This window comes from Aeromonas sp. L_1B5_3, assembly GCF_963866575.1.
Lineage (GTDB): Bacteria > Pseudomonadota > Gammaproteobacteria > Enterobacterales > Aeromonadaceae > Aeromonas > Aeromonas jandaei.
In genome coordinates this window covers 1-52190 of sequence record NZ_CAWMDN010000097.1, presented here as the reverse complement: position 1 = coordinate 52190, position 52190 = coordinate 1, and the positions used below count along the sequence as shown (strand labels likewise).

Genomic DNA, 52190 nt, shown 5'->3' with positions numbered 1-52190 from the left:
ATATCCGCCATACCGGTGAACAGCCGCAGGCCTTGGAAGAGGAGGGTGGCAGCGGCCCGACCGTCTATCACAACGAATTTGGTGTAGTGAAAGCGAGTACCACCTGGCGCGCCCGCATCGGGAGCCCCGAAGCACCCCACAAGCCTATGGTGGACGGCCCGCAAATAGCCATGGTAGTGGGTCCCGATGGGGAAGAGATTTACTGCGACGAGCATGGCCGGGTGAAGCTGCAGTTCCCGTGGGACAGATATGGCAGCTCCAACGACCAGAGCTCCTGCTGGGTGCGAGTATCGCAAGGCTGGGCTGGCGGTCAGTACGGCATGATGGCGATTCCGCGCATCGGGCACGAAGTCATCGTCTCGTTTCTGGAAGGAGACCCCGACCAGCCTATCGTCACCGGCCGCACCTACCACGCCACCAACCGGCCACCTTACGAGCTGCCCGCCAACAAGACCCGCACCGTGCTGCGCACCGAAACGCACAAGGGCGAGGGCTTTAACGAGTTGCGTTTCGAAGACCAGGCGGGGCAGGAAGAGATTTATATCCACGGTCAGAAAGACCTGAACGTGCTGATAGAGAACGATGCCGCTTGGCATATCAAGCACGACCAACACACCGACATCGACAACGAGCGGGTGACCCGCATCAAGGCCAACGACCACCTGACGGTGGAGGGTGAGAAGCGTGACCAGATCAAGGCGGACTACTCGCTGACGGTGGATACCTCCATGCATCAGAAGCTGGGTCAATCTCTGCTGGTTGATGCTGGTCAGGAGGTGCATCACAAGGCGGGCATGAAGATCGTGATGGAGGCTGGTGCCGAGCTGACCCTCAAGGTGGGCGGCAGCTTTGTGAAGCTCGACTCCGGTGGCGTCACGCTAAGCGGTGGATCCATCAAGATGAACTCCGGCGGTAGCCCGGGCTCTGGCTCCGGTTGGGCCGGGCAGATGCCAGGCTTGCCGATGGGGGTAGTATTAGCGCCTTATGTTGTACCGCCAACACCAGAGATGATCCCGGCCATGTTGGTCGCGGCAAAAGCAGGTGTGGTAGCAATGCCCATGTGTGGCAAGCGCTCTAATGGCACATGTGAACGGGGGGACTGCACATGCAAACTCGATGGGAACAGTTAACGTCTCTGCATCGGTTATCTCCTGATAGCTTACCAATCAACTATTTGCTGATTGATGTGGCACGTTGGGAGGAGGCGCAAGAGGTGATCCATCAGCTCATTGAGCACCCCGAATTAACTCTGTTGTTTGCTGGTACGCACCACCAAGCCTTATTGGAGGTGAGTCCCCTTTTGCTTAGCCTCCCTTCCGAGCGCACTGTCAGGGAAACGTTGCTTACGGAAGTGCGAGAGAGGCGCGCAGGCGTTGCGCTGCGCGCATCGCTCTCTTGCGAAGAGCTAGCCAACCATTTCAGACAGTTCCTGACGGTGCCTGATGGGCAGGGGCAAAGTTATCTGCGTTTTTACGATCCGGCCATTTGGCTGGCTATCTATGCCTGCCAGTATGATGCCCCCTTGGTGAGCTCAGCGTTGGAGGCGGTGTACTTGCCTGACTGGTGCTCTGCAGCGTGGTGTGAAATTGTCAGCGCTGAGCACGAAGTGGCCTTTGAGCAACCGGTGTGTTTGAGTTCGGAATTGCTGACGATGGCCCAGAAAACCCGTCTGCTTTATAGCTTGCAAGCAGCCTGGATTGACCCTGTTTTGTGTTATGGTCTTGCATCTTCGCTTGCATACCTGATTGAGAAAGGCTTGACAGAGCAGTGGGAGCTTATGCCTTGGCTCACCCTGCTTAATGATTATCCTGCTCCCGTGTTGGATGGTCGCATGGCCCAGTGGTTGGCCACCTTCGATATTGAGTGCCATGAGCCGCTGGCTGTGGCAACCCGTTTTTGGCAGCATCAGCCAGTGGAGGCGTTATAGATGTCCGCACCAACCACGACTATGTCACCTGTAGTTAACAATGTCATTGATGAAGGGCTCTGTCAGTCGCCGACCATGTTGCCTTTTGTTCCGTTGCCAGCTGCTGCATCAAATGAGTCGTTTGCAGCGGTCAAATCCCCCTGCTCGTCAAAAGAGTTTGAAGACATCTTCTACGTCAGCGGCTCCAACTGTTTCTGGCTGGTCGAGAAAAAAGCCTTCAAGAAGATAAAAATGGTGGTCAGTGAGTTTGAAGCCAAGGTGCTTGGCTCATCCAGCAAGCTGCAAGCGCTAGCGGCACAGGGTATTCAACTCGATAGCCTGATGATTAGCCCGACACCATACAGCTTCTTGACCCCGGCTCAACAGCAAGAATGGAGCAACATTCAGGCGAGCAGGCCAGCCAGCCCTACCTTTTCGCCCTACGGAGATAACAGCCAGGCTGCGGTTCAAAAGCAATTTATCAATCGTGCCGCTGAAGATGCCAAATGTATCGAGCAACTGGAAAAGCTCAAACGCCAAGGGATTGAGCAAGCCAAGGCGCAAGGGTATGAAGTCGATAAAAATGGCCACTACTATGACCCGCGTCAGGTCAAAATTGGCAAATTGCTGGCGCAATACAACAAGGCCCGAGCCACGTTTGTAGCAGAAAAGCCTCCGGCAGAGCAGATTGAATCGCTACGACAGGCGGTGCTGAAAACCCAGACCCTGATGCAGGAGCACAGCAACGATTTGATGTGGCCGAGTGACGATTGGTTTAGCCATCGTCAGGAAACCCTGGCCAAGATGACTGCGGCCCAGCAGACCCTCAATCGCTGCATCAGCGAGCTTGGTGCGCTCGGGGTCGCCGTGCCAGAGTTTGCTCTGAGCGGCATAGAGGGGTGTGTGGCCGGTGATAAGTGCTACGCCAGTTGGTACGCCTATCTGGCCCAGAAAAAGCAGGCCGAAGAGGAGCTGGAGAAGACCACCAAAGCCTTTTTGACCGCGCTCGATAGCGGTTATGCCGCCAGCAGCGACAAAGAGAATCCCTTGTTGCCACCCCAGCAGATGTTTCAGCGTCAGCTCGATGCCATTAATGCTGCTCACAAGCAAGCGAACGAGCTGTACGAAAAGGCACTGTTGGCCTGCTCCCGTCAAGTCCCGCCTCGGGTATTGGCATGGGAAGGGGAATATCAGCGCCAACCCATGGACGTATTGACCAAGGGGGATTATCCGCTGCGCGAGATCTGCTCGGCGGCGTTATCGGCAGAGCCGCTCAGCTACTTCAGCCTCTGGCAGTTGCCGGTAGACAAGGTCAAGGAGCGGGCGGGTGACCTGCTCAAACTGGAGCAGGATCCGGTGCTGCTCGCCCTGCTGGCACAAGATGGCATTACCCCTCTCCCCCTACAAAAGGGCTGGTTCTACAAAGAGAGCGGCGCCCTCAATTTTGACAAGGTGGCCGACTACCTAGAGCAGAAGAACATCAAGGTGAAGGCGCTGGATTCATGGCGTAGCCGCTTTGCTGGACACCTTGGCACACTGCTCTATCGCTCTGACAAGCAGGTGGAGTTTGGTCCCTTTGATGAGTCACCCCAAGCGCAGCTGATGCGGATGATGAGTTACAGCGACTGGAAGGGCAAACTCAGCAGTTCCGGCAAGATAGACCCCCCGCCGATGACACTGACCTATCAGGACGGCACCGTCTCCATGCCTGGGCCGAGCGCCAGCTTGTCGGTCACGGCGGAGTTTTATCCTCTGCGCGGGGAGATCGACCTGTTCAGGATCACCTTGCCACGAGGCGCGAAACCCACGATAGCAACCCTGATCGCCCCCAAGAGTGGCAACAAGTACCAGATCAATCTGGGTACCTGGGCCGTAGATGTCCACGCCAAGGCGTGGGGCAAAGCGGGCGCCATGCTCAAAGCGGGCCGCGAGGCATCGCTCAATGCCAGCGTCGGGGGCATTAGCCTCAGCGGGCTCGATGTGGCGGTCAAGGCTGAAGAGAAGGGGGAATTTACCGCCGAGGTTGGGGCTGAGGTGGGCTGCAGTCTTTCAGGACGCCTGCTTTGGACGCCGGATAACAGCATGATCCAGCGTCTGAGGATAGATGGTCAAGCCGCCAAGCTACCACTGCAGTTGTGCAAGGCCACCACCGAGCTGAAGGCCGAAATCAAGAACACGCTGAGCGAGTTCCCCTTTATCCTGAGCTGGCGCAATAACCGGATGCGCCTGGGAGTCAAGGCCGGGGTGCTGGGGGGCAGCGCCAAGGCCAAGGGCTATTTCGAGTTTGAAGTGGATTGGCAATCTACCGGTTATGTAGTGGCCATGTTTCAGGATTTGCTGCGACGCTGCAACTACAAGCGCGTCGAAGTCTTCGCCGATGAGGAGAGCTATCAGCGGCTCTCCAGGGCCAGTCAGTTGGCACTGCTGCTGGGGGTCAATATTGGCCAGATAGTGGCGGCAGAGAAGGACTTTGTCGACCGGATTTATGGCAAGCTCAATCGCAGCCAGAATGCGGGTCTGGTGGCGTGGACGTTGTCTCATCACCTGCTGCCGAAACAGGCTAATCCCAATCCGGCATTACGCCCGGATACGGCTGGCGATGCCAAGGCCAATGCAGCAACAGAGGCCAAGTTAAAAGAGTGGGCCAATGGTCTACTGCCAGAGGCATTGGGGTCGTTATTGGGAACCTTGGTGGCTAATGCTAAAGATCTGCGTGTTAAGTCGTTAAATGTCGATTTGCCTGATACACAAGTTCATGTGTTACAGCAATTGACCATCGCTCGCTTGGTTGATTGGCTCTATAGTGGTAAAGCCACTCCTGATAATCGCCATAAATTTCAAGAGGCGATAAGCCGTATGACTGATATCAATGTACAAGATCAGATCGGTGCTTATAAGCGTAATCTTGCAACTTTAAACAGCTATATGTCGTCTGTAGCTGATGCAGATAATGATTTACTTCCATTGATGCTGATTAAATATAAATCGGCTAAGAGTGCTTTATCAAATCTTCGCTGGGAAAATGCACAACCTAACTACAAGATTTCTAATATGTATGGTCGTTCTCAGATTCAGGATGGGTGGAATGTTAAGCGTTAAGCAGTTTTCAACACTTGTGTTGAACTCACTATTCGCAGTCTCATTTGCAAACGCAGCTGCTGATAAGGTGGCTACAGCAGATGAGCTTTATCAACAAGCGGTTGTCCCTTATGAGCAAGGTTGGAGGAAAGGTGTTGATCTGATGATCCAAGCCGCCGATTTAGGCAGTGAGCAAGCGCAATGCTGGATTGCAAAAAGTGCAGTTGACTCGGTCTGGGTTTGGTCTGATATGTCTTACAAGTATTTTAAGATGGCAGCAGATCAAAGTGCACTATGTGGTTTGTTGGCCTTATCTGTTGATGAAGAAGGTGGCATTGCAATTATGCGCCCCAAGGCATTTCTTGTTGATGGGATAAGTGTCAATACATATAAGGAAAGATTTGATGCCGCTTTATCGTTAGGTATTTCTAAAAATAATATAGAAGCACTGAAATTAAAAGGTTTTCTCAGTGACAATAAAAATGAAGAGTGCAAGTGGTTTGAAAAGGCTGCAAATTTTAATGATGCTGACGCCCAATTCCGCCTTGCTAATAAAATAAAGAGTGGCTGCGGATGGTACGTCATCCCTGGCTCCCGTGAAAAATCTGTTCGTTACTGGACAGAACAAGCCGCCAATCATGGTAATCCAAGAGCTATGGAAAAAATGGCGGGCTATGCTCGAGAAGAACTGGATTTTCCTATGATGTTTTCGTGGCTTGAAAAAGCAGCGAACACCGGAAACTTTAACTCTGTTAGATTGATAAGCAGTTATCTGATGGGCGGAAACGAGTTTACCGTTATAGTACCAGAAAATATGCGTGATAATGTCAAAGCGTATGGTTGGTTATATACCATAGTGCAACAGTTACCTGAAGATAAAAGCGATATCAGTTATGCTGCGACACTTGATGATATGGCCAAGCTTGAGAAAGTTCTGTCACCAGAAGAGCTTAATAAGGCTAAATCTTGGGCTAACGAATGGATGAAAATGCATCAAATTAGAAGTTACTTCTTGGAGTTTGGAATGTAACAGAGCTTTTTGTGACTGCAAAAAAACACCTGATAGGGGCGTTTTTTCCCAAATCGATGCAGCTTGAATGCAACTAACTGAGTGTACAGGTCTAGTTATCATCTGACACCGGCCTCAAACCGGAGTCTTGTTTACGCTACTTTAGTGCGCACGTCCTTCGGTATCAATTTCATACCCTTCTTGAACATGTGGGCTGACCACTACAAAGGGTTTTCAGTCTCACCGGATAGCGCGCTGGCGCGGGCTCGGGTATAGTCCTGCGCCAGTTGCGTTATCCAGTTCAGCTGACTCGCGGTTATCCAGATAGTGGTGCGGATAGTGGTGCGGGTTGGCCAGTGTGAGGTGTGTTATGAAATTCAGTCCCCTGCTCGACGAGATGATGAAAGCCCTGCAGGTGCTGCCGGGGGTAGGGCCCAAATCGGCGCAGCGGATGGCCTTTACCCTGCTCGAGCGCGAGCGCAGCGGTGGCTTGCGGTTGGCCCAGCTGCTCTCCCGCGCCCTGACCGAGATTGGCCATTGCAGCCACTGCCGCACCTTTACCGAGAATGATCGCTGCGATATCTGCGCCAATCCCAAGCGGGAAGAGAACGGTCTGCTTTGTGTGGTGGAGAGCCCGGCGGACGTGGCTGCCATCGAGCAGACCGGCCAGTTTTCCGGCCGCTACTTCGTGCTGATGGGCCATCTGTCTCCGTTGGACGGCATCGGCCCCGAGGAGCTGGGGCTCGATATTCTGGAGCGTCGCCTGAAAGATGAGGCGATCAGCGAACTGATCCTCGCCACCAACCCCACCATCGAAGGGGATGCCACCGCCTGGTATATCGCCGATATGGCCCGTGCCGCCGGGGTGGAGGTGAGCCGCATCGCCCATGGCGTGCCGGTGGGGGGCGAGCTGGAGCTGGTGGATGGCACCACGCTCTCCCACTCCCTGATGGGGCGCCAGCGCCTCAAATAAGGGGCTGGATAGGATTGTGCCATTACGGCCTGATCAGAAAATCGGCAGTTGAATGGAAAAAGGGGGCGAATGAGCAGGATTGCACATTCGCCCCCTTGATATTTGGATCCCTGTCCCCATCTAGGTTGGGCGTATGTTCAACCCGATGTTTCTGAGGATTGGTCCATGACCCAAAGTGTTCATGCCGAAACCCACGGCTTTCAAACTGAAGTCAAACAACTGCTGAGCCTGATGGCTCACAGCCTCTACTCCAACAAAGAAGTATTCCTGCGCGAGCTGATCTCCAACGCATCCGATGCGGCGGACAAGCTGCGCTTCAAGGCGCTTTCCGATGCCTCTTTGTTCGAAAACGACGGCCAGTTGCGTGTGCGCCTGGTGGTGGACAAAGAGAAGCGTACCCTGACCATCTCCGATAACGGGATCGGTATGACCCGTGATCAGGTGATCGAGCACCTGGGTACCATCGCCAAGTCCGGCACTGCAGAATTCTTCAAAAACCTCTCCGGCGATCAGGGACGTGACTCCCAGCTGATCGGCCAGTTCGGGGTCGGTTTCTACTCCGCCTTTATCGTTGCCGACAAGGTGACCGTGGTGTCCCGCGCCGCCGGTACAGCTCCGGAGCAGGGCGTACAGTGGGAATCGGAAGGGGAAGGCTCCTTCACCGTGGCTGACGTGACCAAAGAGGGTCGCGGTACCGATGTCATCCTGCACCTGCGTGCCGAAGAGGACGAGTTCCTCGACGACTGGCGTCTGCGCTCCGTGGTGAGCAAATACTCCGACCACATCAGCGTGCCGGTGGAAATGTACAAAGAGGGTACGCCGGATCGCGAAGAGGATGGTGAAACCATCGTCGGCACCCCGGGCGAGTGGGAGCAGGTCAACCGCGCGACTGCACTGTGGACCCGCAACCCGAAAGATATCAAGGACGAGGAGTATCAGGAGTTCTACAAGCACGTCGCCCACGACTTTGAAGATCCGCTGCTGTGGGGTCACAACCGGGTGGAAGGGGCTCAGGAGTACACCAGCCTGCTCTACGTACCGGCCCGCGCACCGTTCGATCTCTACAACCGCGAGCAGAAGCACGGTCTGAAGCTCTACGTACAGCGCGTCTTTATCATGGACGACGCCGAGCAGTTTATGCCGACCTACCTGCGCTTCGTCAAAGGGGTGCTGGACTCCAACGATCTGCCGCTCAACGTCAGCCGTGAAATCCTGCAGGACAACAAGGTGACCGCCTCTCTGCGCAAGGCTTGCTCCAAGCGCGTCCTGACCATGCTCTCCAAGCTGGCGAAAGATGATGCCGAGAAGTACGCCAAGTTCTGGAAAGAGTTCGGTAACGTGCTCAAAGAGGGCCCGGCCGAGGATTACGCCAACCGCGAAGAGATCGCCAAACTGCTGCGCTTTGCCAGCACCGCTGGCGAGGGCGAAGCCCAGACCGTCTCTCTCGAGGATTATGTTGGCCGCATGAAGGAAGGTCAGCAGAAGATCTACTACATCACTGCTGACTCTTATGCCGCAGCCAAGAACAGCCCGCACCTCGAGATCTTCCGCAAGAAGGGTGTCGAAGTGCTGCTGATGTGGGAGCGGGTGGATGAGTGGCTGATGAGCCACCTGACCGAGTTCGACGGCAAGCAGCTCATCTCCGTCACCCGTGGCGAACTGGATCTCGGCGATCTGGAAGATGAAGCCTCCAAGCAGGCGCAAGAAGAGGCCGAAAAAGCTAACGCCGGTCTGGTTGAGCGGGTCAAGAAGAGCCTCGGTGAAGCGGTGAAAGAGGTGCGTGTCACCCACCGTCTGACCGACTCCCCTTCCTGCATCGTGACCGACGCCTACGGCATGAGCACCCAGATGATCAAGCTGATGCGTGCCGCCGGCCAGCCGGTACCGGAGCAGAAGTACATTCTGGAGCTCAACCCCGACCACGCGCTGGTGAAGAAGCTCGACACCATTCAGGATGAAGCGCTGTTTGGCGAGTGGGTAACCCTGCTGCACGAACAGGCCCAGCTGGCCGAACAGGGCGGGCTGAACGATCCGGCGAGCTTCGTCTCCCGCATCAACCGCCTGCTGCTGCAAGCCTAAGCCGCGACTCCGATAACAAAAAGCCCACTGCATGTAGTGGGCTTTTTTGATCCCGCCGTGTGAGAACGGTGAAACACAGCAGCAGGGGAGGCGGCCAGCGCCTCTCTATTTACGATATTCGTTGTTGTAGTTCTGGATGAGACGGCGGGTCACCTCGTGCTGGGGATCGGCAAACACCTTGAGGGTCTTGCCGCGCTCCACCACCCGTCCTTCATGCATTACCAGCACCTCATCGCTGATATGGCTGACGATACCCAGATCGTTGGCTACCAGCACATAGCTCAGCCCCATGGTCTCCTGCATCTCCAGCAGCAGGTTGATAATCTGGGAGCGTACCGAGATATCCAGAGTGGTGAGTGCTTCGTCGGCCACCACTATTTTTGGGTTGAGAATAAGCGCCCGGGCCAGTGCGACCCGCTGCTGCTGACCGGAGGAGAGCATCTGCGGGTAGAAGAGGGCGTGATCGGGCAGCATGCCCACCATGCGCAGGGTCTGCACCACCTTCTCGCGGCGCTCCTCTTCGGTCATTTCGGTGTTGAGGCGCAGCGGCGTCTCCAGAATTTGGCCAACCCGGATCTTGCGGTTCAGCGAGGTATTGGGATCCTGAAAAATCATCCGCAGCAGCTTGCAGCGAGTCTGGTAATCGCCATGCACCATCAGCTGGCCGTCGATGGCGATGTCACCGCTGGTGGGCTCAATCATCCCGGCCAGAATACGGGCCAGAGTGCTCTTGCCGGAGCCTGCTTCACCGACGATGGCGAGAGTCTGGCCCACTTCAAGGTCAAACGAGAGGGGCTTGATCGCCTCCACCGCCTGACGACGGAACAGGCCGGTACGGTTCTGGTAGGTTTTGCTCAGGCCCCTCACTTGCAGCAGGGAGGGCTCAATTACATGCGCCTCTCTGGTGGGGGCGTTGCTGGTCATCATTTTTTCGGCTCCTCCATGTTCAGCGGGAAGTGGCAGCTGAACTGGTGTCCCTTCACCTTGTTCATCACCGGGGTCTGTACGCACTGCTTCTGGGCATAGGGGCAGCGGGGGCCGAGTCGGCAGCCGATAGGCAGGTGCTGCAGCGGCGGGATGACGCCGGGCAGGGTTTCGAGGCGCGACTTGTGGCGCACCAGCTTGTCAAAGTCGGGGATCGACTTGAGCAGCGCATCGGTATAGGGGTGATGCGGTGTCTCGAGGATCTGCTCGCGGGTGCCTACTTCCACCATCTGGCCGCAGTACATCACGTTGATGGTATCGGTCAGGTTGGCGATGGCGGCGATGTCGTTGCTGATGATCAGGATGGTGGTGTTGCCCAGCTTGTTCATCTTGTCCAGCAGCCGCAGGATCTGGGAATGGGTGGTGGACTCCATGGCGCTGGTGGGTTCGTCAGCTACCAGCAGGCGCGGCTGGTTGGCAATCGCCATGGCGATCATCACCTTCTGGCACATGCCATCCGACAGCTCATGGGGATAGGCGCGCATCACCTTGCGGTGATCCTTGACTCCGACCCGGTGCAGCAGGGCAATCGCCCGCTTTTTGCGCCACTGGAAGCGCTGCCAGAACTGTCCCTCGAAGGAATCGGTCGGGATCGCCTCTTCCAGCTGGGTGCCAATCTCCTCGGAGGGGTCAAGACAGCTGATGGGATCCTGGAAGATCATGGCGATCTCGCGGCCCATGATGCGGCGCCGCTCGCGGGGCGCCATGGTCAGCAGATCCATGTCGTTGAAGCGCATCCGGTCGGCGCGCACCGTCCAGTTATCCTTTTCGATGCCGACGATCACTTTGGCAATCAGGCTCTTGCCCGAGCCGGATTCGCCGACCAGTCCGCGGATCTCCCCCTCGTTGAGGGTGAGGCTCACCTTGTCCACCGCCTTCACCTTGCCCTGTGGGGTGTCGATCTCGATGGTGAGATTGCGAATATCTAGCAACGGCATCAGTCATTCCCCTCTTTGAGCGCTTCGCGGATGCCCTCACCAACCAGGTTGGTCACCAGCACGCTGAACAGAATGGCGATGCCGGGCAGGGTGACGGTCCAGGGGGCGAGATAGATAAGATCGCTCGAGTCTGCCAGCATGGCGCCCCACTCCGACTGGGGCGTCTGGGCGCCAAGGCCGAGAAAACCGACCGCGGAGATATCGAGGATGGCAGCCGAGAGGGTGCGGGTGGTCTGGGCCACCAGGGTCTCGACGATATTGGGCAAAATGGCCAGCCGCATGATCCGCAAGGGGGGCGAACCGTCGAGCCGGCTGGCGATGATGTACTCCTTCTGCATCTCGGCATGCACCGCGTTGTAGGTAGCCCGGATAAACGGCGGGATCAGCGCGAGGGTAATGGCGATCAGGGTGTTGCCAAGGCCCGGCCCCATGATGGCAACCATGATGATGGCCATCAGCAGGGAGGGGATGGAGAGCAGGGTATCGAGCAGATGGTGCAACACGCTCGATTTGAGCCCCTTGCTCATGCCGCCGAGGATGCCGATGGCAGAACCGACCACCATGGCGATCACCACCACGATGAGGGCGCAGCCGAAGGTGAGCCGCGCGCCGACCACCAGCCGGGAGAGGATATCCCGTCCCAGATCGTCGGTGCCGAGGAAGAAGTCGATATTGCCGTTGTTGGCCCAGGAGGGGGCCAGCAGCAGATGCTCGGCGTGCTGCTCATCGATGCCGTAGGGCACCACCAGCGGGCCGAACAGGGTGATGATCAGCAGCAGCAAAAAGCCCCACAGTCCGGCCATTGCAAGCGGATTGCGGCTGTAGGAGGCCCACGTCTGCTCCAGCGGCGAGAGGATCTTGAGCTCGGGATAGATGTTCGATTTATCTTGCATAGGGTACCTGGCTCCTGGTCACGCCATGAGCGCGTTTAATCTTGTTTGGCATAGAGCTCTTTGCGCCGTGCCGGATAGATAAGGGTGGTGAGCAGCTCGGTGCTGACACTGATCAGGATGACGAAACTGGCGATGACCAGGGTCGCGCCGCGAATGGCGGCATAATCCTGCAGGGCGATGCTGCTGACCAGCCAGCGGCCGATGCCATGCCACTCGAACACCACCTCGGTGATCATGGCGGAGGTGAGCACGCTGCCCAGCTGCAGACCGAGCAATGGCAGTACCGGGGGCAGAGCGTTTTTCAGGCCATGGCGCCAGACGATCTGCCATTTGGAGAGGCCACGGCTCGCTGCCGCCCTGATGTAGTTCTGCTTCATCACGTCGATGAGCGAGCTGCGCACATGGCGGATCACCTCGGTCGTCGGCACCACTGCCAGTACCAGAGAGGGGAGGATGAGGTGGCGCAGGGCATCGTGCAGCGCCGCCTGACGCCAGGGCTCCTGACTCAGCAGCACGTCGATGACGGCGATGCCGGTGATGGGCGGCACGTCATAGAGCAGGCTGATCTGGCCCGACGCCGGCAACCAGCCGAGATCCAGCGAAAATAGCATCACCACCAGCAGCGCCAGCCAGAACACCGGCACCGCATAGCCGATAAGGCCGGCGGTCATGATGGAGAGATCCAGCGGCTTGCCCTGTGACAGGGCGGCCAGGGTACCGAGCGGGATCCCCACCAGCAGCGAGACGGTGAAAGCGGCCAGACAGAGGATCAGGGTCGCCGGGAAGTAGTGGCGAATTTCGTCCAGCACCGGCAGGCCGGAGACGCTGGAGAGGCCGAGATCCCCGGCCAGAATATGGCGCAGGAAGTCGGGGTAGCCGCTCCAGAAACTCAGCTGATGGCCGAGCAGGCGATAGTCCAGCAGGTAGGCGACAAAGGTCAGGGCCAGCAGGGTAATGAGCAGCAGGTTGATGCGACGCAAGGTGTATAAAAGCATGCTTACTCCCGGTGAGCCTGATTGAAGGAGGTGCCGCCAAAGGGCATCAGGATCAGCCCCTCGATGTCACTGCGGCTGACCTGGGTGCGCAGGGCATGGGCCAGCGGAATGAGGGGCAGCTGCTCGTTGAGCAGGGTCTGGGCGTAGTAGTAGTTGCGCAGCCGAAAGGCCAGCTGGGGCGTGGTGACCGCATCGTCCAGCAGCTGATCGAAGGCCGGGCTGCACCAGCGGCTGTAGTTGTTGCCGCGCTCGACCGCCGAGCAGCTCAGCAGCTGGCGGAAGAAGTTGTCCGGGTCGGCGTTGTCGGCAATCCAGCCGGAGAGCAGGCTGTCGTACTGACCGGCGGCCAGGCGCTTCTCGATGACGGGCCACGCCTGCTGGACGATCTTGAGCTTGATGCCCACCTTGGCCAGATCGCTTCGCATCAGCTGGGCGGTCTTGAGCGCATCCGGGTTGTAGGGGCGGGCATCTGGTTGCACCAGCACCTGCATCTCGAATCCCTTCTCGAGCCCTGCTTCCTTGAGCAGCTTGCGGGCCAGCGTCAGATCAGGCTTGCGCATCGGCAGGCTGGGGTTATAGCCCCACGAGAGCGGTGGCAGTAGGCTGTTGGCCGGCAGACCGGTATCGAAATAGACCGCCTGCAACAGGTTGTCGATATTGATGGTGCTGGCGATGGCCTGACGCACCTTGACGTTATTGAACGGCGGCTTGCGGGTATTGAGGGCCAAAAATGCGACGTTCATCCCCGATTGTACCGAGAGGCTGAGGTCGGGATGCTGCTTGATCACCGAGAGCTGGCTGGCGGCCGGCGTGCTCATCACGTCGCACTCGCCGGTCAGCAGTTTGGCCAGCCGCTTGGACGAGCGCGGGGTGATGTCATAGACCAGTTGCTCGATCCGGGCAGGGCCGTTCCAGTAGCCGGGATGGCGCAGATAGCGGATGAACTCGTTGTGGCGATACTCCTTGAAGCTGAACGGGCCGGTGCCGATGGGGCGGGTATCGAGCAGCGCCGGGGTTCCCGCCTTGAGCATCTGCTCGGCGTATTCGGCGGAGAGGATCACCGCATAGTCGCTGGCCAGGGTCGCGAGGAAGGAGGCGTTGGGCTGGTTCAACTCGAACACCACCTGCTGCGGCCCCTTCTTGTAGACCCGCTTGATCAGCTGATCCTGCCCCAGGCTGTAGAAGAAGGGGTAGTCGCCGCCGGAGACGTTGTGATAGGGGTGGTGCTCGTCGAGTTGACGGGCGTAGGTAAAGACCACGTCATCGGCATTGAGGGTGCGGCTTGGCTTGAACCAGGGGGTGTGGTGGAAACTCACCCCCTTGCGCAGAGTCAGGGTATAGGTGAGGCCATCCTCGCTCACATGCCAGTTGGTGGCGAGCGCCGGCTCCAGTGCCAGAGTATTGGGGTTGACCTCCAGCAGACGGTCGTAGAGCGGACGAGCGCTGGCATCCAGCGTAACCCCGGTGTTGGAGACATGGGGGTTGAAGGAGAGGGGAGAGCCCTCAGCGCAGTAGATGAGTCCGGTCTTGGAAGCTTCGGATTGCTTGTTGCAGCCGGTGAGCAGAACCAGCAGACCGAGCAGCAAGGGTGTGAGCATTCTCATTGTTGAACCATGTTTTTGATACGTATCTGTTTTTATATGAATACGCCAGCACTGTGCTGGCTTTGTTGGTGCCGGTGTCAGTCGGACTCTTTCTGATCTTGTTCCGTATCGTTGTCGCCATCCTGCAGCTGATACTTGCGTAGCATGCCACGAAACTGGTGATAGCTTAAGGCCAGCAGTTGGGCGGCTTTGCGCTGATTATACTGGGATTGCTGCATCGCCTGCTTGAGTAAATTAATCTCGAACTCCGCCACCGCCTGCTTGAGATCGAGCGGCAACGCCCCGGTTGTCGCACCTTGCGGCTCGCTTTTACTCTCCTGACTGCGAGCGGCTACGGGCCGCCAGGGGGAATCAAACGGATTGATCACCAGCTCGGCCAGCGGCAACTGGGGGTTGCCCTGGCGGTAGATGCTGCGCTCCACCACGTTTTTCAGCTCCCGCACGTTGCCAGGCCAGGGGTAATCGAGCAGCAGCTGGGTTGCTTTACGCGAGAAACCGGCAAAGAGCGGATAGCCCAGCTCCCGGGTCATGCTGTGGGCGAAGTGCTCCGCCAGCATCAGGATATCTTCCCGCCGCTCCCGCAAGGGGGGGAGGGTAATCACATCAAACGCGAGTCGGTCCAGCAGATCGTGGCGAAACAGCCCTTTATCTGCCAACGCTGGGAGATCTTCGTTGGTAGCGCAGACCAACCGCACATCCACCTTGAGGGGCTTGGCCCCGCCCACTCGCTCGAACTCGCCATACTCGATGACCCGCAGCAGCTTCTCCTGCACCCGGGCGCTGGTGGTGGCCAGCTCGTCGAGGAAGAGGGTGCCGCCATCGGCCCGCTCGAAGCGCCCCTGATGGCGCTTGGCCGCGCCGGTAAAGGAGCCTGCCTCGTGACCGAACAGCTCGGTCTCCAGCAGGCTCTCGCTCAGAGTGGCGCAGTTGATGGTGACAAAGCTTTGATCCCAGCGCGCCGAGAGATAATGTAGGCGGTGGGCGATAAGCTCCTTGCCCGTTCCCCGCTCACCGATGATCAGCACGGGTTTGCGCAGCGGGGCGAGCCGTGAGGCCTGCTCGATGATCTCGAGGAATGCGTTGGATTCCCCCAGCAGGCTTTCCGTGGCCGTGGTCATAGTGATCCCTGTCGGTTGTTAAAGCTGGTCAATCTTACCAAAAGTTGGTGATTTTTATCACCACCTGCATGGCATCTATTGAAACGGGGCAAAGCAGCCCCATATAAATCAACAAGTTAAATTTCGCTCCAGATTGGCACACAAGTTGCCATTGTCAATGGAGAAACAACGCCATGCCATTAACAGGAGTGCAATCATGAGTATTTTTTCCCGTCTGGCCGACATCATCAATTCCAACCTGACGGCCCTGCTCGACAAGGCAGAAGATCCCCAGAAGATGGTGCGCCTGATCATTCAGGAGATGGAGGACGAGCTGGTCAAAGAGCGCTCCAATCTGGCTCGCTTCCTCGCCAGCCAGAAAGAGATTGGCCGTCAGGTCGCCCGTCATCAGGAGCGGGTCGACGAGTGGCAGGCCAAGGCCGAGCTGGCTCTGACCAAGGGGCGTGAAGATCTGGCACGCGCCGCTCTTATCGAGAAGAAGAAACAGAGCGAGTTGTCAGAGACCCTCTACCGCGAGCAGCAAGCGGTCGACAGCGGCATCAAGAAGCTGGGTGAAGAGATCCGCCAGCTGGAAGCCAAGCTGGAAGATGCTCGCGCCCGTCAAAAGGCGATGGCGATTCGCAGCGAAGCGGCCAGCAGCCGTCTCAACGTGCAGAGCCAGGTTGCCCGTGGTGACAGTCAGGCGGTGGTGAGCAAGTTCGAGCGGATGGAGCGTCGCATCGACGAGATGGAGGCTCGCGCCGATCTGGGTCAGTCCGACAAGGCGCTGGCGCAGCAGTTTGCCGAACTGGAAGTGGACGATCAGATAAGCCGCGAGCTGGAGGCGATGCGCCAAAAGCTGGGTCAGCGTGACGGCCAGCAGGGGGAGTAAGCGATGGAGAGTCTGCTGGGTGTATTGATGGTTCCCATGGTGGTCTTCATGGTGGTGGTGGCACCCATCTGGCTGGTGCTGCACTACCGGGCCAAGGGGCGCATCGGCGCCGGTCTTGCCGATAGCGAGCGGGAACAGCTGCAAGGGTTGCTGGCCCGTACCGAAAAGATGCAGGAGCGAGTCGGTGCGCTGGAGTCGATTCTGGATGCGGAAGTGCCGGGCTGGAGGAACAAGGTATGAGCAGTACAAGTCGTGAGGGGCGCAACCTCTATCGCGATCCCCGGCAGGGCAAGATTGCCGGAGTTTGCGCCGGTTTGGCAGAGTATTTCGGGGTAGAGACCTGGATCGTGCGGCTCTTGGCCATCAGTGGCCTTATCTTTGCCGGGTTTATCACCTTCACCGCTTACATTGCCGCCTGGTTCTTGCTCGACAAAAAGCCGGTCACCCTCTATTCCCACGAGGATGCCGATTTTGCCGAGGTGCGGATGAAGGCGCGCAGCTGGCAGGCGGGGGTCACCCCCCAACAGGCGCTGAGCCGTGTCGCGCAGGAACTTGACGCGCTGGAGCCCAGAGTTCAGCGTATCGAGAAGCTGGTGACCTCCCGCGAGTTCACCCTGCAGCGGGAATTTCGCAAGCTGTAGTGCTTGCCGAAAGTGCCTGCCGAAGCACTCAATGTCGATGGTGGAGCCTTCAGTGATGCCCCATCATCGACGCCACTCAGGCTAATTGACCATCCCGATGCGGATAGCCAGTTTGCCTTGTCGCGCGGCCAATCACGCCGGATGCAACCACTAAGGGAGAACGGGTCAAGCCTTGATACTCAATAAACTGGAACAAAAGTTGACTCGCCTGCAGAGCAAGGCGAACGACGTGGTGAACCGGGTGCGGGATCGCCATATCCGGCTGGCGGTGACCGGCCTCTCTCGCAGCGGCAAGACCGCCTTTATCACGGCGCTGGTCAATCAGCTGGAGCATGCGGCCATCGACGGCCGTTTGCCCCTGTGGGATGCCCTGCGTCAGGGGCGCATCCTCGGTGCCCGCCGGGTGCCCCAGCAAAATGCCCATATCCCCACCTTTGCCTACGAGCGTGGCCTCGACTCCCTGTTTGGCGATCCGCCGGCTTGGCCCGAGCCCACCCGCGGCGTGGCCGAGGTGCGCCTCGAAATTCGCTATCGCACCCGCCATCCGCTGCGCAAACATCTGGGGGAGATCTCGACCCTCTACGTGGATCTGGTGGACTATCCCGGGGAGTGGCTGCTCGACTTGCCGCTCCTTGAGATGAGCTACGAGCAGTGGAGCGAACAGGTGCGCGAGCAGCTGCGCCGCCCCGAGCTGCAGGCGCTCGCCGCCAGCTGGCTGACCCCCGGGTGGCAGGCAACGCAACCTTTTGCCGAGCGACCGGTGGCTGAACTTGCCGAGCGCTACACCGCCTATCTGCACGCCTGCAAACAGGAGCTGGGACTGCACTTGATCCAGCCCGGCCGCTTCGTCTTGCCGGGGGAGTATGCCGGTGCCCCCATGCTGCAATTTGTCCCCTGGGTGTGGGAGATGCCCGCTGGCGAGCCCGCCGATGATACCCTCTACGCCACCCTCAGGCAGCGCTTCGAGCAGTACAAGCAGCATCTGGTGCAGGGTTTTTATGAGCAGCACTTTGCCGGCTTTGATCGCCAGATCGTGCTGGTGGATTGCCTGCAGCCCCTCAACGCAGGGGCGGCCAGCTTTGGCGACATGCAGCAGGCCATCGCCCGCATCATGGAGAGCTTTGCCTACGGCAAGAGCAACTGGTGGCGGCGACTCTTCTCGCCCCGTATCGACAAGCTGCTGTTTGTGGCGAGCAAGGCCGATCACGTCACGCCCGAACAGCATGGGCCCATGGTCTCCCTGCTCCAGCATCTGGTGCGCAGCGGCCGCGGCCAGGCCCGTTTTGAGGGGATCACCACCGAGTGTCTGGCGCTTGCCGCCATCAAGGCGACCGAGGTGGGCAAGGGGGTGGCTAATGGCCGCGAGTTCCCCGCCATCCGCGGCACCAGCCTGAGCGGTGAGCCGCTGCTGCTCTTTCCGGGGGAGGTGCCGCCCCATATTCCGCCCGCGCAGTGGTGGAACAGTCAGGGCTTTGATTTTCAGGCGTTTCGCCCCATGCCCATGAGCGCCCATCAGGCGCTGCCCCATATCCGGCTCGATGCGGCGCTGGAGTTTCTGCTCGGGGATCACCTCGAATAACGGTGTGCGGTCTTGGCACCTGAGCCGAAGGCTGCGCACAGGAGAACAATGCGATGAACGATCAGATAAAAGAGCGGCCACCGCTGCAGGGTAAGGTGATCCTTGAGCCTGCCTTGACGGTGGCCAGTGACGAGCGCCCGCCCGCACCGGCCCAGCGGCTGGAGGAGGCGAGTTTCGAGCGTCTCGATGAGCTGGATGATTTCACCGAGGTGGAGAGTGCCCTCGTCATCAAACCGCGCCGCCGCCATCGGCTGCTGGCGTGGGGGCTGGGGGCGGTCGGTCTGCTCTCGTTGGGCCAGTATGGCGCCTTTCTTTACGATCAATTCCTCACCACCCCGCTCTGGGGCAGCGCCTGGCTGGCGGCTTCGGCGCTGGTGGCGGCGGGGACCGCCAGCGTGGTGGGTCGCGAGTGGCTGCGCCTGCGCACCCTCAAGCGGCGCCAGGATGTGCGCTCGCGGGCAGAAGATCTGCTTGCTCATCAGGGAGTCGGGCAGGGGCAGGCCTTCTGCGAAGGGTTGGCGGTCAAAAGTGGCGACAAGGGGCGCGAGGGGTATCAGACCTGGCTGGCCCAGCTCGACGAGAGCCACAGCGATCGGGAAGTGTTGACCCTCTATAGCCAGCTGGTACTCGGCGAGCGCGACAAGCTGGCACAGGCGCGGGTGGCCAAGTGGTCGGGGGAGGCCGCCGTGCTGGTGGCGCTAAGCCCGCTCGCTACCGTCGACATGATGCTGATGCTGTGGCGCAACCTGCGGATGATCGAAGACATCGCCGATGTCTACGCCATCGAGCTTGGCTACTGGAGCCGCATACGCCTCATCCGTCAGGTGTTTCGCAACATGCTCTACGCCGGCGCCACCGAGCTGGTGACCGAGGTGGGGATGGACTTGCTGGGGGCCGAGCTTACCGCCAAGCTCTCTGCCCGCGCGGCGCAGGGGGTGGGGGCCGGGCTGCTCACCGCTCGCCTTGGCCTGCGCACCATAGAGGCGTGCCGCCCGCTGCCCTGGTGTGCGGACGAAAAGCCGAAGCTGGGCGAGCTGCGCAAGCGGCTGGTGGGTCAGCTGGCCGGTTATCTCAAGGGTACGAGCTAACCCCGGATCGGAGCTCGGGTGCTGGCTCATCCTGAGGGGGGCCAGGGCATGCCGAGGATCTACATTGTTTTACCGGTGAAACGCGCATCCACTTTTTCAGATGTTTTTTGCAACAATCCGCGCCGGGCGGATGGGCTATCACGGCCTAAACCGGGCAACGGAGCTGCTCCGCTTTTATCCCGTCACCTTCAGGTATTGGGCGTACAAGGGGTACCAAGGGTTTGGCTCACTCTGAATGAGTCAGCTCGCCATCAGGCGTGAATGTCACATTTTATTTACATCTCTCGCCAGCAGCCGACCACCGGGTCGGCTGCTTTTTTTGTTGCCGGTTCGTTACAGTGATCCTGTGACCCAATGGCAAGGCGCCCCACCCGGCGCAGAGGATGGAACCGCTTATGGCAACCCTTTATACCGCTCACCAGCCGGATGCCCGGGGGATGATCCACTACTCGGCCGAAGAGCACGGCACCTGGCAGATCCTGATCGAACGCCAGCTGGCGGCGCTTGAAGGCAAGGCGTGTGACGAGTATCTGGCGGGCCTTGAAAGACTGACGTTGCCGCGAGATCGCATCCCCCAGCTGGCGGAGCTCAACGAGGTATTGCTGGCGACCACCGGCTGGTCGGTAGCAGCCGTGCCTGCGCTTATCTCGTTTGACCGCTTCTTTGCCCTGCTGGCCAACCGCCAGTTCCCGGTCGCCACCTTTATCCGGCGCCGCGACGAGCTCGATTACCTGCAGGAACCCGATATCTTTCACGAGATCTTCGGCCACTGCGCCATGCTGACCAACCCCGCTTTTGCCCACTTTACCCACCTCTATGGCCAGCTTGGCCAGCAGGCGAGCAAGGAGGAGCGGGTCTTTCTGGCCCGTCTCTACTGGTTCACCGTGGAGTTTGGCCTCCTGGCCACGGCGGACGGGCTGCGTATATACGGCGGTGGCATTCTCTCCTCCATCGGCGAGACGGCCTATGCCCTTTCCGGCAAGCCGCTGCTGCAACCCTTCGATCTGCTGGAGGTGCTGCGCACCCCCTATCGCATCGACATCATGCAGCCCACCTACTTTGTGCTGCCCGAGCTCGATGCCCTCTACCGACTGGGGGAGGCGGAGATCATGAACGGGGTGGCGCAGGCACGCCAGCTTGGCCTGCATGCGCCGCGCTTTGAGCCGGTTGCAGGCAAACAGGCGAGTTGAGTTATCCGTTATTTCACATCAGATATTGCACATTCAGAACAGAGGAGAGACCCATGTCCGAACTGGCCAGCCAGCAGTGTGAAGCGTGCCGCGCCGATGCCCCCAGAGTGAGCGATAAGGAGCTGCGTGAGTTGATGCAGCTTATCCCCGACTGGCAGCCGCTGGTGGTGGCAGGGGCGTTGCAGCTGCGGCGGGAATTTGCCTTTCGCAACTTCAAGGAGGCGCTGGCGTTTACCAACCGCCTGGGGGAGCTGGCGGAGGCGGAGTTCCACCATCCGGCCATTTTGACCGAGTGGGGCAAGGTAACGGTCAGCTGGTGGACCCACAAGATTGGCGGGCTGCACCGCAACGACTTCATCATGGCGGCACGCACGGATGAGCTGCTGAAGTGAAGACGCCATCACTCACCGAGTGGACGATATGGTAACGGTCAGCTGGTGGACTCACAAGATCGGTGGGCTGCACCACAACGACTTCATCATGGCGGCGCGTACCGACCAGCTACTCAAATAAGCGGCAACAACTGACTCGGGCCTGCCCGGCGAAAGCGGGGCAGGCCCGCATTTTTGTGGGCTAGCGCTCGCACTGGGGGGATCGAGTCTGTATTATCCGCTCATTCATAGAGTTAGCTAGGAAGTGTGTCCCGAATGCGTCTTGAAGTCAGCTGTGAAGACCGCCTGGGCCTGACCCGGGAACTGCTCGACCGCCTGGTGGAGCACAATATCGATCTGCGCGGCATCGAAATCGATACCTCAGGCATCATCTATCTCAACTTTCCCGAGCTGGAGTTCAGCGATTTTCAGCATCTGATGCCGGAGATCCGCCGCATTCCCGGCGTCTATGACGTCAAGACCATCCCCTACATGCCCTCCGAGCGGGAGCACCACGAGATTGAGGCGCTGCTCAAGGCGCTGCCGGATCTGGTCTTCTCGCTCGATGCCAAGGGCAAGGTGACCCAGGCCAACCAGTCGGCCCTCACCACCCTCGGCTTGCCGGTGGAGGAGGTGCGCGGTGTGGCGCTTGGCTCGCTGGTCAAGGGCTTCTCCTTCAGCCGCTGGTTGGAGGCGAGCGACATCCGGCCGCAAACCTGCAAACTCAGCTTCAATGGCGAAGAGTATCTGGCGGATTTGCTGCCGCTCTTTGTCGATGAACAGAAAGGTAAACAGGCGCTGGCGGGGGCCGTGGTGGTGCTCAAATCGGCCCGTCGGGTCGGTCTGCACTTCAGCGCGCTCCACGCGGTGGAGGCGGAGGGGTTCGAGCATCTGCAGGGCGAGAGCCCCAAGATGAAAGAGGTGCTGGCGCAGGCACGCAAGCTGGCGATGCAGGATGCGCCGCTGCTCATCGTCGGCGAGACCGGTACCGGCAAGGAGCTGCTGGCCCGCGCCTGTCACGCTGCCAGCCTGCGATCCAGCCATCCCTTCATGGCCCTCAACTGCGCCGCCATGCCGGATAACGTGGCCGAGAGCGAGCTGTTCGGCTATGCGCCCGGCGCCTTTGGCAACAATACCGAGGGCAAGCGCGGGGTGCTGGAGCTGGCGAGCGGCGGCACCCTGATGCTGGACGAGATCGGCGACATGTCGCCCCATCTGCAGACCAAGTTCTTGCGGGTGCTGCAGGATGGCGTGTTCCGCCGGGTCGGTGACGAGCAGGAGGTGAAGGTCAATGTGCGCTTTATCTGCACTACCCAGAAACAGCTGCTCGATCTGGTCAACGATGGCTCCTTCCGCGAGGATCTCTACTACCGCCTCAACGTGCTGAGTCTGGCGCTGCCGCCGCTGCGCGAGCGCAAGGCCGATGTCATGGTGCTGGCCCAGCAGTTTGTCTCGCGCTTTGCCAGCGAATTGCAGCGTCCACGCCCGCGCTTTACCCGCAACATGGCAGACTATCTGACTGCTTATCGTTGGCCGGGCAACGTGCGCCAGCTGCGCAACTGCCTCTATCGCGCCATGACGCTGCTGGAGGGGGACGAGCTTGGCCCCGAGCAGATCGATCTGCCGGTAGCGGCCGATAGCGCGCCGCTTATCGACGAGTGGTTCGAGGGCAACCTTGACGATGCGGTGAAGCGCTTCGAGAGCCAGCTGCTGGCACGGCTCTATCCGGCGTTTCCCTCGACTCGCCAGCTCGCCAAACGACTGGGTGTGTCGCACACCGCCATCGCCAACAAATTGCGGGAGTACGGGATCAGCAAAAAGTGATACCCTGTCCGTTGAGGTGAACAGAGAGCCCGTTGCAAAACGGGCTCTCTGTTTTTATTTACAGCTCTGTCAGCTGAGTCTCACGTCAAGGCTTGTCAGGCTGTTGTCCGGCCACTTACTATCTGAGTTCATGTACCCGAACCGCGCTGCTGCGGTGTTGTAGAGGCGCCTATCCCCTGATCATGTCGTCACACTTCTCATTCCGACTCGTCGTTGCGCTGCTGGTGCTGTTGCCCGGGCTGGCTTGCTCCCGTGCTGCGCTTGCCGAGGCGCAGACCACTGCAGAGAGCCGGGCCAATGCGGTCAAGGAGCTGGTGCTCGATATTCTGAGCTACACTCGCTGGCCAAAGGAGCCGCCGGTGCTGCATCTGTGCATCGCCGCGCCCACTGAATATGCCGGTGTGCTCTCCACCATTACCCGGCAGGGCAACGGCCGGCCGGTGCAGGTCAATCGTTATGAGGTGACGGATCCGGCCATTGCCGGCCAGTGTCATGTGCTCTATCTGGGGGTGATGGACGAGTCAACCCGGCTGGCGCTCTTCTCCCGTTTGAAGGGGCATCCCGTGCTCAGCATCAGTGAGCAGAACCCGGAGTGCAGCAGCAGTCCCGTCTTCTGTCTGCAGCCGGACAGCCGTAGCGGGCGGCTGCGTTTCAAAGTGAATCTGGATGCGCTGGCGCTCAGCGGTGTGCGGGTGCACCCGGCCGTGCTCAAGCTGGCCATGGCTGATCGGGGTGTGCCATGACGCCATCGTCCGATCGCCATGACGCGCGGCTGACCCTGCGTCAGAGTCTGGGGCGCACCCATCTGGTGACCGCCTTTACCTCGGCTTGCGTGGCGGGGATCCTGCTGACCCTGACCGCCCTGCTGGTGATGCGTTTTTACGCCGACCACAATCTGGAGCTGGTGGCGCGCGCCATCAGCTACACCACGGAAGCGGCAGTGGTGTTTCAGGACGAAGAGGCGGCGGGTGAGGCGCTGCGGGCCATTGCCGCGCGCGAGGAGGTGGCCGAGGCGCGCATCTATCTGCCCGATGGCACGTTGCTGACCAGCTGGTCGCGCACCATGAATACCCCGATTGCCGAGCTGGAGGGTTATCTTGCCCAGTTGATCCTGCCCGGGCCGGTGCGCGAGCCCATGCTGCGTGGCAGTGATAAGATCGGCGAGGTCGAGCTGATCGGCCATGGCGAGTCGCTGCTGATTTTCCTGATTGCGGTGCTGCTGGTGATGCTGATCTGCCTGCTCTTGAGCGCCATGGGGGCCCTCTACGTGGCGGGGCGGATGCAGGTCTCCATCATAGGTCCCCTGCGAGAGCTGGCCCGGGTGGCCCACTCTGTGCGCCGCCAGCGCACCCTGGGGATGCGGGCACCGCCCGCCGGGATTGTCGAGCTCAACGAGCTGGGGGATGACTTCAACTCCCTGCTGGACGAGTTGCAGGCGTGGCAAGCCCATCAGGCACGGGAAAATGCCAGCCTGCTTCATCAGGCCACCCACGATGTGTTGACTGGACTGCCCAACAGGGTCTTGTTTGACGCTAGACTGGCACAGGCGATCACCGAGGCTGAACAGGGTGAGGGGGATTTTGCGCTGCTTTACCTCGATTGCGATCGCTTCAAACAGATTAACGATACCCTGGGCCACAACGCCGGTGACGATGTGCTGATCACCCTGGCAAGGCGGGTGGAGCATCAGCTGCGGCCGCAGGATCTGGTGTGCCGTCTGGGGGGGGATGAGTTCGCTATCCTGCTGAGCCCTGTGCATCTGCAACAGGATGTGGAGGAGGTGATCAACCGCATTCAGCAGGCGATGAGTGAACCCGTGGTATTGCGGGATGGGCAGCAACTGGTGGCAGGGATCAGCATCGGTTATGCCATTCATCAATCCGGGGTCAGTGCCAGCGAGCTGTGCGAGCTGGCAGACAAAGCCATGTATTTGGCAAAACGTGCGCGTCGCGAGGAGGTGGATTCTACCGAACCGGCGTGAATTGATGTCGTTAAGGAGACATAACAATGAAAATATCCCTCTCCCTCAAGACCTTGCTGCTGGGGTTGATCTTCTCTCTGCTGGCAGGTTGTCAGAGTGCCCCGAAGGGGCTCACCCCTGAACAGCTGGCGGTATTGAAGGAGCAAGGTTTTTATCTGACCGACGAGGGTTGGACGCTGGATCTGGCCAACCGGGTGTTGTTTGCCAACAACGTCGGGGAGCTCAATCCCCAAACCCGTCAGACCGTGGAAAAGCTGGGCAAAGCCTTGCTTGGGGTAGGGCTCGACAAGGCGCGGGTTGACGGTCACACCGACAACACCGGCGAGAGCAGCTACAACCAGCAACTCTCCCTGAAGCGGGCCCAGTCGGTGGCGGATGTGCTTGTCTCGGTCGGGATGAAGCCAGCCAACCTGGAGGTCCGTGGTCGCGGCGAAACCGCGCCGGTGGCGGACAACAAGAGTGCTGCCGGACGGGCCGAAAATCGCCGGGTGGCCATCGTTATCGCCAACCAGTAAGCGACTGCCCTGCCAAGCGTGCCGTGTGCATAGCAAAAGAGCGCCAAAGAGGCGCTCTTTTTGATCCGGCCGGCGAGCTTATGATTCGCTCTGCTCGTTGGCGTCGGTGTGCTTGCGCAGGCGGATGTTGATCATCTCCACCACCAGCGAGAAGGCCATGGCGAAGTAGATGTAACCCTTCGGAATGTGCAGATCCATCCCCTCCGCCATCAGGGCGAAGCCGACCAGGGTGAGGAAGGAGAGGGCCAGCATCTTGATGGTGGGGTGGTTATCAACGAAATCACCGATCGCCTTGGCGGCAAACATCATGATGAAGACGGCGATCATGATGGCCAGCACCATGACAGGAACGTGATCAGCCATGCCGACGGCGGTGATCACCGAATCCAGGCTAAAGACGATGTCGAGAATGGCGATCTGGATCAGGGTGCTGATAAAACCGGAGGCCGCTTTGCTGACGCTCTCCGGCTCGGCGGCCCCTTCCAGGGTGGCGTGGATCTCGTGGGTGCTCTTGGCAATCAGGAACAGCCCCCCCAGCAGCAGGATGAGATCGCGGCCCGAGATGGCCTCGCCCAGCACAGTAAAGAGCGGAGCCGTGAGGCGCATGACCCAGGCCAGCGAGAGCAGCAGCAGGATGCGGGTACCCATGGCGAGGGCCAGACCCAGAATACGGGCGCGCTGGCGCTGCGCCTCGGGCAGACGGCCGACCAGAATGGAGATAAAGATGATGTTATCGATGCCCAGCACGATTTCGAGCAGGGTCAGGGTGGCGAGCGCTACCCAGGCAGAGGGATCCAGAACCCATTCCAGCATGATTGAACCTTGGTTGAAAAAAAGAAGCGGAGCATTTTAGCAGGGGGGAACCGCTTGTCCCAGTGGGGCGAAAAGATAAAAATGGTCGCCATCGCAAGGGAGGAGTGCATGTTTCGATTAGGGCTCATCATAAATCCAGTCGCCGGGATTGGCGGCGCAGTGGCGCTCAAGGGGAGTGACGGTGTAGTGGCCGAGGCGCTGGCTCGCGGCGCAGTGCCCAGAGCGCAGGAGCGCACCCGTCAGGCTCTGCTGCCGCTGTGTGAAGTGACTGCGCCGTTCGCGCTGCTGACGGTGGCTGGCGACATGGGGGAGCAGGTGGTGCGTGAACTGGGCTTGCCGCATCGCATCGTCTATCAACCGGCCGGGGAGAGTACCTCTGCCGCCGATACCCGCCATGCGGCAGAGCGGATGCGGGATGCGGGCGTCGATCTGCTGCTGTTTGCCGGTGGCGATGGCACGGCGCGGGACATCTGCGCCGCGGTGGGGGAGTCCTGCCATGTGCTGGGGATCCCGGCTGGCTGCAAGATCCACTCCGGCGTCTACGGGGTTACCCCGGCTGCCAGCGGGCGGGTGGCGGCGCGGATGATCGCCGGTGAACTGCTCAGCCTGATCGATGCCGAGGTGCGCGATATCGACGAAGAGGCGTTTCGCGCAGGCAAGGTGCGGGCTCGTCACTATGGCCAGCTGCTGGTGCCCGGCGATCTGCGGTACGTGCAGGCGGTCAAGCAGGGAGGGCGGGAGTCCGAAGAGCTGGTGCTGGCAGATCTGGCAGCCGGTGTGGTCGAGCAGATGGAGCCAGATACCCTCTATCTGATGGGCTCTGGCAGCACGGTGGCAGCCTGCATGGCAGAGCTCGGTCTGGAAAATACGCTGCTTGGTGTGGATTTGGTGGAAAATGGCAGGCTTATCGGGCAGGATCTCAGCGCCGCCGAGATCCTGACCCGGATCCGTGGCCGTCGCTGCCGGCTGATCATTACCCTGATTGGCGGACAGGGACATCTGTTCGGGCGCGGAAATCAGCAATTGAGTCCTGAGGTGATTCGGAGTGTCGGGCTGGAGAACATCCAGGTGCTGGCAACCAAGAGCAAGCTGGCTTCCCTGCAGGGGAGACCACTCCTGGTCGATACCGATGAGCCTGAATTGAACCGGGCGTTGAGTGGTTATCTGCGCATAACCACGGGATACAAGGATCAGGTCATCTACCCGGTGGCCAGCCCGGAATAGGACGCCATGGAAGCTGCTGGCCTGGCGCCAGAGAGCTGCAATCAACCGGATTGCGGTTCCATACCCCCGAATTATTTGCCGCAAATGAGGCTGCGTTACATGACGATTCACGATTTTGAGCACAAGTTGTTGGGACTGATCGACGGCATGGTTGCTACCGCGAGCGAAGATGAGCTCTTTGCAGGTGGTTACCTGCGAGGCCATATTTCGCTGGCGGTCGCCCGTGCCGAGCTGGAGGGCAAGACCCTGGTGCGGGATGTCAAAAGCTATGTGTTGCGCAGCCTCAACGAGGCGATTTTGCAAGGCGAGCTCTCCGAGCAGGACGAGCAGCTGGTGCAAGCCATGTGGATTCGTTTGCAACAACAGGCAGAAGCTTGATCGGATACACATTTCAAACTGAAGTTTGAGTTTATTCTTCCCTGAAGTTAGTGAAAGGTTAATAATAAGTTTCGCCTTTTGTTTCAGGGATTAAACTATGGCTTCAGCCTCACGTATTGCCAAAAAACTGCCGCTCGAGATGCTCTATCACTGGGAGCGGCAGTGTCCTGATCGAACCTATCTGCGTCAAACCATCAACCGCGAATATGTCGATTTCACCTGGGGTGAAGTGGCCGATGAAGCGCGGCGCATGGTGACGGCCCTGCGTCATCTTGGGCTCGTTGCTGGCGATAAAGTGGCGCTGCTCTCCAAGAATTGCGCCCAGTGGTTTATCGCCGATCTGGCGATGCAGATGGGGCAGTACGTGAGCGTGCCCATCTACCCGACCGCCAACGTCGATACCATCGAATATGTGCTGCGCCACAGCGAGGCCAAGGCGATCTTCGTTGGCAAGCTCGATGACTGGAAGAGTCAGGAGGCGGGGGTGCCTGCCGATCTGCTGCGTATCGCCTTTCCCTACGACACCATGCCGGCCAGCTACCAGTGGGATGATCTGCTGGAAACACACGAGCCCATTCCCGACAGCCCGGTGCAGGAGCCCGACTCCCTGCTGAGCCTGGTCTACACCTCTGGCAGTACCGGCAAGCCGAAAGGGGCCATGCTGACCGTCGAACGTTATGCGTGGTCGTGCGAGAAGCTGGTGGAGACGGTGAACCTGACCCAGGCTGATCGCGGTTTCTCCTACCTGCCGCTGGCCCACATCACCGAGCGGGTCTACATCTACGGCGGCAGCCTGTTTGGCGGCGCCACCATCGCCTTCCCCGAATCCCTCGACACCTTCGTTGAAGACGTCAAGCGCTGCCGTCCTACCGTATTTATCTCGGTACCGCGGCTGTGGGCCATGTTCCGCATCAAGATCCACGAGAAGCTGCCCCAGAAGAAACTCGAACTGCTGCTCAAGATCCCGCTGGTCTCCAGCCTTATCAAGAGCAAGCTGAAGAAGGGGCTGGGGCTGGATCAGGCACGGGTGTTGGGCTGCGGTTCTGCGCCGGTCTCCCCTGCTCTGCTTGAGTGGTATCTGAGCATCGGTCTCAAGGTGACCGAAGCGTGGGGCATGACCGAGAACCACGCGTTTTCGACCATCAACTACCCGTTTCGCGCCGACAAGATCGGTACCGTCGGCAAGGCGGGGCCCGGGGTGACCATCAAGATCTCCGACGAGGGAGAGATCCTCTGTCGCTGTGAAGGGATGATGGTGGGTTATTACAAGGATCCCGAGCACAGTGCCGAGGCCATCGATGCCGAGGGGTGGCTCCACACCGGCGACATGGGCAAGCTGGACAAGGAGGGTTATCTCACCATCACCGGTCGGATGAAAGATGTGTTCAAGACCGCCAAGGGCAAGTATGTGGCGCCAGTCCCCATCGAAGGGATGCTGGGGCAGGAGCCAATTATCGAGCAGCTCTGCGTGATTGGTTACGGCATGCCCCAGCCTGTCGCGCTGGTGCAGCTGGCCGAGAGCGCAGCCAAAGGAAATCGGGATGAGGTCGTGGCCAGACTGGAGGCAGCCCGGGTGCGGGTCAATGACCAACTGGAGTCCCACGCCAAGATCCGCGGCATTCTGGTGGTGAAAACCCCCTGGAATATCGAGAACGGCGTGCTGACCCCTACCATGAAGATCAAGCGTCACCTGCTGGAGCAAAAATATGCCCATGTCGGGGAGCGCTGGCCCTCATCGCAAGTGGTGGTGTGGGAGGAGTAAATCCCGCATTTTCCACATCGCGACAAACAACAACGGCCCTTGATGGGCCGTTGTTGTTTTTGGGGGTTATCACTCGCAGCTATGTGGGGGGCAAGTGAGAAACGAGTTCCCGGTTAGATCTGTGCCAGCGCGGCGGCCAGATCGGCGATCAGGTCGTCCGCATCTTCCACCCCGATGCTGAAGCGGATGAGATCGTCATTGACCCCGGCGGCGAGGCGACTTGCCTCGTCCATGGCGGCGTGAGTGGTACTGGCCGGATGGCAGGCAAGACTCTCCAAATCGCCCAAGCTCACCGCCTGCACGAACAGTTGCAGGTTGTCGAGCAGGGTGGCGCAGCGTTCAAACCCTCCTTCAAGTTCAATGCTCACCATGCCGCCAAAGCCGCTGGCGAAGGCGCCGAGGGCATCATGGCCCGGATGGTTGGCAAGCCCCGGGTAGATCACCTTCTTCACCGCCGGATGGGCGGCCAGAAACTCGGCCACTTTCTGCGCATTGTGCAGGTGGGCATCCATACGCAGGGGCAGGGTCTTGACCCCGCGCTGCAGCAGGTAGGCCTCCTGCGGGCCGATGGGGGAGCCGATATGCTTGAGGGCCACGGTGCGGATCGATTTCATCAGGGCGTGAGAGCCTGCCACCACCCCGGCGATGATGTCGCCGTGGCCGCCCAGATATTTGGTGCCGCTGTGCATCACCACATCGACCCCGAGCTCCAGCGGGCGCAGCAGGTAGGGGGTGAGGAAGGTGTTGTCACACACTGTGATGGCACCCACCTTGCGGGCCGCTTCCACCACCAGTCGCGGATCCACCACCTTGAGGGTGGGGTTGGTCAGGGTTTCGAACAGTACCACCTTGGTGGCGGGGCGGATGTTGGCCAGCAGATCAAGATCGCTCTCGTAGGCGGTGACCTTGATGCCGGCGCGGCTGAAGGTTTGTTTGAGGAAGGCATCGGTGCCGCCGTAGAGCGGGCCGATATAGGCCACTTCATCACCGCTGTCGGCCAGGGCATACATGATGGCGCTCACCGCTGCCATACCGCTCGCCACTACCAGCGCTTCGTCGGCCCCTTCCAGCGCCGCCAGCTTCTGCTCCAGCTCGGCGGTGGTGGGATTGCCAAAGCGGCTGTAGATGAAGCCGGGAGCCTGACCTGCAAAGCGCTCCTTGCCCGCCTGGGCGTTGAAGTAGCTGAAGGTGCTGCTCTGGTAGAGCGGGGTGGTGAGGGCACCGGTCTGGGGGTCGATCCGCTGGCCGCTGTGTACGCTCATGGTCTTGAATTTCATCGTGTTGCTCCGTGATGGCCAGGCTTTGGCCATGACTTGTTTTGTTGTTCGTTGCTTGTTGTTTTTGTCAGCGCGGGTATGTGCATGCTGCTTGTGGCTTATGCATATACCCGCCAGTGGATCTTTGCGCTGCTTAGGCCGGTACCGCTTCGCTTTCAGTGCGTGGAAGGAGAGCGGGTTCCACCGGCCCATAGTGACGCGCAGCCACGTCCGGGTGGGAGCGCAGCCGCCCCTTGAGTACGTTCTCCCCCACCTGATAGAAGAGCGGGTTGGTCGGGTCACTCTCCGGACCTTGCGCCTGTGCGGCCAGCGCGGGGGAGAGGCTGAGCAGTGGCACGGTGGCATCAAGCCGCGCCGCCATGAAGAAGGCGCAGGAGAGACGCGAGACGCCGGGCTGCGGGCTCACCACCCGATGCAGGGTCGCCTTGAGATAGCCGTTGGAAGCCAGCTCCAGCAGCTCGCCGATATTGACCACCAGAGCGCCCGGCAGAGGGGGCGCAGAGATCCAGCCGTCGGCCGTCTCGACCTCAAGCCCCGAATGATTGTCCTGCATCACCAGCGTCAGGTAGCCGGGATCCTTGTGGGCGCCGACCCCCTGACTGCTGCCGCCCGCCTCTTGCCCCGGGTAGTGAATGAGCTTCATGTGCTGGTAGGGGGCGCCGCGGATGCTGTCGTCAAACACGTTGGCCGGTTGCTCCAGCACTTCGGCAAAAGCGGCCAGCAGGGTGAGGGTGATGTCGCTCAGCCGATCCTGCCACGCCAGTAGATGGGCTTTCATCTCTGGCAGGGCGGTTGGCCACTGGTTGGGGCCGATCAGCCGCTGCCAGGGTTCACGGAGCTGGGCCGCAGGCAGGGCTTGCGCCTCGTTCATGATATCGAACTGCTCCCGCAGGTCCGGCCGCGCTCGGGTCAGCTCGGCACCGACCCGGTTATAGCCGCGAAAGTGGGGGCTGTTGACCATCTGCACCGCCAGCTTCTCCTGCTCCGGCAGGGCAAAGAAGCGCTCTGCCAGCGCCAGGGTTTCCCGCTGCTCGGCGTCACTCAGGCCATGTCCTGTCAGATAGAAAAAGCCGACGTCGCGGGCGGCCGCGGCCAGCCGGGCCAGCATAGGGCGACGCACCTCGGGTGCCCCGTTGAGGGCAGCCAGATCGATGATCGGCAGTGGTGAATGTTCCATGTGCACCTCCTCACTCTTTCGTTATCTCTGGCGCCATCTCTTCTGCGGCCTCTGGTGCGGGCAGGCTTGATGAGTGGCAAACGGGATGGCGCGACAGTGTGGCGGTATGCGCTTGCGGTGTGGCGCCATCTGGAATGAAGGGGATGCTACTGTTCGGTGTTATAAGACGGAAACAACAAATTATTCTTAGTTATATACAAAATTCGAAATGGAATTCGGCGCCTGATGGGCTGACGGTTTTTTGCGCAGCCATTGCGGGGTAAAGGGGAAATGTTGAGGGGGAGAGTGATAAGCAGAGGCAAGCTACCAGCGGCAATAATGACCAAAACAGAAAATGGCCAAAACAGAAGGGAGGCGGATGCCTCCCTTCTGTTTGAGCGGGTGTTCACCTGACCGGGTGCGCAGGCGAGTGACCGCGCATCTCTGGCCTTAACCGCCTGTTGGCTCTCAGTAACCCAGGGTAAAGCGCTGGCGCTGGTGAGCCGGTTTTTCCGCCTCGTTCAGCACGCCGTCGGCCAGATCACCGGCGGTGATCCCGGCAGGCTGCTCGTCATTGAACAGCACCTGATCGCCACCCAAGCGATAGCCACCGCGCTTCTCACCTGGCTCCAGGAACACCGGGGGAGAGACAAAGCGCCAGTCGAGAGCGGTTTCATGGCGCAGGGCGGTGAGACCGTCGCGGGCCGCCAGTGCCCCCTGTTTCCACTCGGCCGGAAACTCCGGGGTATCCACCAGTTGCACGCCGGGGGCGACCTCCAGACTGCCGGCGCCACCCACAACCAGCAGCCAGCTGTTGGCTGCTTTGGCTGCTGCGACAATCGCGTTGGCGCCCTTGAGGTACTGGTCGTAGATATCCGGTGTGGTCCAGCCCGGGTTGTAGGCGCTGATCACCCGATCGTGTCCCTTGAGCACCTCGGCCAATGCCTGCGGGTTTTGGGCATCCACCGCCACGGCGGTGACCTGTGGATGGGCGGCCACCTTGCTGACATCGCGGACGATGGCGGTGACATGATGGCCGCGGCTGACGGCCTCGTTCAGGATGGCTGAACCGACAAAACCGCTGGCACCAATCAGGGCAATCTTCATGGGGTACTCTCCTTCACTGTTGGAATGGGGCTATCCTACGCCGCCAGTTATGATTTAATAATCACCTCAAAAATGCATTCACTTGTAAGCTGGATTTAATAATGGAACAGCTCAGACGTTACGCCATCTTCGCTGCCGTGGTGGAAGCGGGCAGCATGACAGGGGCGGCCAAATCCCTCGGCATGACCCCCTCTGCCGTCAGTCAGCATATCAGCCAGCTGGAGAGCCTGCTCGGGCTGCCCCTGCTCCATCGCTCCACCCGTCGCCTCAGTCTGACCGAGGCGGGAGAGGTGGTATGGCAAGGGTGCCGGGCGCTGCAGCAGACCCTGAGCGAGACCGAGTTGCGCCTCTCCGAGGTGCGCGACACCCTGCTCGGGGAAGTGCGGATAACCGCCCCGGTGGGGATGGCGGGCCAGCCGCTGGCGCTGGCCCTCTCGCCGCTGCTGCAGGCCCACCCCGGCCTCACCATCCAGATCATCGCCGACGACGAAAAGCGGGATCTGATTGCCGAGCGGATCGACGTAGCATTGCGGGTTGGCAGTTTGCCCGACTCGACCCTGGTGGCCCGCAAACTGGGGCAAACCCGGATGCTGCTCTGCGCAGCTCCCGCCTATCTGGCGCGCAAGGGGACGCCGCGAACGCCCGCCGATCTGGCCACCCACGACTGGCTCTGCGGCGACATGCTGGGCAACGGTTTGCTGCTGCTTGACGAGAAGGGGGGCGAACACAGGGTGAGGTTCAAGGCCAAGGTGCTCTGTAACAACGTGTTGCCCCTGCGCCAGTTTGCGCTGGCAGGGCAGGGGATCTCGCTGCAACCGGAGGGGGAGATTGGCGAGGATCTGGCGCAGGGGCGTCTGCTCGAACTGTTGCCCGGTTTTCGGGTGCAGCCGATGGAGATCCACGCCATCACGCCGCAGCGGGAGATCCCGGAGAAGGTGCGACGGGTGGTGGAGGCGCTGCGCAGCTACTTCGCAGGCGCCTCCTGACACATATCAATGCGGCTTGGCCTATCTGTCAGTTGGGCTCTTGCCCGCCAACGAGCGGGCGGCGCCACAGATAGAGTCCGATTGCCAGCAGCAAGCCGCCCAGAAAGAGCCAGCGAGCGTTCCCCCATTGGCCGCTGTCCGTCATCAGGGCCGCCAGCAACAGGGGGCCAAGCAGCTGACCGAGGTTGGCGAGCTGGACAAAAAATCCCTGCACGATGGCCAGTTGTACCGGCCCCTGACTCACTCCCTGCGCAGACGAGAGGATAGCCGGCGGCGCCATGCCACCCGACAGGGAGAGGACGAGGCACAATCCATAGGACCACCATGGCGACAGGCCGGGCCAGAAGGCGAACATGCCGCACAGCGCCATCAGGCCCAGTGCCCAGCTGATGAGCCGATCTCGCGCCACGCCCCGGCGCAGCAGCCATGCCCCCATCAGGTTGCCGGGAATATTGGCGACCACCGCCAGTGCCGAGAGCAGGGCGATCTGGCTTTGGCCAATCCCGGGGCTGCCTTGCAACATGGTTGGCAGCCAGACAAAGAGCGCCCATAGCATCAGGCTGTAGAGCGTGAACGCCAACCCGTAGCGCCAGAGTGCCTTCTGCCGGAGCACCGTGAGTTGGCGCAGCGGGTGGCCCGAGTTGATCGAGTTTTTGGGGGCCCCGACCCGCAACTTGTCTGCCGAACGACTGGCCAGCAGAAGCAGCAGGGCAGAGAGTTGCGGGATCATCAGGATCAGCCAGGCCAGTCGCCAGCCACCTTGCGCCGTGAGCCAGGGGGTGAGCAGCATACCCGCCGCCGCCCCGAGAGGCAGGTTGACTGCCCACAGGCTAATGGCCAGCCGTTTATCCTCCTCCCGGGTCACCGCCACGATAAAGGCGGGCATGGCCACCGAGACCAGCAAAAAGCCAATCCCCTCGACAATGCGCGACAGCAGCATCACGGCCAGCCCGGTGGCGGGCAGTGCCAACGCCCCGCCTGTGACGATAACCAAAAGCCCGACAACCCCGGTTTGCCGCCCACTCCAGCGAGTCAGCAGCAGGCCGAGAAAGAGGCTGAAGAGGATCGCCAGCGTATTGAAAGCCGAGGCGAGATAGCTGGCTTCAACCAGTGTCAGCCCCAGCTCGCTGCGCAGTATGCCGAGCACGGCGGGCACTTTGCCCAAGCAGAGAGCGCCGCTGGCACCGGCGAAAATGGCGAGGAAGACCAGAGGCCAGCGCGTGCCTTGTGGCTGGTGGCATGCGAGCGTGTTCATGGCTGAGATTGGCCGTTGTGCAGCCACTCATCGTTGAGCTGGCCAAATTCTCCGCGCTGGTAGGCATGCAGCCGATCTGCAACGGCGTCGTGGCTATTCATCACGAAGGGGCCATGTTTGGCCAGGGGTTCATTGAGTGCCTGGCCTGAGAGCACCACGAAGTGGCAGGACTCGGCGGCCTCAAGCTGCAGAGCCACCGCCTCGCCGCCATCGGCAGGGAGGCTGACCCCCATCCCGTGACCTGCCGGGATGAGGTGCCGCTCTCCCTCAGCCTGCAAAGTCAGCGACCCGGTCAGGGGATAGATCATGGCATTCCAGCCCGCCGCCAGCTGATGGGTGAAGCGGCTACCGGGCGCGCAATGGCCATCGAGCAGGGTAAAGGGTTGGGGCAGTGCCGCCGAGTGTGGCGCCGTTATGCCGTTGCTGTGGCCTGCGACCACCCGTACTCGCACCCCTTCGCCATGAAACTCGGGGATGGTGGCAGCGGCTGCGTGGACGGCAAAAGGCGACATCATCTTTTGACGGGCAGGCAGGTTGACGAAGATCTGCAGGGCGTGGACATAGGGGGATGCTCCCTCCGGCTGCTCGGTATGCACGGCCCCGCGCCCGGCCGCCAGCCAATGCAGCGCTCCCGGTTCGATGGGGCCCTGATTGCCGAGGGAGTCGTAGTTGACATGGGGGCTCGTCGAATCCTCGAACAGATAGGTGACGGCAGAGATCCCGGCATGGGGGTGGGGCTCGAAGGTGGGGGCGGTCATCTGGAAGTGATCCACCATCACCACGGGGTCTATCAGACCGTTGAAAAAGTGTTCGCCAAAATGGCTGGCTGCAAAGCCGCTGCCAATGTGCAGCGGTTGGCCCTTGACGGGGGCAGAGAGAGTCAGGCGTCTGGTCATCAATCGATCCTCCAGAAGATAAAAGATGCCTTCGGTCATCTGACCGAAGGCGAGGCGAGTTACGACTTCTTGACACCCTCTTGCATCTGCCACACCAGGGTGGCGAAAGGCATGTCGAGGGCGCTGTAGACATCGTGCGCCTTGGGGTCGACGTTGCTGCGCAGCATCTCGACTGCGGCGGAGGCGTAATCGGTGACCGGGATACCGGCACCCAGCAAGCGTTGCAGCCCAGTGGTGCGCTTGGCTTCGTTGAAGGTGCCGGAGGCATCGAGCACCACCCGGGCATCATAGCCGGCAGCCTTGGCAGAGAGGGCCGGGAAGCTGGCGCAGATCTCGAGGGATACCCCGGCGATGATCAGCTGTTTGCGGCCGGTCTTCTCAATGGCGGCGCGCACGGCAGGATCGTCCCAGGCGTTGATGACGGTGCGGTTGATCACCTTTACATCCGGCAGGACGCTGGTCAGTTCGGGCATGGTGGGGCCCCACATGCCATCGGGCATGGTAGCGGTCACGATCACCGGCATGCCGAGAGCGCGGGCGGCGTTGGCCAGCGCCACCACGTTGTGCTTGAGCTCGCCCACCGTGGTGTCGCGCACGCCGCTCAGCAAGCCGACCTGATGGTCGACCAGCAGTAGTACCGCATTGTCTCGGGAGAGCATCTCCAGATAGCGGTTCGGTGATACTGTCGGATGGCTGGTTGCCTCGACGGCCATGGCCGGTGTTGCTGTGGTGGCCAGCGTGGCGGTCAGGGTCGCCAGACCGAGCAGGGTGGCAGAGCAGATTTGTCGCAGTTTCATGGTGAACTCCTTGTGATATCGGAACAGTCAAACGGTCCTTGCTGGTGGGGCGGATTGCCCGCGCAGCAACCGTCTGATGGGGACAGGGCCATTATGATGGCTGCAAAAATAGCGACAATCTGGTCAAATAGGTTCTTATCGTTCCATTAATGGAACGATGTGAATGCACCTCACCCTGACCAAGGCTGCCCGATGACACCACTGGAACTTGATTTGAATGATCTCTATCTCTTCACCCATGTGGTGCAGCGACAGGGATTCACTGCCGCCGCGCGGGCGCTTGGCGTGCCCAAGTCGCGGATCTCGCGCCGGATCCGGCTGCTGGAGGAGCGGCTGGACACCCGTCTGCTGCAGCGTACCTCGCGTCAGCTCAGCCTGACCGATGCCGGTGAGGTGCTCTATCGCCACTGTCAGGCGATGCTGGCCGAGGCGCAGGCCGGAGAGGCGGCTGTGCGGCAACGGCAGCAGGAGCCGAGCGGTCTGGTACGGATCAGCGTACCCATTACCATCGCCGATGCGCTGCTCGCCCGCTTGCTGCCCGCGTTTATGGTGCAATACCCCAAGGTGAGGCTCGCCGTGCAAGCCAGCAACCGGCAGGTGGATCTGCTGGAGGAAGGATTGGATGTGGTGATCCGCGGGGTGGCCTTCGAGCAGCCCTCCTCCAGTCTGGTGCAGGTGCCGCTCTGTACGGTGCAGTGGGGCGTGCTGGCTGCCCCAACGTGGCTCTCTCGCCACGGTGCATTGATGCATCCGCGCCAGCTGGAGGGAGAGGATGCCCTGCTCTTCAGCTCGCTGGAGCGTCAGGCCGATCTGTTGCGGCTACGGCACGACAGTGGGGAGAGTGAGGAGGTGGCGGTCAATGTGCTGTTGCGCAGCGACAATATGCAAACCCTCAAGCAGGCGGCGCTGGCGGGGCTAGGAATGGTGGGCTTGCCACTTTACGCCTGCGTGAATGAGTTGGCGGATGGGCGGCTGCAACAACTGTTGCCCGAGTGGCGTCCCAAAGATGGCAAGCTGGTGATGCTCTACCCAGCGCGGCGCGGCCTGTCACCTGCGGTCAGAGCCCTCATCGACTTTATCAAGGCAAAGTTGCCTGCACTGCTGGCAGAGGTCGGCCAGCCTCGCTGAGGGAGCTATCCCTCCATCTTGGTGCGAATGCGCTCGAACAGACTCTGCAGGCAGGCTTGATCCCGATCGGCGGCCCGCACCGCGCCATACATATGGCGACGAATACCGCTCCCGAGAGGGCGGGCGCAGAGCATCCCCTGTCTGACAAACTCGTCGCTGGCCCAGCGCGGCAGGGCGGCGACGCCGAGGCCAGCAGCCGCCATCTGCAGCATCACCGAGGTGTTGTCCACCGGCTTGCAGCGGGCGGGCTCCACACCGGCGGGTTGCAAAAAGCGGCTGAAGATATCCATGCGGCTACGCTCCACCGGGTAGACCAGCAGCACCTCTGGCTCCAGATCGCCCGGCTCGATGTGGCTCTGGTGGCAGAGGGGGTGATCCGGCGCCATCACCAGAGTCAGATCAAAGGCAAACAGCGGCTCGAAGTGGAGATCGCCACGGGCCTGCACATCGGAGGTGAGCAGCAGGTCGAGCTGGCCACCGAGCAGGGCATTGATGGCATCAAAGCCTGGCACCGACTCCACTTCCAGCTCCACCCCTGGCCACTGGCGGCGAAATTCCGGCAACAGCGGCAGCAGCCACTGGATGCAGCTGTGGCAATCGAGCGCCAGATGCAGCCTGCCCGCATCGCCACTCTGCAGGGCTTGCAGCTGTTTCTCGGTCTGGGCCAGGGCGGGCAATACCTGACGGGCGAGGGCGAGCAGCTGGCTGCCGGCTGCGGTCAGCACCAGCGGGCGGCTTTTGCGCAGGTAGAGCTCCAGATTGAGGCGGGTCTCCAGCTCTTTGAGCTGGTGGGAGAGGGCGGACTGGGTGAGGTTGAGGGTCAGCGCCGCACCGGCCAGCGAGCCCTGCTCGGCCAGCGCGGTCAATGTTTTCAAGTGTTTGATCTCTATCCCTGTATTGCTTGGCACTGCCATAAGATGGCTCCTTGTGAGATTGCGTATGGCGCTGATGCGGCTGTCGGCGGTGGCTTGGCCTCCTGCCGTCTTGCTGCTGCGCTTCTTAACACATGCAAAAACGGGCCTCTGTATCCTCGCGGTGAACCTGTTCGGCGGTCAGTTGAGGATTATTTGAGAGCCACTTGAAGAGGATTCAATAGCCAGTGTCACCTTATCTTGTCATTTTGGATGTGTAAACATCTGGACGGCTAAATCATCCAGTTTCCCATCAGATGAATGAGCATAAGGAAATGAACCTATGACACGAGCACACACCCTGGGCTTCCCCCGTATCGGCGCCAAGCGCGAGCTGAAATTTGCCCTCGAATCCTACTGGCGTGGCGAGACCACTCAGGCCGAACTCGTTGCCGTGGGCAAGACGCTGCGTGAGCGCCACTGGCAGGCACAACACGGCGCCGGGGTCAATCTACTGCCGGTGGGCGACTTTGCCTGGTACGATCAGGTGCTTGGCACCAGTCTGCTGGTGGATGCAGTGCCTGCCCGTCACCATCATGGCGAGACCGATCTCGACACCCTGTTCCGGGTCGCCCGCGGCCGTGCGCCGACCGGCCCGGCGGCGGCGGCCGCCGAGATGACCAAATGGTTCAACACCAACTATCACTATCTGGTGCCGGAGTTCAGCCGTGACCAGCGCTTCAAGCTTGGCTGGAGCCAGCTGTTTGACGAGGTGGAAGAGGCCAAGGCGCTGGGGCTGCCGGTCAAGGCGGTGCTGCTGGGGCCAGTCTCCTACCTGTGGCTGGGCAAGGAGAAAGAGAGCGGCTTCTCCCGTCTTGAACTGCTCGATCGCCTGCTCATCGTCTATCAGGAGATCCTGGCGAAACTGGCTGCACAAGGGGTGGAGTGGGTACAGATCGATGAGCCGGCGCTGACGCTGGACTTGCCGGACGAGTGGCGCCTCGCCTACCTCAACGCTTACGAGCGCCTCGCGGGCCCCTGCAAGCTGCTGCTCACCACCTATTTCGGCTCGGTGGCCCATCAGCGCGACATTATCACCAGCCTCAAGATAGATGGCCTGCATCTGGATCTGGTGGCTGCCCCCGAACAGCTGGAGACCCTGGTGCCGCATCTGCCCGCCCAGTGGGTCATCTCCGCCGGGGTGATCAACGGCCGCAACGTCTGGCGTGCCAATCTGGCCAAGCTGGCGCCGACTCTGAAGGCACTGAAAGCCAGACTCGGCGAGCGGCTCTGGGTGGCCTCATCCTGCTCATTGCTGCACAGCCCGGTGGATTTGACCCTGGAGCAGGAGCTGGATCCCCAGACCCGCAGCTGGTTCGCTTTCGCCTTGCAAAAATGTTTCGAGCTGGGACTGCTCAGAGAGTATCTGGATGGGGGCGAGCTCGACAAAATCACCGCCTACAGCCAGCCCATCGTGGATCGGGAGTCTGACAGCCGGGTGCACAAGAAGGCGGTGCAGTCACGGCTCGCCAGCCTCACCAACAGCGATTTTGATCGCCACAGCCCCTATCCGGTCAGGGCCGAGCTGCAGCGCTCGGATCTCAAGTTGCCGCTGCTGCCGACCACCACCATCGGCTCCTTCCCGCAGACCTCGCAGATCCGGGTATTGCGGCAGGATTGGCGCGCCGGTCGCATCGATGACAGCGCCTACGAGGCGGGCATTAAGGCGGAGATCCGCGATGCCATCGCGCGTCAGGAGGCCATCGGGCTGGATGTGTTGGTACATGGTGAGGCTGAGCGCAACGACATGGTGGAGTATTTCGGTGAGCTGCTGGATGGCTTTGCCATCACCCGCTTCGGCTGGGTACAGAGCTATGGCTCCCGCTGCGTCAAGCCGCCGGTGATCACCCGCGATATCGACCGCCCGACCCCCATGACCCTGGCGTGGACAAAGTTTGCCCAGAGCCTGACCGACAAGCCGGTCAAGGGGATGCTGACCGGCCCCGTGACCATCCTCTGCTGGTCCTTCCCGCGCGAAGACGTGAGCCGCGAGCAATCCGCCCTGCAAATCGGGCTGGCCATTCGCGACGAGGTGGCAGATTTGGAAGCCGCCGGCATCAAGATCATCCAGATCGACGAACCGGCAATCCGCGAAGGCTTGCCCCTGCGCAAGCAAGATCATCAGGCCTATCTCGACTGGGCGGTGCGCGCCTTCCGTCTGAGCGCCAGCCCGGTGGCGGACAGTACCCAGATCCACACCCACATGTGCTATAGCGACTTCAACCTCATCATCGAGGCGGTGGCGGCGCTGGATGCGGACGTGATCACCATCGAGACCAGCCGCAGCCAGATGCAGCTACTCGAAGCGTTCGAGCGCTTCAACTACCCCAACGAGATTGGCCCGGGCGTCTACGACATCCACTCGCCCAACGTGCCGAGCCAGAGCTGGATTGAGGGGTTGCTGCGCAAAGCCGCCAAACAGATCCCGGCCGAGCGGCTCTGGGTCAACCCGGATTGCGGCCTCAAGACCCGCGGCTGGGAAGAGACAGAAGCCGCCCTCAAGGTGATGGTCGATGCTACCAAGGCGCTGCGCGCCGAGCTGGCGTAACCGACAAGCCGTGACCGCCATCGATAAGGTGGTGTGCTGAAAAACGAACGAGAGAGGGGAAGCCACTGCTTCCCCTCTCTTTTTTCGTTGGCCACTTTTTCCACTGGATCCTGAACCTTGCCGCAGCCTGCTTTGCACTAGGCTCAGAGTTGGCAGGAGTGGATGGAGTCGCGGCCATGGGTGTTGGTATGAGGATCGCAATCCTGTGGGGATTGCTGATGTGGCAGAGTGTCTGGGCGGCGCCGGCGGCCGAGTTGAAGATGGTCTATTTTGACGACTTTGCCCCATATTCGTGGCGTGACGAACAGGGCAAGATGCGCGGACTGATGATCGATGTGATGGATCGGGTGGCAGGGCAGATGGGGCTGCGGGTGCACCACGAAGGCTATCCGTGGCAACGGGCGCAGAAGATGGTGCGTCTGGCACAAGCCGATGGTTTTGTGACCGTTGCCACCCGTGAGCGGCGCAGCTATACCCTGCTTGTGGAAGAGCCGGTCACTACGACGACCCTGACGATATTTACGCCGCGCGCTCATCCCCATATGCAGGCGTTCCTGCAAGCCAAGCGTCTGGGCGATCTCAAGGCGTTCACCTTTCTCGACTATCTGGGCAATGGCTGGGGCAAGGAGAACCTGGCCAGCTTCACCGTTCATCAAACCATCAATGTTGATAACGTCTTCAAAATGCTGGCTGCGGGTCGGGGGGATCTGATGGTGACAGACCCACTTGTCGCACGCTTCAAACTCAACAAGCTGGGGCTGGCCAATCAGGTGGTTGAAGTGCCACTGGTGCTTGACTCGACTCCGTTCAATCTCTGCATCGGCAAACACTCCCGCTTCAATACCCGGCTCACCGAGTTCAACAGGGCTTTGCAGCAGTTGCGGCAAAGTGGCGAGCTGGCGCGCATTGAAGCCCGCTATCGTTGAACCCTGATGACACAAGTCGTAGTAACCTGGGGGCTAAAAACGAAAGAGGGAAGGAGCAAGCCTTCCCTCTTTCGCTGCATCAACGACAAGCGCCGCATTCAGCACGCTTGCTGCAGATTGAGTTGCTGGGGGGCGGATTGTTCGATAAACAGCGGCGCGGACGGCAGGGATGGGCGCTCACGCTCCAGCACCCGGCTTAGCCACTGGTGATTAAGGGCGATCTGGTCCCGATCAATCACCACCAGATTGTGGTGCTGGGCACCGAGGCAGCCGTAGTGGCGCGGATCAGTTTGGGTAAAGAGGCCAAGACAAGGGACACCACTGGCGGCGGCCAGATGCAGTGGCCCGGTATCGCAACTGACAAAGAGAGTGAGCCCGGCGGTGGCGGCCGCAAATTCGCACAGACTGGTGAGCGAGAGTGTGGCATCGCCGACCAGAGGCAGTGGCGCAGCCGGGTCGTTGAACTGGATCATCAGCGCATCGGGAGCTTGCCGGCGCAATTGGGCCAGCAGTCGTTGCCACTGAATGGGGGAGAGCCCTTTGCCTTTGCGGGCGCCGGTAAAAAAGCCGATAAGCGGTTGCCCCGGGTGTGCTCTGGCCAGCTCCGCCAGCTGGGGATGGCAGGTCGCAATGGGCAGCCCCAGCGCTATCTGCTGCTCGGGGCCCGCATCCACTCCCAGCAGGCGCAGCGGGCGGTAGGCGTAGTGGCGATCTTCTTCGATGGGTTCCGGACGGGCGAAGATCGCATCCCCTTTGGCGTCGTCAAATCCCAATTTTTCGCAGCCGCGCACCCAGGCGGCCAGCAGGTGGTCGGTGCTGGAGGCAAAGGGCACATATACCCGGTCGTAACACTGCTGGCGTAGTTGCCAAAGGGCGGGCAGGGCGCTGATCAACCCTTTCCCCTGCAATCTGATCAGATGAATGCGGTGCAGGTTGAGGGCAGTAAACAGGGGGATCAGTGGCCCCTTGCTGCAAACCAGCTCGATCTCGGCGCCGGGGTGGGACTTTTGTACTTGCTGCAGGAAGGGGAGCAAAAAGAGGTTGTTGCCAATCCGGTTGTTGCTGCGAACCACAAGAATGCGGCTAGGGGGCGCTTCACCGGGTGGCAGCAGGGAGCCTCGGGCCAGCCAGGCGAGGAGCGAGCGTTCGATGCCGGATGTCCATTGGCGACGCTGACCGTCGAAGCGGCGCAGTATGTCTCTGACTTTTTTCATGGGGGCGTACTCGGGCTGAGAAGAATGCCCCCCAAATAGACACAGGGATTCTTAAGAAATTATTAATTTTTTATCAGGAAGGGGATTTTCCCCCGTTATGTGATCGGTAACCGTCTGCCAGAAGGCATCAGCCAGTTGCGAATGACTATTTGGCGGACGGATGAGGCCAATCGCCCAGCACGCCTCGCTCTCCGTTAAGGGCAGGGTGAGCACATCCGGGTGCTCTATGGTGGTGGAGGAGGGCACCAGGGTCCAGGCGATCTCTGCGGCCGCGGTGGCGACGCCCGCTGCGAAGTCGTTTACGTACTGGATCCCCTGAAAGCGCAGCCCACTCTGGGCCAGATAGTTCATCAGGTGATCGTAAAACGACGGCGCCTTGTCCCTGCGCAGGATTGCCAGCGGCTTATCCATCAGATCAGCCAATTCCTTCACATCGCGATAGCTGGCGGGCAACACGGCGACGAAGTGGGCTCGTTCGACCGGCATGGCATGCCACCCCTTGGGGGCGGGCAAGCGGCAAAAACCGAGATCCAGCTTGCCCTCGCTCAGCGCCAGCAACTGGTGGTGGGTGGAGAGATCGTTGAGTTCAATGGTCACCTGCGGTCGTTCGGCGCGAAAGCGGGCGATGACCGCAGGCACCAGGATCTTGGTGGCGACGCCAAAACCGATACGCAGGGTGCCGACATTGCCCGCCAGCACATCGCGGGCGGTGCGGGATAGCTGCTCGCTCTGGATGACCACCGCGCGGGCATCCTCATACAGCGCCCTGCCCAGTCCGGTGAGGCGAGTGGTGCTGGCGTTGCGCTCGAACAGCTCGCCGCCCAGCTCCTCCTCCAGCCGCCTTATCTGCTTGCTCAGGGCCGACTGGGTGACATGCTGACGTACAGCCGCCTGGCCGAAGTGCAGTACCTCCCCCAGAGTGACAAAGGCTTTCAGATCCCGTAGCTCCACAGCGGCTCCTTTCATTCCTGTTAGGAATGTTGAGTGGTCATATTTGTCATTGGACGGAATTCTAGAACTGTTCGATGCTATTGCCAAATCAATTGGGTGCCGCCAGCCGGCGCAATCTAGGTGGCCAGGTCCACCGCCGCAGAAGGAGCAACACCAGATGCATCACCACAAGTTCAACGACTTCCCGAGCGATTTTCTGTGGGGCGCCGCCTCTGCCGCCTATCAGGTGGAGGGGGGCTGGAATGCCGATGGCAAGGGGCCGTCGGTGTGGGATATCTTCACCAAACTGCCGGGCAAGACCTTTGAAGGGAGCAACGGCGATGTGGCGGTGGATCACTACCACCGCATGGAGGAGGACGTGGCGCTGATGGCCGAGATGGGGCTCAAGGCTTACCGCTTCTCGGTGAGCTGGCCGCGCATCTACCCCACCGGTCGGGGGGAGGTGAACGAGGCGGGATTGGCCTTCTACGAGAAGCTGATCGACACCCTCTTGGCCCACCAGATTGAGCCGGTGCTGACCCTTTATCACTGGGATCTGCCGCAGGCGCTGCAGGATGAGTACGGCGGTTGGGAAGACCGACGCATTATCGAGGATTTCGAGCGCTACTGCGTAACCCTCTATCAGCGCTTTGCCTGCAAGGTGAAGTACTGGGTATCGCTTAACGAGCAGAACTACAACCTGACCAATGCCTATCAGCTCGGCACCCATCCGCCCGCAGTGCAGGATCGCAAGCGCTTCTTTGCCGCCAACCATATCGCCTTTCTGGCCAATGCCCGGGTGATCAAGGCGTTTCGCCAGCATGTACCGAACGGCTTGATTGGCCCGAGCTTTGCCTATTCCCCTGCCTATCCGGCGTCGTGCGACCCGAAAGATATGCTGGCTTACGAGAACGCCGAGGAGTTCAACAACCTCTGGTGGCTGGATGCCTACTGCTTTGGCCGTTATCCGCAGGCGGCGCTCGCTTACTTGCGGGAAAATGGTGAGGCGCCCGAGATCCTGCCGGGCGATATGGAGTTGCTGCGCGAAGGGACGCCCGACTACATTGGCGTCAACTACTACTACACCCTGACCTACACCGATAATCCCTTGGGCGGTCAGACCCTGCAGCGGATCAACACCACCGGCAAGAAGGGCACCACGCCGTCCAGCGGCATTCCCGGCCTCTACAAGACGGCGCCCAATCCGCACCTTGAGACCAGCAACTGGGACTGGGCCATCGACCCGACCGGGATGCGCATCGCGCTGCGTCGCCTCTCTTCCCGTTACGGTTTGCCGCTGATGATCACCGAGAACGGCCTTGGCGAGTTTGACAAGCTGGAGGTGGGCGACAAGGTGAACGATGAGTACCGCATCGATTATCTGCGCAGCCACGTCAAGGCGTGCCAGGAGGCGATGCAGGATGGGGTGGAACTGCTCGGTTACTGCGCCTGGTCGTTCACCGACATCCTGAGCTGGCTCAACGGTTACCAGAAGCGTTACGGCTTCGTCTATGTGGATCGTGACGAGCAGGGGGGGTCACTTCGCCGGATCAAGAAGGCGAGTTTCCACTGGTACAGCCAGGTGATCGCCAGCCAGGGCAAGCAGCTCTGACGATGTATCGCATTGCGTAACAAGCGGGCCCGGGCAATCCCCGGGCCCGTTTGCTTTGGTTGTCATCTTTGGCCGAGAGAGGAGAGGGGGCCGGAAGTGGGGCGCATTGCTTGGCGTTTGCTGATTTTTGTCCTGCCAAAGCCGGCGACCCCTGCTATTATCTGCGGCCAAACATGAGCCAATAAAAATCAGGATATCGTGATGACTGACCACACTTTTATTCCCGGCAAGGACGCGGCGCTGGAAGACTCCATCGAACGCTTCCAGACCAAGCTGCAAGCTCTGGGCTTTGATATTGAAGAGGCCTCCTGGCTCAACCCCGTGCCGAACGTCTGGTCGGTGCACATCCGGGACAAGGAGTGCTCCCTCTGCTTTACCAACGGCAAGGGGGCCAGCAAGAAGGCGGCACTTGCCTCCGCTCTGGGTGAGTATTTCGAGCGTCTTTCCACTAACTACTTCTTCGCCGACTTCTATCTGGGCGAGCAGGTCGCCAACGGCGATTTCGTTCACTACCCGAACGAGAAGTGGTTCCCCATCGAAGGGGATCAACTGCCAGCCGGTCTGCTCGACAGCTTCACCCGCAAGTTCTACAACCCGGATGGTGAAGTGACCGCCGAGATGCTGGTGGATCTGCAATCTGGCAACGAGGAGCGCGGCATCGTCGCCCTGCCGTTCGAGCGCCAGTCCGATCACGAGACCGTCTACATCCCGATGAACATCATCGGCAACCTCTATGTCTCCAACGGCATGAGCGCCGGCAACACCAAGACCGAAGCGCGTACTCAGGCGCTCTCCGAGGTATTCGAGCGCCACGTGAAGAACAGGATCATCGCCGAGGCGCTGAGCCTGCCGCAGATCCCGAGTGACGTGATTGCCCGTTATCCGGGGATTGCCGCCTCCATCGCGGCGCTGGAAGCGGAAGGTTTCCCGATTTACAGCTTCGATGCCTCCCTGGGTGGCCGCTATCCGGTCATCTGTGTGGTGCTGCTCAACCCGAGCAACGGCACCTGCTTTGCCTCTTTCGGCGCCCACCCGCGCTTTGAAGTGGCCTTCGAACGTACCGTCACCGAGTTGCTGCAGGGCCGTGGTCTCAAGGATCTCGACGTGTTTGTGCCGCCCTCATTCGACAATGAGCAGGTGGCGGATCACCACAACCTCGAAACCCACTTCATCGACTCTTCCGGCCTTATCAGCTGGGATCTGTTCAAGGAAGAGGCCGACTTCGAGTTTACCGACTGGGACTTCCGCGGCACTTCGCAGGAGGAGTTCGACCACCTGATCGGCATCTTCCACGAGCTGGAGCAGCCGGTCTATATCGCCGATTACGAGCACCTGGGCGTCTACGCCTGCCGTATCCTGGTGCCCGGCATGTCCGACATCTATCCGGCCGAAGATCTGCTGCTGGCCAACAACACCATGGGGGCCCATCTGCGCGAGACCATCCTGGCGCTGCCAACACTTGATTGGGATGCCGAGCAGTATATGGCGTTGTTTGATCAACTGGACGAAGAGGGGCACGACGAGCGTACCCGGGTGCGTGAGTTGCTGGGGATCGCTGCGGCCAAGGGCACCACTCTGCACACCCTGCGGGTGGGCGAGCTGAAAGCAATGCTGGCGCTGGCTGCCGGTGAGCTGGAGACTGCGCTGGATCTCATCGATTGGACCATGGAGTTCAACCAGTCGGTGTTCCCGGCCGAGCGTGCCAGCTACTATCGTGCCCTGCGCGCCTGCGTCGAGCTTTTCCTCGACGAGGAGCGCGACCCCGAGCAGTATCGCGGCGTATTTACCCGCATGTATGGCGAAGAGACGCTGGCACAGGCATGGGCCAACGCCAGTGGCGAAGCGCGTTTCCATGGGCTGGAGGCGGCGGACTTGTCGCTTGCCCAATTCCCGCTGCACCAGAAGCTGCTGGCGGCTTACGAGAAGCTGCAAAAGGCCAAGCGTGCCCATCAGTGGTCATAAAGATACATTGACAATGAGTGAGTAAAGGAGGGGCCGGTTGGCCCCTTCTGTTTGATGCAGATAAGCGATGTCGTTGTTATTCAAAGATGAAATAAAAAACAAAAAATACCTCTAAGGGGGTTGCAGGCAGGGTAGGGGGCATGCTTGGGAACTGCAAAGATATCTTGCCAATGCATGGTTTATGTGGCGAACTATAAATTCTTTAAAATCATTATATTAAAAATCCAACACTTCTGTTTCAGCTGAAACCTGGTGTAAACTGGCGTAGCCATGCGGCTCAAATATTTGTAGTAAAATTACAATCGCACACTGATAAATTTGATCGATGTCAATTTTGGCCATTTGGCCCTTTGTTATGATTTCAACAGGCAAAACATTCAGGTAGATCATAATTGAAAGCTGAATCCCCATTCGATTGTCTCAAGCCCGAAGCCATCGCTGCACTGGCTGAAGACATCACCTACGCCAAGGCTACCAAGCCGGCATACAAGGTCATTCCACTGGCCATTACCGCAGGCGCTTTCATCGCCATCGCATTTATCTTCTACATCACAGTGACTACCGGAACTGGTTCCATGCCTTGGGGTATGGCCAAGCTGGTTGGCGGTCTCTGCTTCTCTCTCGGACTTATTCTCTGCGTACTGCTCGGTGCCGAGCTGTTCACCTCCACCACCCTGACGCTGGTAGCCAAAGCGGCCAACCGGATCAGCTGGGCCCAGCTGCTCAAGAACTGGGGGCTGGTCTACTTCGGCAACCTGATTGGCGGTCTGCTGATGGTGGCGCTGATCATCGTCTCTGCCGAGTACACGGCAGCGGACGGCCAGTGGGGTCTGAATGCCCTGAAAGTGGCTCAGCACAAAATTCACCACACCTTCTTCGAAGCGGTGGCGCTGGGTATCCTCTGTAACCTGATGGTATGTCTGGCTGCATGGATGGCATTTGGTGCCCGCAGCGCGACTGACAAGGTAGTGGTTATGCTGCTGCCGGTTGCCATGTTCGTTGCCTCAGGTTTCGAGCACAGCATCGCAAACATGTTTATGATTCCGGTTGGCATCGCTATCCATAGCGTGGCTGGCCCGGAGTTTTGGCAGGCCATCGGCCAGGATCCGGCAACCTTTGCTGACCTGACCGTATCCAACTTCGTCCTACACAACCTCATCCCTGTTACCATCGGCAATATCATCGGTGGTGGCGTGATGGTTGGTCTGACTTACTGGTTTATCTTCCGTCGTCATCATTAAGGATGATTGCGGGATACTACATCAATACCGTGTGAGGTAATGAAAAATGGCAGAACTTAACGAACAGTTCCAAAAAGCATGGGAAGGCTTCGCGGCCGGTGAATGGCAGACCTCTGTCAACACCCGTGACTTCATCCAGAAGAACTACACCCCGTATGAAGGTGACGAGTCCTTCCTGGCTGGCGCGACCGAAGCGACCACCAAGCTGTGGGACAAGGTCATGGAAGGGATCAAAATCGAGAACCGCACTCACGCGCCGGTCGATTTTGATACTGACCTGCCCTCCACCATTACCGCACACGATGCCGGTTATATCGATCAGAGCCTGGAGCAGATCGTTGGTCTGCAGACTGACAAGCCGCTGAAGCGCGCCATCATCGCCAACGGCGGTATCAAGATGGTTAAAACTTCTTGCGAAGTGTACGGTCGTCAACTGGACCCGATGGTCGAGAAGATCTTCACCGAGTACCGCAAGACTCACAACCAGGGCGTGTTTGACGTTTACACCAAAGACATCCTGAACTGCCGTAAGTCTGGTGTTATCACCGGTCTGCCGGATGCCTACGGCCGTGGCCGTATCATCGGTGACTACCGTCGCGTCGCTCTGTACGGTATCGACTTCCTGATGGCCGACAAACTGGTCCAGTTCAAGTCCCTGCAAGCTGACCTGGAAAACGGTGTCAACCTGGAAGCTACCATCCGTCTGCGCGAAGAGATCTCCGAGCAGCACCGAGCCCTGGCACAGATGAAGGTGATGGCTGCCAAGTACGGTTGCGATATCTCCGTACCGGCCAAGAACGCCAAAGAAGCCGTACAGTGGACCTACTTCGCCTACCTGGCGGCAGTCAAGTCCCAGAACGGTGCAGCCATGTCCTTCGGTCGTACCTCCAGCTTCCTGGACATCTACATTGAGCGTGACCTGCAGAAAGGCCTGATCACCGAGCAAGAAGCCCAGGAGCTGATGGACCACATGGTCATGAAGCTGCGTATGGTTCGCTTCCTGCGTACCCCGGAATACGATTCACTGTTCTCCGGCGACCCGATGTGGGCTACCGAGACCCTGGCTGGTATGGGCGTTGATGGCCGTACCCTGGTCACCAAGAACAGCTTCCGTATGCTGAACACCCTGTACACCATGGGCCCGTCCCCTGAGCCGAACCTGACCATCCTGTGGTCCGAGAAGCTGCCGGTCGGTTTCAAGAAGTACTGTGCCAAGGTATCCATCGAGACCTCTTCCGTTCAGTACGAGAACGACGATCTGATGCGTCCGGATTTCAACAACGATGACTACGCCATCGCTTGCTGTGTATCCCCGATGATCGTTGGTAAGCAGATGCAGTTCTTCGGTGCTCGTGCCAACCTGGCCAAGACCATGCTGTACGCAATCAACGGCGGTATGGACGAGAAGCTCAAGATCCAGGTCGGTCCGAAAACCGAGATGGTCAAGTCTGAGTACCTCGACTATAACGACGTGATGGATCGTCTGGATCACTTCATGGATTGGCTGGCCAAGCAGTACGTTGCTGCTCTGAACATCATCCACTACATGCACGACAAGTACAGCTACGAAGCCTCTCTGATGGCGCTGCACGACCGTGACGTATATCGCACCATGGCGTGTGGTATCGCGGGTCTGTCCGTAGCAGCTGACTCCCTGTCTGCTATCAAGTACGCCAAGGTCAAGCCGGTTCGTGACGAAGATGGCGTTGCCATCGACTTCGAAATCGACGGCGAATACCCGCAGTTCGGTAACAACGACGCTCGCGTCGATGACATCGCCTGTGACCTGGTTGAGCGCTTCATGAAGAAGATTCAGAAGCTGAACACCTACCGTGGTGCTGTTGCTACCCAGTCTGTTCTGACCATCACCTCCAACGTGGTATATGGCAAGAAGACCGGTAACACCCCGGATGGCCGTCGTGCCGGTGCTCCGTTCGGCCCGGGCGCCAACCCGATGCACGGTCGTGACCAGAAAGGTGCTGTTGCATCCCTGACTTCCGTTGCCAAGCTGCCGTTCGCTTACGCCAAAGATGGTATCTCCTATACCTTCTCCATCGTGCCGAACGCACTGGGTAAAGATATGGAAGCCCAGAAAGCCAACCTGGCTGGCCTGATGGACGGTTACTTCCACCACGAATCCAACGTAGAGGGTGGTCAGCACCTGAACGTTAACGTGATGAACCGTGAAATGCTGCTGGACGCCATGGAAAACCCGGAAAAATATCCGCAGTTGACCATCCGCGTATCCGGTTATGCCGTTCGCTTCAACTCTTTGACCAAAGAGCAACAGCAAGACGTCATCACCCGTACCTTCACCGCCGCTCTGTAATAGAGTCGCAGTGAGCAAAAACCGGCGCCAAGGCGCCGGTTTTTTTATGTCCCCATGTTGCCGGATTGGGTGGCTTTGTTAGTCTGCCTCTGCCTCTGCCT

The 52190-nt window shown here is 60.0% G+C and carries 45 protein-coding genes; 29 read left to right on the top strand and 16 right to left on the bottom strand.

What is annotated here, in order from left to right:
* The 6 genes from tssI to htpG all read left to right on the top strand — a co-directional run.
* On the top strand, positions 1-1130 hold a 1130-nt coding region (gene tssI, locus AACR93_RS06990; protein WP_043850266.1), incomplete at its 5' end, for a type VI secretion system tip protein TssI/VgrG.
* Positions 1106-1927 carry a DUF4123 domain-containing protein gene (locus AACR93_RS06985; RefSeq protein ID WP_082044070.1) on the top strand — a complete coding sequence of 274 codons (822 nt, stop codon included), beginning with the start codon at positions 1106-1108 and terminating at the stop codon, positions 1925-1927. The genes tssI and AACR93_RS06985, both read left to right, overlap by 25 nt.
* A complete protein-coding gene (locus tag AACR93_RS06980) occupies positions 1928-5005 on the top strand; it encodes a hypothetical protein (RefSeq protein WP_156152915.1) in 3078 nt (1025 codons plus the stop codon).
* On the top strand, positions 4992-6014 hold the full coding sequence (locus AACR93_RS06975; protein ID WP_043850264.1) for a tetratricopeptide repeat protein: 1023 nt from the start codon (positions 4992-4994) through the stop codon (positions 6012-6014). Before AACR93_RS06980 ends, AACR93_RS06975 begins: the two co-directional genes overlap by 14 nt.
* A 349-nt stretch (positions 6015-6363) precedes the next feature.
* On the top strand, positions 6364-6966 hold the full coding sequence (gene recR, locus AACR93_RS06970; RefSeq protein ID WP_005346280.1) for a recombination mediator RecR: 603 nt from the start codon (positions 6364-6366) through the stop codon (positions 6964-6966).
* A 165-nt stretch (positions 6967-7131) separates the two neighbouring features.
* Positions 7132-9045, top strand: coding sequence for a molecular chaperone HtpG (gene htpG / locus AACR93_RS06965; RefSeq protein WP_043850263.1), 1914 nt, complete (start codon positions 7132-7134; stop codon positions 9043-9045).
* A gap of 105 nt (positions 9046-9150) precedes the next feature.
* On the opposite strand, the gene AACR93_RS06960 is transcribed toward htpG, so the two are convergent.
* The 6 genes from AACR93_RS06960 to pspF all read right to left on the bottom strand — a co-directional run bounded on the left by AACR93_RS06960 (position 9151) and on the right by pspF (position 15577).
* Positions 9151-9969: a peptide ABC transporter ATP-binding protein gene (locus AACR93_RS06960; protein ID WP_043850269.1), complete on the bottom strand. Its 819-nt coding sequence runs from the start codon at positions 9967-9969 to the stop codon at positions 9151-9153.
* Positions 9969-10967: a peptide ABC transporter ATP-binding protein gene (locus AACR93_RS06955; RefSeq protein WP_041210364.1), complete on the bottom strand. Its 999-nt coding sequence runs from the start codon at positions 10965-10967 to the stop codon at positions 9969-9971. Before AACR93_RS06955 ends, AACR93_RS06960 begins: the two co-directional genes overlap by 1 nt.
* A complete protein-coding gene (locus AACR93_RS06950) occupies positions 10967-11860 on the bottom strand; it encodes an ABC transporter permease subunit (RefSeq protein WP_033114661.1) in 894 nt (297 codons plus the stop codon). Before AACR93_RS06950 ends, AACR93_RS06955 begins: the two co-directional genes overlap by 1 nt.
* Positions 11861-11895: 35 nt before the next feature.
* On the bottom strand, positions 11896-12855 hold the full coding sequence (locus tag AACR93_RS06945; RefSeq protein WP_041210362.1) for an ABC transporter permease: 960 nt from the start codon (positions 12853-12855) through the stop codon (positions 11896-11898).
* 2 nt (positions 12856-12857) lie between these two features.
* Positions 12858-14453 carry an ABC transporter substrate-binding protein SapA gene (sapA, locus tag AACR93_RS06940; RefSeq protein ID WP_043850262.1) on the bottom strand — a complete coding sequence of 532 codons (1596 nt, stop codon included), beginning with the start codon at positions 14451-14453 and terminating at the stop codon, positions 12858-12860.
* Between the two features lie 83 nt (positions 14454-14536).
* On the bottom strand, positions 14537-15577 hold the full coding sequence (gene pspF, locus AACR93_RS06935) for a phage shock protein operon transcriptional activator (protein WP_043850261.1): 1041 nt from the start codon (positions 15575-15577) through the stop codon (positions 14537-14539).
* A 196-nt stretch (positions 15578-15773) separates the two neighbouring features.
* Between pspF and pspA the strand changes: the two genes are divergently transcribed.
* The 12 genes from pspA to AACR93_RS06875 all read left to right on the top strand — a co-directional run bounded on the left by pspA (position 15774) and on the right by AACR93_RS06875 (position 25637).
* Positions 15774-16448, top strand: coding sequence for a phage shock protein PspA (gene pspA / locus AACR93_RS06930; protein WP_043850260.1), 675 nt, complete (start codon positions 15774-15776; stop codon positions 16446-16448).
* A 3-nt stretch (positions 16449-16451) separates the two neighbouring features.
* Positions 16452-16688, top strand: coding sequence for an envelope stress response membrane protein PspB (gene pspB, locus AACR93_RS06925; RefSeq protein WP_041210358.1), 237 nt, complete (start codon positions 16452-16454; stop codon positions 16686-16688).
* A complete protein-coding gene (gene pspC, locus AACR93_RS06920; protein ID WP_043850259.1) occupies positions 16685-17089 on the top strand; it encodes an envelope stress response membrane protein PspC in 405 nt (134 codons plus the stop codon). Before pspB ends, pspC begins: the two co-directional genes overlap by 4 nt.
* A gap of 172 nt (positions 17090-17261) precedes the next feature.
* Positions 17262-18668, top strand: coding sequence for a YcjX family protein (locus AACR93_RS06915; RefSeq protein ID WP_043850258.1), 1407 nt, complete (start codon positions 17262-17264; stop codon positions 18666-18668).
* A 53-nt stretch (positions 18669-18721) separates the two neighbouring features.
* A complete protein-coding gene (locus AACR93_RS06910; RefSeq protein WP_043850257.1) occupies positions 18722-19756 on the top strand; it encodes a YcjF family protein in 1035 nt (344 codons plus the stop codon).
* Positions 19757-20151: 395 nt separating this feature from the next.
* Positions 20152-20946 (top strand): phenylalanine 4-monooxygenase, encoded by a 795-nt coding sequence (phhA, locus tag AACR93_RS06905; protein WP_043850256.1) that lies wholly within the window; start codon positions 20152-20154, stop codon positions 20944-20946.
* Positions 20947-20999: 53 nt separating this feature from the next.
* Entirely contained in the window at positions 21000-21338 is a 339-nt protein-coding gene (locus tag AACR93_RS06900) for a 4a-hydroxytetrahydrobiopterin dehydratase (RefSeq protein ID WP_043850255.1), read from the top strand.
* A gap of 28 nt (positions 21339-21366) precedes the next feature.
* Positions 21367-21459 (top strand): 4a-hydroxytetrahydrobiopterin dehydratase, encoded by a 93-nt coding sequence (locus AACR93_RS06895; protein WP_421192737.1) that lies wholly within the window; start codon positions 21367-21369, stop codon positions 21457-21459.
* 134 nt (positions 21460-21593) lie between these two features.
* Positions 21594-23141, top strand: a complete 1548-nt coding sequence (gene tyrR, locus AACR93_RS06890) for a transcriptional regulator TyrR (RefSeq protein WP_042032033.1) — start codon at positions 21594-21596, stop codon at positions 23139-23141.
* A gap of 182 nt (positions 23142-23323) precedes the next feature.
* Entirely contained in the window at positions 23324-23884 is a 561-nt protein-coding gene (locus AACR93_RS06885; protein ID WP_043850253.1) for a YfiR family protein, read from the top strand.
* Positions 23881-25122, top strand: a complete 1242-nt coding sequence (locus AACR93_RS06880; RefSeq protein WP_043850252.1) for a diguanylate cyclase domain-containing protein — start codon at positions 23881-23883, stop codon at positions 25120-25122. Before AACR93_RS06885 ends, AACR93_RS06880 begins: the two co-directional genes overlap by 4 nt.
* Positions 25123-25148: 26 nt before the next feature.
* Positions 25149-25637: an OmpA family protein gene (locus tag AACR93_RS06875; RefSeq protein ID WP_042032037.1), complete on the top strand. Its 489-nt coding sequence runs from the start codon at positions 25149-25151 to the stop codon at positions 25635-25637.
* Positions 25638-25715: 78 nt separating this feature from the next.
* Here the strand turns inward: AACR93_RS06875 and AACR93_RS06870 are convergent, their stop codons facing one another.
* Positions 25716-26450, bottom strand: coding sequence for a TerC family protein (locus AACR93_RS06870; protein WP_042032038.1), 735 nt, complete (start codon positions 26448-26450; stop codon positions 25716-25718).
* A gap of 108 nt (positions 26451-26558) precedes the next feature.
* Between AACR93_RS06870 and AACR93_RS06865 the strand changes: the two genes are divergently transcribed.
* The 3 genes from AACR93_RS06865 to AACR93_RS06855 all read left to right on the top strand — a co-directional run bounded on the left by AACR93_RS06865 (position 26559) and on the right by AACR93_RS06855 (position 29814).
* Positions 26559-27674: an ATP-NAD kinase family protein gene (locus tag AACR93_RS06865; protein ID WP_043850251.1), complete on the top strand. Its 1116-nt coding sequence runs from the start codon at positions 26559-26561 to the stop codon at positions 27672-27674.
* Positions 27675-27773: 99 nt separating this feature from the next.
* A complete protein-coding gene (locus AACR93_RS06860; protein ID WP_041210342.1) occupies positions 27774-28052 on the top strand; it encodes a YfcL family protein in 279 nt (92 codons plus the stop codon).
* Between the two features lie 97 nt (positions 28053-28149).
* Positions 28150-29814 (top strand): AMP-binding protein, encoded by a 1665-nt coding sequence (locus AACR93_RS06855; protein WP_042032040.1) that lies wholly within the window; start codon positions 28150-28152, stop codon positions 29812-29814.
* A gap of 113 nt (positions 29815-29927) precedes the next feature.
* On the opposite strand, the gene AACR93_RS06850 is transcribed toward AACR93_RS06855, so the two are convergent.
* From AACR93_RS06850 to AACR93_RS06840, 3 genes are all read right to left on the bottom strand, one after another.
* Complete coding sequence (locus AACR93_RS06850; protein WP_043850250.1) at positions 29928-31091, bottom strand: trans-sulfuration enzyme family protein; 1164 nt, start codon at positions 31089-31091, stop codon at positions 29928-29930.
* Positions 31092-31224: 133 nt separating this feature from the next.
* A complete protein-coding gene (locus tag AACR93_RS06845) occupies positions 31225-32268 on the bottom strand; it encodes an isopenicillin N synthase family dioxygenase (RefSeq protein ID WP_043850249.1) in 1044 nt (347 codons plus the stop codon).
* A 447-nt stretch (positions 32269-32715) separates the two neighbouring features.
* Positions 32716-33354, bottom strand: coding sequence for an NAD(P)-dependent oxidoreductase (locus tag AACR93_RS06840; protein ID WP_043850248.1), 639 nt, complete (start codon positions 33352-33354; stop codon positions 32716-32718).
* Between the two features lie 101 nt (positions 33355-33455).
* On the opposite strand from AACR93_RS06840, the gene AACR93_RS06835 reads away from it, so the two are divergent.
* The gene (locus AACR93_RS06835) at positions 33456-34340 is read left to right on the top strand and encodes a LysR family transcriptional regulator (protein ID WP_043850247.1); all 885 of its coding nucleotides are present in this window, start codon (positions 33456-33458) and stop codon (positions 34338-34340) included.
* Between the two features lie 28 nt (positions 34341-34368).
* On the opposite strand, the gene AACR93_RS06830 is transcribed toward AACR93_RS06835, so the two are convergent.
* The 3 genes from AACR93_RS06830 to AACR93_RS06820 are packed head-to-tail and all read right to left on the bottom strand — an operon-like array spanning position 34369 to position 37288.
* Positions 34369-35595: an MFS transporter gene (locus tag AACR93_RS06830; RefSeq protein WP_043850246.1), complete on the bottom strand. Its 1227-nt coding sequence runs from the start codon at positions 35593-35595 to the stop codon at positions 34369-34371.
* The gene (locus tag AACR93_RS06825; RefSeq protein WP_043850268.1) at positions 35592-36491 is read right to left on the bottom strand and encodes a pirin family protein; all 900 of its coding nucleotides are present in this window, start codon (positions 36489-36491) and stop codon (positions 35592-35594) included. Before AACR93_RS06825 ends, AACR93_RS06830 begins: the two co-directional genes overlap by 4 nt.
* Before the next feature lie 59 nt (positions 36492-36550).
* Positions 36551-37288 (bottom strand): isochorismatase family protein, encoded by a 738-nt coding sequence (locus AACR93_RS06820; RefSeq protein WP_043850245.1) that lies wholly within the window; start codon positions 37286-37288, stop codon positions 36551-36553.
* A 192-nt stretch (positions 37289-37480) separates the two neighbouring features.
* Here AACR93_RS06820 and AACR93_RS06815 point away from each other — a divergent pair, with 192 nt between their 5' ends.
* Entirely contained in the window at positions 37481-38416 is a 936-nt protein-coding gene (locus tag AACR93_RS06815) for a LysR substrate-binding domain-containing protein (RefSeq protein WP_043850244.1), read from the top strand.
* A 5-nt stretch (positions 38417-38421) separates the two neighbouring features.
* Here AACR93_RS06815 and AACR93_RS06810 read toward each other — a convergent pair whose 3' ends face one another.
* Positions 38422-39330: a LysR substrate-binding domain-containing protein gene (locus AACR93_RS06810; RefSeq protein WP_043850243.1), complete on the bottom strand. Its 909-nt coding sequence runs from the start codon at positions 39328-39330 to the stop codon at positions 38422-38424.
* A gap of 280 nt (positions 39331-39610) precedes the next feature.
* On the opposite strand from AACR93_RS06810, the gene metE reads away from it, so the two are divergent.
* Positions 39611-41875, top strand: coding sequence for a 5-methyltetrahydropteroyltriglutamate--homocysteine S-methyltransferase (gene metE, locus AACR93_RS06805; protein WP_043850242.1), 2265 nt, complete (start codon positions 39611-39613; stop codon positions 41873-41875).
* 218 nt (positions 41876-42093) lie between these two features.
* Positions 42094-42801 carry a substrate-binding periplasmic protein gene (locus AACR93_RS06800; RefSeq protein WP_043850267.1) on the top strand — a complete coding sequence of 236 codons (708 nt, stop codon included), beginning with the start codon at positions 42094-42096 and terminating at the stop codon, positions 42799-42801.
* Between the two features lie 98 nt (positions 42802-42899).
* On the opposite strand, the gene AACR93_RS06795 is transcribed toward AACR93_RS06800, so the two are convergent.
* Positions 42900-44015: a glycosyltransferase family 9 protein gene (locus AACR93_RS06795; protein WP_043850241.1), complete on the bottom strand. Its 1116-nt coding sequence runs from the start codon at positions 44013-44015 to the stop codon at positions 42900-42902.
* 51 nt (positions 44016-44066) lie between these two features.
* On the bottom strand, positions 44067-44966 hold the full coding sequence (locus AACR93_RS06790; protein ID WP_043850240.1) for a LysR family transcriptional regulator: 900 nt from the start codon (positions 44964-44966) through the stop codon (positions 44067-44069).
* Positions 44967-45123: 157 nt separating this feature from the next.
* Between AACR93_RS06790 and AACR93_RS06785 the strand changes: the two genes are divergently transcribed.
* The 4 genes from AACR93_RS06785 to pflB all read left to right on the top strand — a co-directional run bounded on the left by AACR93_RS06785 (position 45124) and on the right by pflB (position 52089).
* Entirely contained in the window at positions 45124-46557 is a 1434-nt protein-coding gene (locus AACR93_RS06785) for a glycoside hydrolase family 1 protein (protein ID WP_043850239.1), read from the top strand.
* 201 nt (positions 46558-46758) lie between these two features.
* Positions 46759-48519 (top strand): 30S ribosomal protein S12 methylthiotransferase accessory factor YcaO, encoded by a 1761-nt coding sequence (gene ycaO, locus AACR93_RS06780; RefSeq protein WP_043850238.1) that lies wholly within the window; start codon positions 46759-46761, stop codon positions 48517-48519.
* Between the two features lie 392 nt (positions 48520-48911).
* Positions 48912-49760, top strand: a complete 849-nt coding sequence (focA, locus tag AACR93_RS06775; RefSeq protein WP_041210327.1) for a formate transporter FocA — start codon at positions 48912-48914, stop codon at positions 49758-49760.
* 46 nt (positions 49761-49806) lie between these two features.
* Complete coding sequence (gene pflB, locus AACR93_RS06770; RefSeq protein ID WP_043850237.1) at positions 49807-52089, top strand: formate C-acetyltransferase; 2283 nt, start codon at positions 49807-49809, stop codon at positions 52087-52089.
* Positions 52090-52190 lie beyond the last annotated feature (101 nt).

Bases quoted from the DNA above. Each gene is read 5' to 3' on its own strand.
- AACR93_RS06985 (WP_082044070.1), top strand. From the start codon at position 1,106: ATGCAAACTCGATGGGAACAGTTAACGTCTCTGCATCGGTTATCTCCT.
- AACR93_RS06980 (WP_156152915.1), top strand. From the start codon at position 1,928: ATGTCCGCACCAACCACGACTATGTCACCTGTAGTTAACAATGTCATT.
- AACR93_RS06975 (WP_043850264.1), top strand. From the start codon at position 4,992: ATGTTAAGCGTTAAGCAGTTTTCAACACTTGTGTTGAACTCACTATTC.
- recR (WP_005346280.1), top strand. From the start codon at position 6,364: ATGAAATTCAGTCCCCTGCTCGACGAGATGATGAAAGCCCTGCAGGTG.
- htpG (WP_043850263.1), top strand. From the start codon at position 7,132: ATGACCCAAAGTGTTCATGCCGAAACCCACGGCTTTCAAACTGAAGTC.
- AACR93_RS06960 (WP_043850269.1), bottom strand. From the start codon at position 9,969: ATGACCAGCAACGCCCCCACCAGAGAGGCGCATGTAATTGAGCCCTCC.
- AACR93_RS06955 (WP_041210364.1), bottom strand. From the start codon at position 10,967: ATGCCGTTGCTAGATATTCGCAATCTCACCATCGAGATCGACACCCCA.
- AACR93_RS06950 (WP_033114661.1), bottom strand. From the start codon at position 11,860: ATGCAAGATAAATCGAACATCTATCCCGAGCTCAAGATCCTCTCGCCG.
- AACR93_RS06945 (WP_041210362.1), bottom strand. From the start codon at position 12,855: ATGCTTTTATACACCTTGCGTCGCATCAACCTGCTGCTCATTACCCTG.
- sapA (WP_043850262.1), bottom strand. From the start codon at position 14,453: ATGCTCACACCCTTGCTGCTCGGTCTGCTGGTTCTGCTCACCGGCTGC.
- pspF (WP_043850261.1), bottom strand. From the start codon at position 15,577: ATGACCACGGCCACGGAAAGCCTGCTGGGGGAATCCAACGCATTCCTC.
- pspA (WP_043850260.1), top strand. From the start codon at position 15,774: ATGAGTATTTTTTCCCGTCTGGCCGACATCATCAATTCCAACCTGACG.
- pspB (WP_041210358.1), top strand. From the start codon at position 16,452: ATGGAGAGTCTGCTGGGTGTATTGATGGTTCCCATGGTGGTCTTCATG.
- pspC (WP_043850259.1), top strand. From the start codon at position 16,685: ATGAGCAGTACAAGTCGTGAGGGGCGCAACCTCTATCGCGATCCCCGG.
- AACR93_RS06910 (WP_043850257.1), top strand. From the start codon at position 18,722: ATGAACGATCAGATAAAAGAGCGGCCACCGCTGCAGGGTAAGGTGATC.
- phhA (WP_043850256.1), top strand. From the start codon at position 20,152: ATGGCAACCCTTTATACCGCTCACCAGCCGGATGCCCGGGGGATGATC.
- AACR93_RS06900 (WP_043850255.1), top strand. From the start codon at position 21,000: ATGTCCGAACTGGCCAGCCAGCAGTGTGAAGCGTGCCGCGCCGATGCC.
- AACR93_RS06895 (WP_421192737.1), top strand. From the start codon at position 21,367: ATGGTAACGGTCAGCTGGTGGACTCACAAGATCGGTGGGCTGCACCAC.
- tyrR (WP_042032033.1), top strand. From the start codon at position 21,594: ATGCGTCTTGAAGTCAGCTGTGAAGACCGCCTGGGCCTGACCCGGGAA.
- AACR93_RS06885 (WP_043850253.1), top strand. From the start codon at position 23,324: ATGTCGTCACACTTCTCATTCCGACTCGTCGTTGCGCTGCTGGTGCTG.
- AACR93_RS06880 (WP_043850252.1), top strand. From the start codon at position 23,881: ATGACGCCATCGTCCGATCGCCATGACGCGCGGCTGACCCTGCGTCAG.
- AACR93_RS06875 (WP_042032037.1), top strand. From the start codon at position 25,149: ATGAAAATATCCCTCTCCCTCAAGACCTTGCTGCTGGGGTTGATCTTC.
- AACR93_RS06870 (WP_042032038.1), bottom strand. From the start codon at position 26,450: ATGCTGGAATGGGTTCTGGATCCCTCTGCCTGGGTAGCGCTCGCCACC.
- AACR93_RS06865 (WP_043850251.1), top strand. From the start codon at position 26,559: ATGTTTCGATTAGGGCTCATCATAAATCCAGTCGCCGGGATTGGCGGC.
- AACR93_RS06860 (WP_041210342.1), top strand. From the start codon at position 27,774: ATGACGATTCACGATTTTGAGCACAAGTTGTTGGGACTGATCGACGGC.
- AACR93_RS06855 (WP_042032040.1), top strand. From the start codon at position 28,150: ATGGCTTCAGCCTCACGTATTGCCAAAAAACTGCCGCTCGAGATGCTC.
- AACR93_RS06850 (WP_043850250.1), bottom strand. From the start codon at position 31,091: ATGAAATTCAAGACCATGAGCGTACACAGCGGCCAGCGGATCGACCCC.
- AACR93_RS06845 (WP_043850249.1), bottom strand. From the start codon at position 32,268: ATGGAACATTCACCACTGCCGATCATCGATCTGGCTGCCCTCAACGGG.
- AACR93_RS06840 (WP_043850248.1), bottom strand. From the start codon at position 33,354: ATGAAGATTGCCCTGATTGGTGCCAGCGGTTTTGTCGGTTCAGCCATC.
- AACR93_RS06835 (WP_043850247.1), top strand. From the start codon at position 33,456: ATGGAACAGCTCAGACGTTACGCCATCTTCGCTGCCGTGGTGGAAGCG.
- AACR93_RS06830 (WP_043850246.1), bottom strand. From the start codon at position 35,595: ATGAACACGCTCGCATGCCACCAGCCACAAGGCACGCGCTGGCCTCTG.
- AACR93_RS06825 (WP_043850268.1), bottom strand. From the start codon at position 36,491: ATGACCAGACGCCTGACTCTCTCTGCCCCCGTCAAGGGCCAACCGCTG.
- AACR93_RS06820 (WP_043850245.1), bottom strand. From the start codon at position 37,288: ATGAAACTGCGACAAATCTGCTCTGCCACCCTGCTCGGTCTGGCGACC.
- AACR93_RS06815 (WP_043850244.1), top strand. From the start codon at position 37,481: ATGACACCACTGGAACTTGATTTGAATGATCTCTATCTCTTCACCCAT.
- AACR93_RS06810 (WP_043850243.1), bottom strand. From the start codon at position 39,330: ATGGCAGTGCCAAGCAATACAGGGATAGAGATCAAACACTTGAAAACA.
- metE (WP_043850242.1), top strand. From the start codon at position 39,611: ATGACACGAGCACACACCCTGGGCTTCCCCCGTATCGGCGCCAAGCGC.
- AACR93_RS06800 (WP_043850267.1), top strand. From the start codon at position 42,094: ATGTGGCAGAGTGTCTGGGCGGCGCCGGCGGCCGAGTTGAAGATGGTC.
- AACR93_RS06795 (WP_043850241.1), bottom strand. From the start codon at position 44,015: ATGAAAAAAGTCAGAGACATACTGCGCCGCTTCGACGGTCAGCGTCGC.
- AACR93_RS06785 (WP_043850239.1), top strand. From the start codon at position 45,124: ATGCATCACCACAAGTTCAACGACTTCCCGAGCGATTTTCTGTGGGGC.
- ycaO (WP_043850238.1), top strand. From the start codon at position 46,759: ATGACTGACCACACTTTTATTCCCGGCAAGGACGCGGCGCTGGAAGAC.
- pflB (WP_043850237.1), top strand. From the start codon at position 49,807: ATGGCAGAACTTAACGAACAGTTCCAAAAAGCATGGGAAGGCTTCGCG.